The organism is Microbacterium sp. ARD31, from assembly GCF_031844425.1.
The window spans coordinates 55,684-112,568 of record NZ_JAUZVE010000004.1; the positions used below are offsets into that span (position 1 = coordinate 55,684).

The 56,885-nt window shown below is 70.5% G+C and carries 50 protein-coding genes, 1 tRNA gene and 1 pseudogene (2 of these 52 only partly in view); 8 read left to right on the forward strand and 44 right to left on the reverse strand.

What is annotated here, in order from left to right; genetic code table 11:
- Positions 1–37, forward strand: the 3' portion of a protein-coding gene (locus Q9S36_RS13850) for a DEAD/DEAH box helicase (protein WP_311285620.1). The gene continues 2,459 nt to the left of window position 1, outside the view; 37 of the gene's 2,496 nt are visible here — the last part of the coding sequence; its start codon lies off the left edge, out of view; the stop codon is at positions 35–37.
- Between the two features lie 42 nt (positions 38–79).
- A complete protein-coding gene (lnt, locus tag Q9S36_RS13855) occupies positions 80–1,666 on the forward strand; it encodes an apolipoprotein N-acyltransferase (protein WP_396653779.1) in 1,587 nt (528 codons plus the stop codon).
- 3 nt (positions 1,667–1,669) lie between these two features.
- On the opposite strand, the gene Q9S36_RS13860 is transcribed toward lnt, so the two are convergent.
- The 4 genes from Q9S36_RS13860 to Q9S36_RS13875 all read right to left on the reverse strand — a co-directional run bounded on the left by Q9S36_RS13860 (position 1,670) and on the right by Q9S36_RS13875 (position 4,571).
- Positions 1,670–2,047, reverse strand: a complete 378-nt coding sequence (locus Q9S36_RS13860; RefSeq protein WP_251449605.1) for an RNA polymerase-binding protein RbpA — start codon at positions 2,045–2,047, stop codon at positions 1,670–1,672.
- A 145-nt stretch (positions 2,048–2,192) separates the two neighbouring features.
- Complete coding sequence (locus Q9S36_RS13865) at positions 2,193–3,002, reverse strand: glycerophosphodiester phosphodiesterase family protein (protein ID WP_311285622.1); 810 nt, start codon at positions 3,000–3,002, stop codon at positions 2,193–2,195.
- On the reverse strand, positions 2,989–4,056 hold the full coding sequence (locus Q9S36_RS13870) for an SPFH domain-containing protein (RefSeq protein ID WP_311285623.1): 1,068 nt from the start codon (positions 4,054–4,056) through the stop codon (positions 2,989–2,991). Before Q9S36_RS13870 ends, Q9S36_RS13865 begins: the two co-directional genes overlap by 14 nt.
- Before the next feature lie 29 nt (positions 4,057–4,085).
- On the reverse strand, positions 4,086–4,571 hold the full coding sequence (locus Q9S36_RS13875; protein WP_311285624.1) for an NfeD family protein: 486 nt from the start codon (positions 4,569–4,571) through the stop codon (positions 4,086–4,088).
- A 125-nt stretch (positions 4,572–4,696) separates the two neighbouring features.
- Between Q9S36_RS13875 and Q9S36_RS13880 the strand changes: the two genes are divergently transcribed.
- Entirely contained in the window at positions 4,697–5,461 is a 765-nt protein-coding gene (locus Q9S36_RS13880) for an SDR family oxidoreductase (RefSeq protein WP_311285625.1), read from the forward strand.
- Between the two features lie 4 nt (positions 5,462–5,465).
- Entirely contained in the window at positions 5,466–7,463 is a 1,998-nt protein-coding gene (locus Q9S36_RS13885; protein ID WP_311285626.1) for a S9 family peptidase, read from the forward strand.
- Positions 7,464–7,534: 71 nt separating this feature from the next.
- Here Q9S36_RS13885 and Q9S36_RS13890 read toward each other — a convergent pair whose 3' ends face one another.
- The 5 genes from Q9S36_RS13890 to Q9S36_RS13910 form a co-directional block, all read right to left on the reverse strand.
- On the reverse strand, positions 7,535–7,816 hold the full coding sequence (locus Q9S36_RS13890) for a DUF308 domain-containing protein (protein WP_311285627.1): 282 nt from the start codon (positions 7,814–7,816) through the stop codon (positions 7,535–7,537).
- A 102-nt stretch (positions 7,817–7,918) separates the two neighbouring features.
- Positions 7,919–8,839: an AEC family transporter gene (locus Q9S36_RS13895; RefSeq protein ID WP_311285628.1), complete on the reverse strand. Its 921-nt coding sequence runs from the start codon at positions 8,837–8,839 to the stop codon at positions 7,919–7,921.
- Positions 8,840–8,912: 73 nt separating this feature from the next.
- Positions 8,913–9,641, reverse strand: coding sequence for a formylglycine-generating enzyme family protein (locus Q9S36_RS13900; RefSeq protein ID WP_396653780.1), 729 nt, complete (start codon positions 9,639–9,641; stop codon positions 8,913–8,915).
- Positions 9,642–9,643: 2 nt separating this feature from the next.
- Positions 9,644–10,657, reverse strand: coding sequence for an NAD(P)-dependent oxidoreductase (locus Q9S36_RS13905; protein ID WP_311285630.1), 1,014 nt, complete (start codon positions 10,655–10,657; stop codon positions 9,644–9,646).
- Positions 10,658–10,739: 82 nt separating this feature from the next.
- Positions 10,740–11,003 (reverse strand): DUF6458 family protein, encoded by a 264-nt coding sequence (locus Q9S36_RS13910; RefSeq protein WP_251449615.1) that lies wholly within the window; start codon positions 11,001–11,003, stop codon positions 10,740–10,742.
- 158 nt (positions 11,004–11,161) lie between these two features.
- Here Q9S36_RS13910 and Q9S36_RS13915 point away from each other — a divergent pair, with 158 nt between their 5' ends.
- On the forward strand, positions 11,162–11,746 hold the full coding sequence (locus tag Q9S36_RS13915) for a dihydrofolate reductase family protein (protein WP_311285631.1): 585 nt from the start codon (positions 11,162–11,164) through the stop codon (positions 11,744–11,746).
- Here the strand turns inward: Q9S36_RS13915 and Q9S36_RS13920 are convergent.
- From Q9S36_RS13920 to Q9S36_RS13930, 3 genes are read right to left on the reverse strand one after another with little or no spacing between them, the layout of a single operon-like run.
- Positions 11,716–12,483, reverse strand: coding sequence for an SGNH/GDSL hydrolase family protein (locus Q9S36_RS13920; RefSeq protein ID WP_311285632.1), 768 nt, complete (start codon positions 12,481–12,483; stop codon positions 11,716–11,718). The two genes, Q9S36_RS13915 and Q9S36_RS13920, sit on opposite strands and share 31 nt — an antisense overlap.
- A gap of 34 nt (positions 12,484–12,517) precedes the next feature.
- A complete protein-coding gene (locus Q9S36_RS13925; RefSeq protein WP_311285885.1) occupies positions 12,518–13,873 on the reverse strand; it encodes an MFS transporter in 1,356 nt (451 codons plus the stop codon).
- A 37-nt stretch (positions 13,874–13,910) separates the two neighbouring features.
- The gene (locus Q9S36_RS13930; RefSeq protein ID WP_311285633.1) at positions 13,911–14,972 is read right to left on the reverse strand and encodes an LLM class flavin-dependent oxidoreductase; all 1,062 of its coding nucleotides are present in this window, start codon (positions 14,970–14,972) and stop codon (positions 13,911–13,913) included.
- Positions 14,973–15,069: 97 nt separating this feature from the next.
- Between Q9S36_RS13930 and Q9S36_RS13935 the strand changes: the two genes are divergently transcribed.
- Positions 15,070–15,705, forward strand: coding sequence for a phosphoribosyltransferase family protein (locus Q9S36_RS13935; protein WP_311285634.1), 636 nt, complete (start codon positions 15,070–15,072; stop codon positions 15,703–15,705).
- Positions 15,706–15,719: 14 nt separating this feature from the next.
- Here Q9S36_RS13935 and Q9S36_RS13940 read toward each other — a convergent pair whose 3' ends face one another.
- Both Q9S36_RS13940 and polA read right to left on the reverse strand, forming a co-directional pair.
- Complete coding sequence (locus Q9S36_RS13940; RefSeq protein WP_311285635.1) at positions 15,720–17,393, reverse strand: DUF885 domain-containing protein; 1,674 nt, start codon at positions 17,391–17,393, stop codon at positions 15,720–15,722.
- Between the two features lie 55 nt (positions 17,394–17,448).
- On the reverse strand, positions 17,449–20,088 hold the full coding sequence (gene polA, locus Q9S36_RS13945) for a DNA polymerase I (protein WP_311285636.1): 2,640 nt from the start codon (positions 20,086–20,088) through the stop codon (positions 17,449–17,451).
- Positions 20,089–20,147: 59 nt separating this feature from the next.
- Here polA and Q9S36_RS13950 point away from each other — a divergent pair, with 59 nt between their 5' ends.
- The gene (locus tag Q9S36_RS13950; RefSeq protein ID WP_311285637.1) at positions 20,148–20,579 is read left to right on the forward strand and encodes a hotdog fold thioesterase; all 432 of its coding nucleotides are present in this window, start codon (positions 20,148–20,150) and stop codon (positions 20,577–20,579) included.
- A 51-nt stretch (positions 20,580–20,630) separates the two neighbouring features.
- On the opposite strand, the gene Q9S36_RS13955 is transcribed toward Q9S36_RS13950, so the two are convergent.
- Positions 20,631–21,254, reverse strand: coding sequence for an ANTAR domain-containing response regulator (locus tag Q9S36_RS13955; RefSeq protein WP_251449622.1), 624 nt, complete (start codon positions 21,252–21,254; stop codon positions 20,631–20,633).
- Positions 21,255–21,290: 36 nt separating this feature from the next.
- Here Q9S36_RS13955 and Q9S36_RS13960 point away from each other — a divergent pair.
- Positions 21,291–21,373 (forward strand) — tRNA-Leu (locus tag Q9S36_RS13960).
- Positions 21,374–21,376: 3 nt separating this feature from the next.
- On the opposite strand, the pseudogene pyk reads toward Q9S36_RS13960, so the two are convergent.
- From pyk to Q9S36_RS14105, 29 genes and pseudogenes are all read right to left on the reverse strand, one after another.
- Positions 21,377–22,810 (reverse strand): annotated as a pseudogene (pyk, locus tag Q9S36_RS13965) (pyruvate kinase); the annotation flags it as partial.
- 50 nt (positions 22,811–22,860) lie between these two features.
- Positions 22,861–24,327, reverse strand: a complete 1,467-nt coding sequence (locus Q9S36_RS13970) for a glutamate synthase subunit beta (protein WP_311285638.1) — start codon at positions 24,325–24,327, stop codon at positions 22,861–22,863.
- On the reverse strand, positions 24,320–28,840 hold the full coding sequence (gene gltB / locus Q9S36_RS13975; RefSeq protein WP_311285886.1) for a glutamate synthase large subunit: 4,521 nt from the start codon (positions 28,838–28,840) through the stop codon (positions 24,320–24,322). Before gltB ends, Q9S36_RS13970 begins: the two co-directional genes overlap by 8 nt.
- Positions 28,841–28,996: 156 nt before the next feature.
- A complete protein-coding gene (gene lgt / locus Q9S36_RS13980) occupies positions 28,997–29,980 on the reverse strand; it encodes a prolipoprotein diacylglyceryl transferase (RefSeq protein ID WP_311285639.1) in 984 nt (327 codons plus the stop codon).
- A 53-nt stretch (positions 29,981–30,033) separates the two neighbouring features.
- A complete protein-coding gene (gene trpA, locus Q9S36_RS13985; protein WP_251449626.1) occupies positions 30,034–30,828 on the reverse strand; it encodes a tryptophan synthase subunit alpha in 795 nt (264 codons plus the stop codon).
- Positions 30,825–32,087, reverse strand: coding sequence for a tryptophan synthase subunit beta (trpB, locus tag Q9S36_RS13990; protein ID WP_311285640.1), 1,263 nt, complete (start codon positions 32,085–32,087; stop codon positions 30,825–30,827). The genes trpA and trpB overlap by 4 nt, the downstream gene beginning before the upstream one ends.
- Positions 32,084–32,890, reverse strand: coding sequence for an indole-3-glycerol phosphate synthase TrpC (gene trpC / locus Q9S36_RS13995; RefSeq protein WP_311285641.1), 807 nt, complete (start codon positions 32,888–32,890; stop codon positions 32,084–32,086). The genes trpB and trpC overlap by 4 nt, the downstream gene beginning before the upstream one ends.
- Positions 32,890–33,120: a DUF6704 family protein gene (locus Q9S36_RS14000; RefSeq protein WP_251449629.1), complete on the reverse strand. Its 231-nt coding sequence runs from the start codon at positions 33,118–33,120 to the stop codon at positions 32,890–32,892. The genes trpC and Q9S36_RS14000 overlap by 1 nt, the downstream gene beginning before the upstream one ends.
- A gap of 34 nt (positions 33,121–33,154) precedes the next feature.
- Positions 33,155–33,760 carry a Trp biosynthesis-associated membrane protein gene (locus Q9S36_RS14005; protein WP_311285642.1) on the reverse strand — a complete coding sequence of 202 codons (606 nt, stop codon included), beginning with the start codon at positions 33,758–33,760 and terminating at the stop codon, positions 33,155–33,157.
- A complete protein-coding gene (hisI, locus tag Q9S36_RS14010; RefSeq protein ID WP_311285643.1) occupies positions 33,757–34,110 on the reverse strand; it encodes a phosphoribosyl-AMP cyclohydrolase in 354 nt (117 codons plus the stop codon). Before hisI ends, Q9S36_RS14005 begins: the two co-directional genes overlap by 4 nt.
- Entirely contained in the window at positions 34,107–34,883 is a 777-nt protein-coding gene (hisF, locus tag Q9S36_RS14015) for an imidazole glycerol phosphate synthase subunit HisF (RefSeq protein ID WP_311285644.1), read from the reverse strand. Before hisF ends, hisI begins: the two co-directional genes overlap by 4 nt.
- Positions 34,883–35,725 carry an ATP phosphoribosyltransferase gene (gene hisG / locus Q9S36_RS14020; RefSeq protein ID WP_251449633.1) on the reverse strand — a complete coding sequence of 281 codons (843 nt, stop codon included), beginning with the start codon at positions 35,723–35,725 and terminating at the stop codon, positions 34,883–34,885. Before hisG ends, hisF begins: the two co-directional genes overlap by 1 nt.
- A 37-nt stretch (positions 35,726–35,762) precedes the next feature.
- Positions 35,763–36,026 carry a phosphoribosyl-ATP diphosphatase gene (locus tag Q9S36_RS14025; protein WP_251449634.1) on the reverse strand — a complete coding sequence of 88 codons (264 nt, stop codon included), beginning with the start codon at positions 36,024–36,026 and terminating at the stop codon, positions 35,763–35,765.
- Positions 36,027–36,075: 49 nt separating this feature from the next.
- Positions 36,076–36,768 (reverse strand): ribulose-phosphate 3-epimerase, encoded by a 693-nt coding sequence (rpe, locus tag Q9S36_RS14030; RefSeq protein WP_311285645.1) that lies wholly within the window; start codon positions 36,766–36,768, stop codon positions 36,076–36,078.
- A gap of 48 nt (positions 36,769–36,816) precedes the next feature.
- Positions 36,817–38,178 carry a transcription antitermination factor NusB gene (locus tag Q9S36_RS14035; RefSeq protein WP_311285646.1) on the reverse strand — a complete coding sequence of 454 codons (1,362 nt, stop codon included), beginning with the start codon at positions 38,176–38,178 and terminating at the stop codon, positions 36,817–36,819.
- 5 nt (positions 38,179–38,183) lie between these two features.
- Positions 38,184–39,107 (reverse strand): methionyl-tRNA formyltransferase, encoded by a 924-nt coding sequence (gene fmt / locus Q9S36_RS14040; RefSeq protein WP_251449636.1) that lies wholly within the window; start codon positions 39,105–39,107, stop codon positions 38,184–38,186.
- Positions 39,108–39,115: 8 nt separating this feature from the next.
- Positions 39,116–41,089: a primosomal protein N' gene (locus Q9S36_RS14045; protein WP_311285647.1), complete on the reverse strand. Its 1,974-nt coding sequence runs from the start codon at positions 41,087–41,089 to the stop codon at positions 39,116–39,118.
- 1 nt (position 41,090) lies between these two features.
- Positions 41,091–42,284, reverse strand: coding sequence for a methionine adenosyltransferase (gene metK / locus Q9S36_RS14050; protein ID WP_251449638.1), 1,194 nt, complete (start codon positions 42,282–42,284; stop codon positions 41,091–41,093).
- Positions 42,285–42,397: 113 nt separating this feature from the next.
- On the reverse strand, positions 42,398–42,652 hold the full coding sequence (gene rpoZ / locus Q9S36_RS14055) for a DNA-directed RNA polymerase subunit omega (RefSeq protein ID WP_276179910.1): 255 nt from the start codon (positions 42,650–42,652) through the stop codon (positions 42,398–42,400).
- A 64-nt stretch (positions 42,653–42,716) separates the two neighbouring features.
- A complete protein-coding gene (gmk, locus tag Q9S36_RS14060; RefSeq protein WP_311285648.1) occupies positions 42,717–43,640 on the reverse strand; it encodes a guanylate kinase in 924 nt (307 codons plus the stop codon).
- Positions 43,633–44,493, reverse strand: a complete 861-nt coding sequence (pyrF, locus tag Q9S36_RS14065; protein WP_311285649.1) for an orotidine-5'-phosphate decarboxylase — start codon at positions 44,491–44,493, stop codon at positions 43,633–43,635. The genes gmk and pyrF overlap by 8 nt, the downstream gene beginning before the upstream one ends.
- Complete coding sequence (gene carB / locus Q9S36_RS14070) at positions 44,490–47,777, reverse strand: carbamoyl-phosphate synthase large subunit (RefSeq protein ID WP_311285650.1); 3,288 nt, start codon at positions 47,775–47,777, stop codon at positions 44,490–44,492. Before carB ends, pyrF begins: the two co-directional genes overlap by 4 nt.
- Positions 47,777–48,940 (reverse strand): glutamine-hydrolyzing carbamoyl-phosphate synthase small subunit, encoded by a 1,164-nt coding sequence (gene carA / locus Q9S36_RS14075; protein ID WP_311285651.1) that lies wholly within the window; start codon positions 48,938–48,940, stop codon positions 47,777–47,779. Before carA ends, carB begins: the two co-directional genes overlap by 1 nt.
- The gene (locus Q9S36_RS14080) at positions 48,937–49,443 is read right to left on the reverse strand and encodes a hypothetical protein (RefSeq protein ID WP_311285652.1); all 507 of its coding nucleotides are present in this window, start codon (positions 49,441–49,443) and stop codon (positions 48,937–48,939) included. The genes carA and Q9S36_RS14080 overlap by 4 nt, the downstream gene beginning before the upstream one ends.
- Positions 49,440–50,750, reverse strand: coding sequence for a dihydroorotase (locus tag Q9S36_RS14085; RefSeq protein ID WP_311285653.1), 1,311 nt, complete (start codon positions 50,748–50,750; stop codon positions 49,440–49,442). The genes Q9S36_RS14080 and Q9S36_RS14085 overlap by 4 nt, the downstream gene beginning before the upstream one ends.
- A complete protein-coding gene (locus Q9S36_RS14090; RefSeq protein ID WP_311285654.1) occupies positions 50,747–51,715 on the reverse strand; it encodes an aspartate carbamoyltransferase catalytic subunit in 969 nt (322 codons plus the stop codon). The genes Q9S36_RS14085 and Q9S36_RS14090 overlap by 4 nt, the downstream gene beginning before the upstream one ends.
- Positions 51,712–52,242: a bifunctional pyr operon transcriptional regulator/uracil phosphoribosyltransferase PyrR gene (pyrR, locus tag Q9S36_RS14095; protein WP_311285655.1), complete on the reverse strand. Its 531-nt coding sequence runs from the start codon at positions 52,240–52,242 to the stop codon at positions 51,712–51,714. Before pyrR ends, Q9S36_RS14090 begins: the two co-directional genes overlap by 4 nt.
- Before the next feature lie 82 nt (positions 52,243–52,324).
- Positions 52,325–53,899 (reverse strand): Rieske 2Fe-2S domain-containing protein, encoded by a 1,575-nt coding sequence (locus tag Q9S36_RS14100; RefSeq protein ID WP_311285656.1) that lies wholly within the window; start codon positions 53,897–53,899, stop codon positions 52,325–52,327.
- Positions 53,900–53,979: 80 nt separating this feature from the next.
- Positions 53,980–56,885, reverse strand: the 3' portion of a protein-coding gene (locus Q9S36_RS14105) for a DEAD/DEAH box helicase (RefSeq protein WP_311285657.1). 55 nt of this gene lie beyond the right edge of the window; the window shows 2,906 of its 2,961 coding nt (coding positions 56–2,961); its start codon lies beyond the right edge, outside the window — the gene reads right to left on this strand; its stop codon occupies positions 53,980–53,982.

The following is a 56,885-nucleotide window of genomic DNA, read 5'->3' on the forward strand; positions in this document are numbered from 1 at the left end:
GGTCCGGCGCGGCATCGTCGCCTACAGCTCCGTGTGAGCCCCGGTGACTTCTGCGGTGACCTCTAGGCTCGACGACGTGATCCCCGTCGGCGCACCCCGCCCCCTGCTTCCGCTGTGGTTCGCGGTGCTCGTCTCGGTGGTGGGCGGCGTCACACTCGACCTCGCGTTCCCGGACGTCGGCTGGTGGCCCCTTGCGCCGGTCGCCGTGGCCTGCGCCCTGGTCGCGCTGATCGGGCGGAGCGCAGGCGGCGCCCTCCTCGTGGGGCTGGCCTTCGGGGCGACGTTCTATCTCATCCACATCGTCTGGATCACGCGCTACCTCGGCGTCATCCCGTGGTTCGCCCTCGCCGGCATCGAGACGGTGTTCATGGCGGTCGGCTCGATCCCGATCGCCCTGGCCTACCGGTGGATGCCGCGGCTGGGGCGGACTGCTGCGGTGAGGCTGGTCGCGCTTCCGGCGCTCGTGGCGGGGCTGTGGACGGCGCGCGAGCTGTTCATGGGCTCGTGGCCCTACACCGGCTTCCCCTGGGGCCGGATCGGCATGAGCCAGTCCGAGAGTCCGCTGGCGCATGTGGCGTCGTGGACGGGCGTCGCGGGACTCACGTTCCTGATGGTCTTCCTCGCGGCCGCCGTCATCGAATGGCTGCGGCTCGGGCGGCTGCGCGATGTGCGGACGGCGCTGCCGGCCGCCGCCATCGCGACGGTCCTCCTGGTGACGCCGCAGTTCCCCACGTCAGCGGCCGGGGAGCTGAGGGTGGGTGCGGTGCAGGGCAACGGCCCGTCGGGATACTTCGACGAGCGCACCCGCAACGCGGTGCTGCGTGCCCAGCTGGACGCGTCGGGACCGCTCCTCGGCGAGGATCTGGACGTCGTGCTGTGGCCCGAGGGGGGAATCGACTCGGACCCCCTCGCGAACGCCGGCACGGCGGCCGTGCTGGACGCCCTCGCCGAGCGCGCCGACGCCCCGCTCATCGTCAACGCCGCGACGACGCGGGGCGACGACACCTTCAACACGTCGATGCTGTGGCAGGCGGGTGAGGGAGCGGTCGCTCTGCACGACAAAGCCAACCCCGTTCCGATGGGGGAGTACGTCCCCGATCGGTGGTTCTTCGAGATGCTCGTCCCCGACCTCGTGGGGCTCATCCAGCGCGAGTACACCCCCGGCACCAACCCGCCGTTCTTCGACGTGAACGGCGTCGGTGTGGGACTCGCGATCTGCTTCGACGTCATCTACGACCAGGTCATCTGGGACGGCGCGGCCGCGGGTGCCGAAGTCTTCATGTTCCAGACCAACAACGCCGACTTCCGCGACACCGACGAGAACCTGCAGCAGCTCGCCTTCGCGCGTATGCGCGCGATCGAGACCGGGCGCGCGGTGGTGAACATCTCGACGGTGGGCACGAGCCAGGTCATCGCCCCCGACGGCACCACGGTGGCCGGGCTTCCCGCCGGCGAGTCGGGCCACATCATCGCCGACGTGCCGCTTCGCACGGGTCTGACGCCCGCAGTGGTCGTCGGCGGTGCCGTTCAGGGCGTCATCGGGTGGGGGAGCGCACTGTTCCTCCTCGGGCTGGGCGGCGCGCTGGCTCTTTCCCGTCGCCGGATGCTGCGCAACACGAAAGCGACGCCGGCCCCCGAGGGGTCCGGCGTCGCTGAGACGGAGTGATCGTCAGGCGCTGATCTTGTCGGCCGCTGATCCGGCGCCGCGCCGTTCGCGCAGAAGCGCCAGGCGCTCTTCGAGGAGCTCCTCGAGCTCGGGGACCGTGCGCCGCTCGAGCAGCATGTCCCAGTGGCTGCGGGGCGCCTTGTCGCCGGAGTGGTCGACCGTGGCGGTGCCCTCTCCGATGCGAAGCAGCGCCTCGGCGCCGCACGTGCGGCACTCCCACGCCTCGGGCACTTCGGCGTCCGCTGCGAAAGTCAGTGTGGTGTCTCGTCCGCAGGACGAGCATGTGTACATGTGCTGTGCGCGTTCATGGAACACGACGCCCTCTTCGCTCTGTAGGCTCTGGGCGCCGAGTCGGATGCCGCGCAGACTGCGGTCTGCCATTTTGTGGTCCTCTCGTCGCTGTTCAGGTATAACGAACCCACCTGTGCGGATCATCCGAACGGACCGGCGCCGTGGGCCTTTCACAGCCGATGCTCAGCCCGCGCGGGCCGCCGTTCGCACGGCGTGAATCCGGTGCGGGAGCGGCCTATCTGCGCCGCTCCGCCACCTTCAGCGCCACGTGCGCCTGATCGGTGACGATCCCGTCCACACCGAGGTCCAGAAGCCGCTCCATGTCGGTCACCTCGTTCACCGTCCAGACGTGCACCTCCACGTCGAAGCGGTGGGCGGTCTCGACGAGGCGGGGGGTCAGGATGCGAACGCGGCCACGGCGCTCCGGCACCTGCAGGGCGTCCACTCCCGCCAGCAGGCGTCCCGCGAGACGGGAGGAGCGGACCGCAAGTGCACCGAGCAGCCGGGCGACCGTCGCCGACCCCGCGGAGGTGGCCGGCGGCATCTCGGCCCCCGCCGCCTCCGCGGCGCGCAGCGCCTCGCGGCGGCGGGCGTCCGAGAAGCTGGTGAGCAGGACGCGCTCCGCGTAGGGGGCGATCGTGGCCCCGACCTGAGCGGCGGCATCCGCAGCCTTCACGTCGAGATTGAACCGCAGGTCGGGGAACGAGTCCAAGGCCTGGGCGAGGGTGATCAGTCCGCCGCGGTCGGCCATGATTCCGTCGAGCTCGCGCAGGGTGACCGCCGCGACCGCTCTGGGATCGCCGGTGACCCGAGCCAGATCCTCGTCGTGGAAGAGCACCGGCACCCCGTCACGGGTGAGGTGGCAGTCGGACTCGACGTAGTCGACCCCCAGCGCGTGGGCTCCCGCCACCGCGAGGAAGGAGTTCTCGACGATGCCGTGGCCGGCGTCGTCGGCGGAGACGAAACCCCGGTGCGCGAGGACGCGGGGGTGCTCGCCGGCGAACCAGGGGTGGCGGGTGCGGCGGGTCGGGTCAGATCCCGTCATCGCGTCGTCCGTCGACGCCGGGTGCGGACGCACGTGCTTCGGAGGCGATGTCGTCGGCGGCGGTGGCCGCTTCGCGTGCGGCGGCGACGGCCGCGTCGGCGGCGCGGGAGGACGCCTCGTCGACCGGCCTGCGGGCGGCCGGGCGCGGGCCCCCCGCGGCGCGTCCACCGAACGCATCGCCGATCCCCTTGAGGGCCTCGGTGAACTCGCTGGGGATGATCCACATCTTGCTCGAGGAGCTGTCGGCGATCTTCGGCAACGTCTGCAGGTACTGGTACGCGAGGAGCTTGTCGTCGGGATCGCCGACATGGATCGCGTTGAACACCATCTCGATCGCCTCGGACTCGCCCTGCGCCCGCAGCACCGCCGCCTGCTTGTCGCCTTCGGCACGCAGGATCTCCGCCTGGCGGCGACCCTCCGCCTCGAGGATCTGGGACTGCTTCGAGCCCTCGGCGGTGAGGATGGCCGCACGGCGGTCGCGTTCGGCCCGCATCTGCTTCTCCATCGAATCCTGGATGGACGCGGGCGGGTCGATCGCCTTCAGCTCGACGCGCGAGACGCGGATGCCCCACTTGCCGGTCGCCTCGTCGAGCACGACGCGCAGCTTGCTGTTGATCTCGTCGCGGCTGGTCAGCGCCTCCTCGAGGTTGAGCCCGCCCACCACGTTTCGCAGGGTCGTGGTGGTCAGCTGCTCCACTGCGCCGAGGTAGTTGGCGATCTCGTAGGTCGCGGCGCGCGCGTCGGTCACCTGGAAGTACACGACCGTGTCGATGGAGACGACGAGGTTGTCCTCGGTGATGACCGGCTGGGGCGGGAAGGACACCACCTGCTCGCGCATGTCGATCAGCGGGCGCAGACGGTCGATGAACGGCACCAGCAGGTTCAGACCCGGTGACAGCGTCCGCTGGTACCGCCCGAGCCGCTCCACGACACCGGCATTGGCCTGCGGGATGATCCGGATCGCGCGGAAGAGCACCACCACGACGAAGATCGCGATGACGATCAGCAGGATGACGATGAAGATCTGTCCGACGAACTGTCCGATGTCGACCATGGCGGGTCCTCTCTTGGATGCGGGTGAGGTCAGGTCTTCTCGGACCCCGGCGGCACTGCCGGGGCGACTTCGACCGTGGCGCCCCTCACCGCGGCGACGGTGACGCGGTCCCCGACGCCGAGCGCGGCATCCGCGATGCCCTCGCTCAGGCGCGCGGTCCACGTCTCGCCGTTGTCGAGCTTGACCGACCCCGCGCCGTCGACGAACGGTGCGACGACGCGGGCGCTCATGCCGGTCAGGGCGTCGACGTTCATGAGCACGGGGGCGGAGCTGCGGTGCAACGCCCGCAGCAGCAGTGGTCGGATCGTGAACAGCAGCAGCGCCGCGAGCGCGGCCGCCGCACCGATCTGCAGCCACCACGGTCCGCCGAGGAGGTTGACGCCCAGACCGCCGACGAGGGTGCCCGCCGCGAGCATGAGGAAGGTGAACTCGAGCGTGAGGAGCTCGATGATCACGAAGAGGAACGCCAGCGCGAGCCACAGGATCCACAGGTACTGCGTCAGATCCGGCAGCATCAGCGATCCCTTCGCCTGGTCGTGGCTCCACCGTACCAACCGTGGACGGCGGGGCGGGCGTTGATAGGGTCGACACGGCCCGCCGGACGCGTGCGGGCGCACGCACGAAGCCGATGGAGCACGCCATGACACAGCCTCTCGCCCCGGGATCCCTCGCCGGTCGCACCGCCCTCGTGACGGGCTCGTCCCGCGGCATCGGCGCCGATACCGCCCGCTACCTCGCCGAGGCCGGCGCGAACGTCGTCATCAACTACCGCAACAAGGCGCCCCGCGCCGAGAAGCTCGCCACCGAGCTGCGCGGACTGGGCGTCGAGGTGCTGGTCGTCGGCGCCGATCTGACGGACGCCGATTCGGTGCAGGCCATGTTCGATGCGGTCCGCGACGCCTTCGGCTCTCTCGATGTGCTCGTCCTCAACGCCTCCGGCGGCATGGAGGCGGGCATGGGCGAGGACTATGCACTGCAGCTCAACCGCGACGCGCAGGTCCGCGTCCTCGAGACCGCGCTGCCCCTGCTGTCCGAGGGCGCCCGCGTCGTGTTCGTCACGAGCCACCAGGCGCACTTCATCCGCACGACGCCCACCATGCCCGAGTACGAGCCGGTGGCGCTGTCAAAGCGGGCCGGCGAGGATGCCCTGCGCGAGCGCATCCCCGCCCTCGCCGAGCGCGGCATCGAGTTCGTCGTGGTGTCGGGCGACATGATCGAGGGCACGATCACGGCGACCCTGCTCGAGCGCGCCAACCCCGGCGCCATCGCCTCCCGCCGCGAGTCGGCGGGCAAGCTCTACAACGTCCAGGAGTTCGCCGCCGAGGTGGCCCGCGCCGCGCTCGAGCCCGTGCCCGACGACAACACGCGCCTGGTCGGGGACACCGGCTCGTTCGCGGGGGAGTGAGCGGGTGCGAGCACGCGACATCGAGACCCTCGTCGGCGTCGGGCGACCGGCGCTCGCCCCGGACGGCTCCTTCGCCGTGTTCGCGACCTCGCGTCCGGACATCGCCGCGAACCGTGCTGTCGGTCAGTTGTGGCGGGTCGACCTGCCGGCGGGGGAGGCGCGCCGGCTGACCCGCGGCGTGGCCGACTCCTCGCCCCGGCTGTCGCCCGACGGCTCGCGCGTGGCCTTCCTGCGCGGCGACCCGAAGAACCGCGCGCAGCTCCACGTGGTCGACGCGCGCGGCGGCGAGCCCGTGCAGGTGACGGATGCCGCACTCGGCGTCTCGGACATCGCATGGGCCCCCGATGGTCGCACCCTCGCGTTCACCGCGCGGGTCGCCGAGCACGGCCGCTACGGAACGGTCGAAGGGCTCGAGCCCGACGCCGAGTCGCCGCGCCGCATCCGCGGCGTGCGCTGGCACGCGAACGGGCTCGGGTACACCGTCGATCGCCCCTCTCACGTCTTCGCCGTCGACGCGCCCGACCCCGGTGCCGAGCCGCTCTACGATCCCGCTCCGGCGGTCACCGCCGATGGCGCGCCGAGCCCGGAGCGGACGCGAGTGCCCGCGGAGGCGAGGCAGCTGACCGAGGGCGAGCTGTCGCACAGCGGGTGCGTCTTCACCGCCGACGGCGCCGAGGTGCTCACCGTCGTGGAGGACCCGCAGCTGGAGGGCGCAGATCTCCGGGGTGAGCTGCGCGCGATCCGGCTGGACGGCAGGGGCGCACGCGTCGTGGTCGAGCGGGAGACGGGCCTGGGCATCCAGGACGTCGCGGTGGCGCCGGACGGGACCGTGGCCCTGCTCGCTCACCCCCTGGGCGACAGCGGTGTGGACTTCGTCGCCCCCGCCACCGGCCTGTGGCTGCTCGAGGCCGGCGGAGTGCGTCGCCTGACCGACAGCGAGAGCGTGGACCTGGGCGAGGTGGGCAGTCACATCTCGGTCGCCGGCGACGCGTTCCTCGTGCAGGACCGCACGCGCGGCCGCGTGCGGCTGCTGCGAGTGGAACGCTCCGGCGGCGTCCAGGAGCTCCTCGGCGGAGATGTGGAGGTGAACGGCCACGCGGCCGCCGAGGACGTGGTGGTCGCCGCGGTCGCCACCCCCGTCTCCCACGGCGAGCTCGTCCGCGTCACGGATCGCGGCGGGGTCCCTCTCACCGAGTTCGGCGCACCCGCCGCGCGCGCCGGGATCGCTGTTCCGCGTGAGCTGACCGTCGAGGGACGGGACGGCTATCCGGTGCACGGGTGGGTGGCGACACCCGAGGGCGACGGGCCGTTCCCCACGATCCTGCAGATCCACGGCGGTCCGTATGCCTCTTACGGCATACACCTGTTCGACGAGACGCAGGTCCTCGTCGACGCGGGATACGCCGTCGTGTATTGCAATCCGCGAGGCTCCGCCGGATACGGCCGGGCGCACGGGCGCAGCATCCGCACCCGCATGGGGACCCTGGACTTCGCCGACGTCATGGACTTCCTCGACGGCGCCGTCGAGGCGGATCCGCGCCTGGACGGCGCCCGCGTCGGCATCATGGGCGGTTCGTACGGCGGCTATCTGACCGCCTGGGTGATCGCGCACGACCATCGCTTCGCCGGGGCCATCGTCGAGCGCGGGTTTCTCGACCCGGTGAGCTTCCAGGGCACCAGCGACATCGGGTCGTTCTTCGGCGACGAATACGTCGGCGTGGAGCACGGTGACATCATGCGGCAGAGCCCGATGGCGGTCGTCGACGACGTCCGCACCCCGACCCTGGTGCTGCACTCGGAGCTGGACTTCCGCTGCCCCCTGGAGCAGGCCACGAGGTACTACAGCGCCCTCAAGCGCGGGGGAGTGGACGCGGAGCTGCTGGTCTTCCCGGGCGAGAATCACGAGCTGACCCGCTCAGGTCAGCCCCGCCATCGCGTGGAGCGGTTCGAGGCGGTGCTCGACTGGTGGGCGAGGCATCTGCCGGTGCGCGACGCGGTGTGAGGCGACGACACGAAGAGGGGAGGGGCCCGCGGCATGTCGCCGCAGCCCCCTCTTCGTCGTGGTGAGGAGCGTCAGACGCCCTTGCCGTACGTGAAGGCGCGGGTGATCTGGAGGATCCCGAGGACGATGAGCGAGATGCCGATCAGCCACCAGAGCACGACGGCTCCCCAGATGGGCGAGAACAGCAGCACGATGCCGGCGATGATGCTCAGGATCGCGAAGATCGTGGTCCAGACCTTCGACGGCGCGTCGCCGAGCGTCGACAGGGCCACCACGCCCTCGATGATCCACATGATGCCCACGAGGATGGCCACGAAGACCGCGAGGTAGGCGGTCGTCGCACCGAGGTTCATGTTTCCGTGGACATGACGTGCCTTTCTGTGAGTTCGCTGGGAACTTTCAGGCTGATGTTACCGCGGAAGGCGGGGGAGACCCGGGACCGAAGGTCCCGCGCGTCAGACGCCGAGCAGGAGGGTCGCTGCCAGGAGCACCGGCACGCAGCCGATCGTGGTGAGGAAGACCGTGTCGCGCGAGATGGTCTCGCCGATGCCGAACCGCTGCGAGTAGTTGAAGACGTTCTGCGCGGTCGGAAGCGCTGCCAGCACGACGACGATCAGGGTCTCCTGTGCGGAGAGCCCGAGGAGCATCGCGGCGCTCCAGGCGACGACGGGCATGACGAAGAGCTTCAAACCGGTGGCCAGCAGGATGTCGCGACGCCGTCCGCTCGGACCCAGGACGCGCTGGCCGTAGAGCGAGATCCCGTAGCTGATGAGCAGGACGGGGACGCATGCGTCGGCCACGAGTCGCGCGGGCTCCATGACGATGGCCGGCAGGTCGACCCCGGTCACCGAGACGAGCGTGCCGAGCGCCGAGCCGAGCACGATGGGATTCGCCACGGTTCGTCCGATCGTCTTCCACAGCGACGAGCGACCGGACGTGACGGCATCCAGGATCGCCATGGTGATCGGGGTGAACACGAGCAGCTGCAGCAGGATGACCGGAGCCGGGAAGGCGGCGCTGCCGAGCAGATACAGCGACAGCGGGATGCCGATGTTGTTGGAGTTCACCTGGCCGGCGCTGAGGGCCCCGATGACCACGTCGCCGGCTGGTCGGTGCCACACGAGCGTGGCCACGAGGACGTAGATCCCGAAGACGACGACGGCGGCGATGGCCGACACCGGCAGCAGTGCGGAGAAGAGCGTCCTGACGTCGGCTTCGGCCAGCACGACGAACAGCAGGAACGGCGAGAGCACGAAGAAGGTCAGCCGTGCGAGCACCGGGCGTGCGTGTTCGCCGAGCAGATCCTTCCGCCCGATGATGTAGCCCACGACGATCGCGACGCCCACCACGACGAAACCGGTGAGAGAGGCGAGCACCCTCCGAGCCTACGACCGCGCAGATCGCCTCTGAGACACGTTGCCGACACCATCGCCGATAATGCACATTATGTCATTTCATGGGAGTCCAGCCGCTGGGCACGGGTCCATCGACCTCTGCCCTCTCGCGGTCGGCCGCCGCCGACCACCCCTGCGCCTCGCCCACCGCGTCGAATCCTCCGCGGGCGACCCGGAACCCCACATCGTCCTGCGCCGTCCGCGGATCGCCGCCGCGTCTGGTCGACGCGCGCACGCTCCACGCATCGTCGGCGAAGCCGCCGCCGCGGAAGACGCGGTACTCGCCGTACCGCGCCGGGTCGAGCAGATCCCAGCACCACTCCCACACGTTGCCGAGGGTGTCGAAGAGGCCGAAGAGATTCGGATGCCGCCCGCCGACGTTCTGCGGCGAGGCCACCCCGTCGGCGCTCGTCCAGGCCACCTCGCCGAGCGGTCCGTACTGCGGGGTCGCCGACCCCGCACGACACGCGTGCTCCCATTCGGCTTCGGTCGGCAGGCGGTAGCCGTCGGCGTCGACGGACCACGTCACCTGCTCCCCCTCGAACGCGTAGGCATGGTCGAGACCTTCCCACTCCGACAGCGCGTTGCAGAAGCGGACCGCGCGCAGCCAGCTCACCTCGACGGCGGGGCGGTCGGGATGGGACGCGGTGATGCCGAGGATCTCGGCCAGCAGCTCTTCGGTGATCGGATACACCCCGATCTCGAACGGTTCGAGCGGCACCGCCCGCCGAAGACGCCGGCGGGCGTCGTGCAGCGTCACGGTGCCCCCGGGGATCCTCGCCATGGCTATGTCACGCACGGATGCACCCTACCCGCCGCTCCGCGCACGAGTGGGCGTGCGACCTCGAGCTCGCCGCTGGCGACGAGCCACTCGACGGCCTCGCGGATCGCGTGCTCCGGCTCGTAGCGGGGCGTGTAGCCGAGCCGCGTCCGAGCCTTGTCGATCGAGAACACGTGGCTGCGCGACAGATGACGCCAGCTGGTCTCCGCAGCCTCCGGCGTCGTCGCGGCGCGGAAGCCGTCCCAGTCCACACTCTCGATCCGGGCGTCGAGCCCGAACCACGCCGCGGCGTGGTGCAGGAAGCCGCGGACGCTGAGCGCCGAGGGGGCGACGATGCTGAAGTCCTCCCCTGCCGCTTCGTCGCGGCGCGCCACCGCCAGCTCGAAAGCCTGCGCGACGTCGTCGGCGTGCACGTGATGCAGCATCTCGGTGCCGATACCCGGAATCCTGATGGTCCGCCCCGCGGACAGGGCGTACCAGACGGCCGGGTCGCGATTGCCGAGCGGTCCGATCGGCTCCCATCCCGGGCCGACGATGTGACCGGGGTGCAGCGTCGTGGTCACCACTCCCCCGTCGGCGGTCTCCGCCTTCATGAGCGCGGCGATCCGACGCTTCTGGATGCCGTAGTCGTCGAGGGGCGCCTCGGCGGCGCCGGCATCATCCTCACGGATGGGGAGCTTGCGGCTCACGCCTTCCCGCCAGATCGAGCCGCAGTGGACGAGGTGACCGGTGTGCCCGCGCACACCGTCGAGCAGGGCCGATGCCGATTCCTCGGTGAAGCAGATGAGGTCGACCACCGCATCGGGACGCTGTGAGACGACCGTCCGGGCGAAGGTCCCGGCGCGATCCTCCTCGGCGCGATCGACGCGCATCTGGTGGACGTCCCGCCACTCCTCGTCGTCCCGGTATCCCGTCGCGCCCTGTCGGCTGATGTTGACGACGTCGTGGCCCGCGCGGATCAGGCGCGGGATCAGATAGGTGCCGATGTGTCCGCTGCCGCCGATGACGACGATTCTCATGACGCTCCGATCGCGGGTCGCGCGCGTGACGAGGGGGCGACGCCACGGTCGGCGTCGCCCCCTCGAGGCGTGGTCGGGAGGGTCAGAGACCCGTGGTGTCGTCGGTGGTGCTCGTGCGCTGTCGCGTCACGCGCTGGTTGGTGGCGGGGTCGATCTCCGTGCGGGACACGCTCTCGCTCTGACGACGACGCAGCATCAGGATGAGACCGATGAGGAAGACGACGACTCCGGCACCCATCAGGATGTAGCCGATCAGGTCGAGGTTCACCGCCTCGACCTCGACGTTCACAGCGAACGTGAGGATCGCTCCGATGACGAACAGGACGATTCCGGTTCCAATGCTCATGCGAGGTTCCTTTCCGGGGCGGCGGGTGTGCTCCCCTGGGCTCGAGACGCTCTCGCGCCTCATCGGCAGGATGACAGTACCGCGCGTCTCGCGCACGGGCTTGACAGCCACCGAGTCCGTGTGATCGGCGTGTCGGGGGTGCGGCGTACGATCGCGACATGGCTGCTGCTCCCCCGCGCGTCGTCTTCCAGACGGCGACGACACTCGACGGCTATCTCGCCGATGATCAGGATTCCCTCGAGTGGCTGTTCGCCGTTCCCGGCGCCGACCAGGCCGAGGCCGGCATCGACGACTTCCTCGCGCAGGTGAGTGTCATCGTCATGGGCTCGACCACGTTCGAGTGGGTCGTCGCCCACGAGAAGCTGCGCGAGCATCCGGAGCGGTGGACGGCGATGTACGGCGCGCGGCCGACCTTCGTCTTCTCGACGCGGCCGCAGCCGGAGCTCGGCGGATCCGACATCCGCGCGCGCTCCGGCGCCGTGCGAGACGTCTGGGCCGAGATCGAGGATGCCGCGCAGGGCGGCCTCGTGTGGCTGGTGGGCGGCGGCGATCTCGTCGGGCAGTTCGCCGACGTGGGCCGCCTGGACGAGGTGCGCGTGTCGATCGCGCCGGTGACGCTGGGCGGCGGCAGGCCGCTTCTCCCCCGTCGACTGGACTCCACCAGGCTGCGCCTCGAGTCCGTGGGGCGTACCGGGCAGTTCGCCGAGCTCGTCTATTCCGTCGCGCCGCTCGGCGGCACCTGAGCCCAGACCGGGTGCTTGGCCGCCCGACCGTCGCCGGAAGACGTGCCCGTCAGTCGGCGCCTCACCCAGGGGCCGACGTGCTCGCGGTAGTAGGCGCTTCCCTGCACGCCTGCCAGAGGGAGCTCCGGAAGCGACCACCACCCTGCCGGTGCAGGCATCCCCAGCGCTTCGAGCACGCGCGCGGCCACCCGATGGTGCCCTCGGCTGTTCATGTGCAGGCGGTCAGCCGACCAGTACGGCGGGCTCGAGAGCTCGCGATCCGGCCAGTTGAACGCGCGCACGACGTCGTCGCGGTCGGCGATCGCCGCTGTGACCGCGACCGAGAGCAGGTCCCCTCTGCGCTGGATCACCCGGCTGAGGGGAAGCTGTCCCGACGGATTCGCGCCCGACAGCAGGATGAGGGTGACGCCCTCCTCATCGCAGCGTCTCAGCACGTGGGTGAAAGCCGAGACCACGCGGGAGATGCTGGTGCGCGGGCGCAGCATGTCGTTGCCGCCCCCGTTGAACGACAGGTGCGTCGGTCGAAGTGCCAGCGCCGGCTCGAGCTGCTCTTCGACGATCGGCCAGACGAGCTTGCCGCGGATGGCCAGATTGGCGTACGAGACGGGGTGCTCCGCGGCATCCGCCCAACCCTGCGCCACGAGGTCGGCCCATCCCCGAACCCTGCCGTCAGGGAGCTCGTCGCCGACCCCTTCCGTGAAGGAGTCCCCTATCGCGACGTACCGGACCTCTTCCACTCGACCAGCGTAATCGCCGCCGATGGTGCGGCGGTCAGCGCTCGTCGAGGGCCAGGCCACGCCGGTCGACCAGACCCCATGCGGCGGCGGCGGCGATGGCGAAGAAGACGGCGAACACGATGAACAGCACCGGCGCGCCGCCGAGCATCAGCAGGGGCGGCACCGTCAGGGGCGCGACGATCGACGCGATGCGCCCGACGCCCGCCGCCCAACCCGATCCGGTCGCGCGCAGTGAGGTGGGGTACATCTCGGGCGTCACCGCGTACAGGGCTCCCCAGGCGCCCAGGTTGAAGAAGCTGAGCGCCATGCCCGCGCCGATCACCGCCGACTCGGTCGTCGCGGTCCCGAAGAACACCGCCGAGACTGCCGAGCCCACGAGGAACACCGACAGGGTGAGCCGCCTCCCCCATACTTCGATCAGCCACGCGGCCACGGCGTAGCCGGGAAGCTGTGCGAGGGTGATGACGAGCGTGAAGCCGAACGAGCGCACGAGGTCGTACCCCTGCGAGACGAGGATCGAGGGGATCCAGATGAAGGCCCCGTAATACGAGAAGTTGACGCAGAACCACACGAGCCACAGCGCCGCCGTCCGCAGCCGGAACTCCGGCGACCAGAGGGCGCCGAGCCGCTCGCGGGCCGTCGTCGCGGCCGGCTCCGCTGCGGCCGGCACGACCCGTCGCGACCGGGATGCCGTCAGCGACGCCGACTCCTCCAGTGAGCGGACGATGCGCTCGGCCTCCTCGTGGCGACCGCGGCGAGCCAGCCAGCGCGGCGACTCGGGCAGCCCCCAGCGCACGACGAGTGCGTACGCGGCGGGGATCGCTCCCAGCGCGAACGCCCACCGCCACCCGTCGTCGGATGCCGGGATCACGAGGAAGCCGATGAGCGCCGCCGCCGTCCATCCCACCGCCCAGAACGCCTCGAGGATGACGATCAGCCGGCCGCGCATCCGCGCGGGCGCGAACTCGCTCACGTATGTGGAGGCGACCGGAAGCTCGGCGCCGAGGCCGAGTCCGACGAAGAAGCGCAGCACGAGCAGCAGAGCCAGTCCGCCCACGAGCGCGCTGGCACCCGTGGCCAGGCCGTAGATGAGGAGTGTGAGGGCGAACACCTGCCGGCGGCCGATGCGGTCGGCGAGCAGCCCCCCGATCGTCGCCCCGATCGCCATCCCGACGAAGCCGATCGACGCGATCCACGAGGTCTCCGCGGGCGCGAGCTCCCACTGCACCGCGAGCGCGGCGATGATGAACGAGATCAGGCCGACGTCCATCGCATCCAGCGCCCACCCGACGCCCGACCCGGTCAGGACCTTCGCGTGGCGGCGGGTGAAGGGAAGGCGATCCAGGCGCTCTGAAAGCGTCGCTTCGCCGGTGGCGGCATCCGTCGTCATATCGGTCATGCTACGGAACCGCCGCCGCCGGCGTCGGTCACGAGAGCATGTCGCGCACCAGCGGCGCCACCTCGGTGCCGTAGAGCTCGATCGAGCGCATCATCTTGGCGTGCGACAGCGTGCCGGTCGAGAACTTCATGTCGAAGCGGTCGGCCCCCAGCGTCGTCACGGTGGCGGCGATCTTGCGGGCGACGGTCTGGGGCGAGCCGACGTACAGGGCGCCCTCGGGGCCGACGTCGTGCTGGAACCGCAGGCGATTGTAGGGAGGCCATCCGCGCTCGCGCCCGATCGTGTTGTTCATCGCCTCGAACCCGGCGTAGGCCTCCTCCCACGCCTGCTGGTCCGATTCGGCGATGTGGCCGGGCGAGTGGACGCCGACCGGCAGCGCGTCCCTGCCGAGACTGGCGAGCGACCGCCGGAACAGGTCGGCGAAGGGACGGAAGCGCTCGGCCGGTCCACCGATGATCGCGAGCATCAGCCCGTAGCCGTGTCGCGCCGCACGGACGACGGACTCCGGAGTGCCGCCGACTCCCACCCACGCCGGGAAGCCGGACGCGGTCTTCGGGTACACGTCGGCGCTCTCGAGCGGCGGGCGCACCGAGCCCTGCCATGTCACCGGCTTCTCGTCACGCAGCCGGGAGAAGAGTTCCAGCTTCTCGTCGAAGAGGGTCTCGTAGTCGCGGAGGTCGTAGCCGAACAGCGGGAACGACTCGATGAACGAACCGCGACCGAGGATGATCTCCGCGCGCCCGTTCGAGACGGCATCGAGGGTGGCGAACCGCTCGTAGACGCGCACCGGATCGTCGCTCGAGAGCACGGTCACCGCCGTGCCGAGACGGATGTTCCGGGTGCGCGATGCGGCCGCGGCCAGCACGATCTCGGGGCTCGACACCGCGAACTCGCGACGGTGGTGCTCCCCCACCCCGAAGAAGGCCAGACCCACCTCATCGGCGAGCACCGCCTCGTCGACGACGTGGCGGATCGTCTGCGCGTGCGAGACGAGCTGCCCCGCCTCGTCGAGGGTCACGTCGCCGAAGGTGTCGAGCCCCAGCTCGACAAGGGGCTGCGGGGCGGGTGTCGGAGCGGCTGAAGCGGTCATGCGGACTTCCCTATTCACGTGAATGGATTCGGTCACAGGCGTGAACCCCGACGCCGCACGTGGCATTCCCGCACCCCATCGGCGTACCGTTTCGCCCATGGCCATCTTCGTCGATCGGGCCGCGGCCGGGCGGGAGCTCGCAGCGGTGCTGGAGCCCTATCGCGGTGTCGCGGCCCGGGTGTTCGGCATACCCCGCGGCGGTGTGGTCGTCGCCGCGGAGGTGGCCCGTCACCTGGGGATGCCGCTGCGCGCGGTGGTGGTCCGAAAGTTGGGAGCGCCGGGCCACGAGGAGTTCGCCGTGGGAGCGATCGCCGAGGGCGTGCGCGTGATCAGCGACGAGGCGCTCCGCCGTGATCGCATTCCGCCGGATGAGCTGGCGGAGGTCGAGCAACGGGAACGACGGGAGCTGGCGAGGCGAGGTGGGCTCTTCGCGAGCCAGGTCGAGCCGCTCGACGGTCTCACCGCGATCGTCGTGGACGACGGCATCGCCACCGGTGCCACCGCCGAGGCGGCATGCCGGGCGCTGCGCGCGCGGGGCGCGGCGACGATCGTCTTGGCGGTCCCCATCGCCCCGGCCCGCTGGGAGCCCGCCCCCGATGTCGTCGACACGTACGTCTGCCCGCACCGGATGCCGGAGTTCTGGGCTGTCGGCGCCTTCTATGCCGACTTCACCCAGACCGAGGACGCCGAGGTCGCCGCCCTGCTGGACGGTGACCTCGGCGTCGATCGCTGACGGTTCCGACAGGCTCAGCGCACGAGCGCGGTGCGCAGCGTGTCCAGTCCCACACCGCCCACGTCGAGGGCGCGCTTGTGGAACTGCTTGATCGAGAACGACGCGCCCTCGCGCTCGGCGACCTCGTCGCGCAGCTGCTCCCAGATGCGCTGGCCGACCTTGTACGAGGGGGCCTGACCGGGCCAGCCCAGGTAGCGGTTGACCTCGAAGCGCACGAACTCCTCGGGCATGTTGACGTTCGCGAGCATGAACTGCAGCGCGTAATCGGCGTCCCAGACGCCGCTGCCGTCGGGACGCGGCTTCTCGAGGTGAACGCCGATGTCGAGGACGACGCGGGCGGCGCGCATCCGCTGGCCGTCCAGCATGCCCAGGCGGTCGGCGGGGTCGTCGAGGTAGCCGAGCTGCTGCATGAGACGCTCGGCGTACAGCGCCCAGCCCTCGGCGTGGCCACTCGTGCCGGCCAGCAGCCGACGCCACGAGTTGAGCTGCGCGCGGTTGTAGACGGCCTGCGCGATCTGGAGGTGATGACCCGGCACCCCCTCGTGGTAGACGGTCGTGAGCTCGCGCCAGGTGTCGAACTCGGTGACGCCCTCGGGCACCGACCACCACATCCGTCCGGGGCGCGAGAAATCGTCGGTCGGACCCGTGTAGTAGATGCCGCCCTCGTTGGTGGGCGCGATCATGCACTCCAGACGCCGGATCGGATCCGCGATGTCGAAGTGGGTGCGTCCCAGCTCGGCGACGGCGCGGTCGCTGGTCTCCTGCATCCACTTCTGCAGTGCCTCGGTGCCGTGGAGCTTGTGGGAGGGATCCTGCTCGAGGAAGGCCACCGCCTCTTCGACGGACGCGCCCGGCTTGATCTCATCGGCGATCGCCTCCTGCTCGGCGACCATTCGCGCGAGTTCTTCGATGCCCCATTCATAGGTTTCGTCGAGATCGATGGTGGCCCCGAGGAACCGACGCGAATGCAGTGCGTACAGCTCGCGACCGACGGCGTCCTTCTCTCCGGCGACCGGGGCGAGCTCACCGCGCAGCATGTCGGCGAGCTCGTCATAGGCCACGCGGGCGGCGTTGGCGTTGTCGGCCAGGTCGCGCGCGAGCGCCGCCGGCAGCTGACCCTCTGCGGGCGCGGCATCTCCGGCGAACTGCGCGAAGAAGCCCGCCTTCGCGGTGTACCGCGCGATCTGCGTGACGACCTCCTCCACCTGGCGGCGCGCGGGCACGATGCCTTCGCCCATGCCGGTGCGCAGGGTCTCGACATAGCCGTCGACGGCCGCCGGCAGCGCATGGAGGCGCTCCGAGATGACCGACCAGTCGTCGGTGGTCGCCGTCGGCATCAGATCGAAGACGGCGCGCAGGTCCTGCGCGGGACTGGCGATGACGTTGAGGTCGCGCAGGTGCCAGCGCGCCTCATGCAGCTCGAGGGCGAGATCCAGTTCGCGCGTCAGGTCGGCTTTGGTGACGACATCGATGTCGTCGGTCGTGGGCGCATCGCGCAGCGCGTCACGGGTGCGGCGCGCGGCCTCGGCGAGGTGTTCGTGGCCGGCGGGCGACGTGTCACCGAATCGGCCGTTGTGCTCGAAGCGGCCGATGTAGGTGGCGACCGTCGGCTCGAGTTCGGCAAGAGTGTCCACCCACGCGTCGGCGATCGTGTCGACCGGCGTGGGAATGCGGGAGGCATCAGTCATCCCTCGAGCCTAAACCGGCCCGGGCGCTCGAGCGAGGTGCGGGACCGGTCCGGAATCAGTGTCCTGCCTCGTTCCAGTCGCCACCGCGCCCGATCTGCACGTCGAGCGGAACCGACAGCGCCGCGGCATCTCCCATCCGATCCCGGACGACCTGCTCGGCGGCGTCCCACTCCCCCGGGGCGACCTCGACGACCAGTTCGTCGTGGATCTGCATGAGCACGCGGGACGCCAGGCCCTGGGCGGCGAAGTCGTCGTGGATGTGCACGAGCGCGATCTTCATGATGTCGGCGGCGCTGCCCTGGATGGGTGCGTTGAGCGCGGCGCGCTCTGCGTTCTCGCGCAGAACCCGGTTGGGGCTCGCGAGGTCCGGGAACGGCCGGCGGCGTCCGAAGATGGTCTCGGTGTACCCGTCGATGCGCGCCTGCTCGACCGAGGAGCGCAAGTAGTCCCTCACCGCGCCGAAGCGCGCGAAGTACTCCATCATGAGCTGCTTGGCCTCGGACTGATCGATGCGCAGCTGCTTGGACAGGCCGAACGCCGACAGACCGTAGACCAGCCCGTAAGACATCGCCTTGACCTTCGTGCGCATGGCGGCGGTGACGTCCTCGGGGGCGACGCCGAAGACACGTGCGCCGACGAACCGGTGCAGGTCCTCGCCGGAGTTGAAGGCCTCGATGAGTCCCGGATCCTCGGACAGGTGCGCCATGATGCGCATCTCGATCTGGGAGTAGTCGGCGGTCAGCAGCGTCTCGTAGCCCGCGCCGACTTCGAAGGCCGCGCGGATCCGACGGCTCTCCTCCGTCCGCACCGGGATGTTCTGCAGGTTGGGATCCGTGCTCGACAGACGTCCGGTCTGGCTTCCGGTCTGGACGTAGGTGGTGTGGATGCGGCCGTCGTCGCGGATCGATGTGTCGAGCGACTCGATGATCTGCCGGAGCTTGGTCGCCTCGCGATGCTGTAGCAGCAGATCGAGGAAGGGGTGGGGTGCGGTCTCCTGGAGGTCGGCGAGGACGGCGGCATCCGTGGAATACCCGGTCTTGGTCTTGCGCGTCTTCGGCAGCTGCAGCTCTCCGAACAGCACCTCCTGGAGCTGCTTCGGGGAGCCGAGGTTCACTTCGCGGCCGATGGCCGCGAAGGCGCGCTGCGCGATCCCGTCGGCGCGCTCCGCGAGATCGGCCGAGAACGCCGAGAGCTTCCCGTGCGAGACGGCGACTCCCGCCAGCTCCATGTCGGCCAGCGCCATGAGGGTCGGCAGCTCGATCTCGCGCAGGACGACGGCGACCGCGTCGGGGAGTTCTGCGCGCAGCGCCTCGGTCACGCGGAGTGCGAACCAGGCGAGCTGTCCCGGTGTCGCGCCCTCGGTCTCGGGCACGAGCTGCGTCGGATCCGCCTCGGGGAGCTTCTCGTCGAGATACCGATCCACGAGATCGGCCAGCGTTCTGTCGGGGAAGCTCGGCCGCAGCAGCCACCCCGCCAGGATGGGGTCGAACGCGAGCCCTCCGATCGGAAGGCCCACTCGGCGAAGCGCCTTCACCTGGTTCTTGGCATCGCTGAGGATCTTCGGGGCCGGACCCGCCAGCCAGGATCCGAGCGCCGCGGACACCTCGTCGCTCCAGTCCGCCTCGGCCGCGGCATCCAGAGTGGCGACGCCGATGCGCCGGGGAGCGCCGCCCTCGACGACGAGGCTGATCGCGACCTCGCCGTCGGCGGACTCCACCCAGGTCGCGAGCTCCGCGGGAGTCACCTGGGCCGGCGCCGGCATCGGCTTCGCCGGACCCGCGGTGGAGGGCGCCATCGCCTCGTCGACCCCGGCGGCCTCGAACACGCGCGGCAGCAGCGTGCGGAACTCCAGCCGGGCGAAGATCTCGCGCACGGCCTGCGCGTCGATCGGGCGCACCAGCAGGTCGGCCGGTCCGACGGGCAGCTCCACGTCGGTCAGCAAGCGGTTGAGCGCTCGGTTGCGGCGGACATCGTCGAGGTGTTCGCGGAGGTTTCCCCCGACGACGCCCTTGATCTCGTCGGAGCGCGACAGCAGCTCGTCGAGGGACCCGAACTGCGTCAGCCACTTCACCGCCGTCTTCTCGCCCACCTTGGGCACGCCGGGCAGGTTGTCGCTGGTCTCGCCCACGAGAGCGGCGATGTCGGGGTACTGCGCGGGCGGCAGACCGTACTTCTCGAGGACCGCCGCGGGGTCGTACCGCTTGAGCTGCGACACACCCTGCACGTTCGGGTAGAGCAGCGTGACGTCGTCGGTGACGAGCTGGATGGTGTCGCGGTCGCCCGAGCAGACGAGGACCCGGAACCCCTGCTCGGCAGCCTGGGTGGCGAGGGTGGCGAGGATGTCGTCGGCCTCGATGTCCTCCTTCTGCAGCACGGGGATGCTCATGGCGGCCAGACAGTCCTGCAGCAGCGGGATCTGCCCCTTGAACTCCGACGGCGTCTCGGAGCGGTTGGCCTTGTACTCGCTGTACTCGCGGGTGCGGAAAGACTGCCGCGACGTGTCGAACGCGACCGCCATGTGGGTCGGCTTCTCGGCCTTGATGAGGTTGACGAGCATGGCCAGGAACCCGTAGATGCCGTTGGTGTGCTGGCCGTCCTTCGTCGAGAAGTTGTCGACGGGGAGAGCGTAGAAAGCCCGGTACGCGAGCGAGTGGCCGTCGACGACGAGGAGGGTAGGCTTTGCGGAGTCCGTCACCCCGACAGCCTAGTCGGGGCCTTCGACAGCCCTGTCCCGGTCGATCCCGAAGGTGCGCCATGCCCGAGAACCCACCCGCCGACGCCGACGGTCTGGAGTGGGCATCGCGCCGCGGCATGGGTGCGCTTGCCGAGCGGATGGGGATGGCGTTCACCGAGTTCTCGGTGGAGCGGTGCGTCGCGACCATGCCGGTCGAGGGGAACACCCAGCCGGTCGGCCTCATGCACGGTGGTGCGTACGTCGTCCTCGGCGAGTCCCTCGGCTCGATGGCGGCGAACCTGCACGCGGGTCCCGGGCGACTCGCGGTCGGAGTCGACATCAACGCGACGCACACGCGCTCGGCGACGTCGGGTGTGGTGACCGGGGTGTGCACGCCGGTGCACCTCGGCCGCACCATCACCGTGCACGAGATCGTCGTGACCGACGATCAGGGCAGGCGCTGCTCGACCATCCGCATCACCAACCACATTCGCGTCATGCCCCGGGAATGACAGAGCGGATGCCGGAGGTTCCGGCATCCGCTCATCGTCGACGCTCGGGTGTCAGCCCTTCTTGGGCGCGAGCTGTTCGATGATGGCCTTGGCGACGTCCTGCATGGTGAGACGGCGATCCATCGACGCCTTCTGGATCCAGCGGAAGGCCTCGGGCTCGCTCAAGCCCATCTTCTCGTTGAGGAGGCCCTTGGCACGGTCCACGAGCTTGCGGGTCTCGAACCGCTCGACCATGTCGGCGACCTCGGCCTCGAGGGTGATGATCTGCTCGTAGCGGGCCAGGGCGATCTCGATCGCCGGCAGCAGGTCGTTGGGGGTGAAGGGCTTGACCACGTAGGCCAGGGCCCCTGCCTCGCTCGCCCGCTCGACGAGCTCCTTCTGGCTGAAGGCGGTGAGCAGCACGACCGGTGCGACGTGGTTCTTGCTGAGCTTCTCGGCCGCCGAGATGCCGTCGAGCTGGGGCATCTTGACGTCCATGATGACGAGGTCCGGACGCAGCTCGGTGGCCAGCTGGACCGCGGTCTCGCCGTCGCCGGCTTCTCCGACGACGTCGAAGCCGTTGTCGCGGAGGATCTCGACGATGTCGAGGCGGATCAGCGACTCGTCCTCTGCAACGACGACGCGACGAGGTGTCGAAGGGGCTGCGGGGACGTTCTGCTCTTGCTCGGTCACCATTGAATCCTACGGTATGGTCAATCGCGGACGTGCCCGGCCGGTGTGGCGGAATGGCAGACGCGACCGACTCAAACTCGGTTGCCCGAAAGGGCGTGTGGGTTCGACTCCCACCACCGGTACGACCAGAGCGGCGCCTTGCCGTGTACCGCGTCTCCGACCTTGTGGATGCGGATGTCGTTAGTCGAGCCGATGATTCCTGGAGGGGAACCCGAGATCACGACGACCTTGTCGCCCACCTTGGCCAGGTCGTTCGACAGCAGGTAGTCGTCCACCTGGATGAACATCAGATCGGTGTGCGCGACGTGCTCGACGAGCGTCGACTGCACGCCCCAGGTCACCGCCATGCGGCGACGGATAGCGGGCTCCGGTGCGAAGCCGATCATCGGGATGTGCGGACGCAGCCGCGACATCCGGCGGGCGGTGTCGCCGGACTCGGTGAAGATGCAGAGGTACTTGGCCTCGACGAACTCCGCCACCTCCATCGCGGCGAGGGTGATCGCGCCACCCTGCGTGCGCGGCTTGGTGGTGAGCGGGGCGATGCGCTCGAGACCGTGCTCTTCGGTGGACTCGATGATGCGCGCCATGGTCTCGACGACGATGACGGGGTACTCCCCCACGCTCGTCTCGCCGGACAGCATGACCGCGTCGGCGCCGTCGAGGACGGCGTTGGCGACGTCGCTGGTCTCGGCGCGGGTGGGCACCGGACTGTTGATCATCGACTCGAGCATCTGCGTCGCGACGATGACGGGCTTGGCCATGCGCCGGCAGAGCTCCACCGCGCGCTTCTGCACGATCGGCACCGCTTCGAGGGGCAGCTCGACGCCGAGGTCGCCGCGGGCGACCATGATGCCGTCGAACGCGTCGATGATCTCTTCGAGGTTGTCGACCGCCTGCGGCTTCTCGATCTTGGCGATCACCGGGACGTGACGTCCCTCCTCGGCCATGATGACGTGCACCCGCTGCACGTCCTTCGCGCTCCGGACGAACGAGAGCGCGATGAGGTCCGCACCCGCCTGGAGGCCCCAGCGCAGATCCGCTTCGTCCTTCTCCGACAGAGCGGGGACGTTCACGGCGACGCCGGGAAGGTTGATCCCCTTGTTGTTGGAGACCGGACCGCCGACGATGACCTTCGTGGTCACGACCGTTCCGTCGGATTCCACGACCTCGACACGGACCTTGCCGTCGTCGATCAGGAGGGTGTCGCCGGGCTTGACGTCCTGCGGCAGTCCCTTGAACGTGGTCGAGCAGATCTCCTTGGTGCCGGGGATGTCCTCGACGGTGATCTTGAAGATGTCGCCCTCGGCGAGCTCGTGGGGTCCGTCGGCGAAGCGGCCGAGGCGGATCTTCGGACCCTGCAGGTCCACGAGCACCGCCACGGCGCGTCCGGCGTCATCTGCCGCCTTGCGGACGTTGGCGAAGTTGTTCTCGTGGACCGAGTAGTCCCCGTGGCTGAGGTTGAAGCGGGCGACATCCACTCCGGCGTCGATGATGGCTCGCACCATCTCATACGTCGAAGTCGCGGGGCCCAGGGTGGCGACGATCTTGGCGCGTCTCATTCCGTGCTTTCTCCGGTGGGGTATTCGGATGGCCGAAGGCCGTGGACAGCCTACGCGTGCTGCAGACCGATGGCGACATCGGTCGGGCGGACCGGGGCGGGCAGTTCCGTCTCGCCCATGAGGAACTCGTCGACGCGCGCTGCGGCGGCACGTCCCTCGGCGATGGCCCACACGATGAGCGACTGACCGCGCCCCGCGTCGCCGGCCACGAACACACCCGAAGCGGTCGCCTGATACTCGTCGTCGCGGCGCAGGATGCCCCGGTCGGTGAACTGGGCGCCCAGCTGCTCCTCGAGTCCGGCGCGCTCGGGCCCGGTGAAGCCCATCGCGATGAGCACCAGGTCGGCGGGGATGTCGCGCTCCGTGCCGCTCTTGGGCACACGACGGCCGTCGACGAACTCGGTCTCGGCCACGCGCAGCGCGCGCACCTCGCCGGCGTCGTTGCTCAGGAACTCCACGGTCGAGGCGAGGTAGCTGCGCTCCCCGCCTTCCTCGTGGGCCGACGAGACCTCGAACACGGTCGGGGCCATCGGCCACGGCTGGTGGTCGGGGCGCTCGGACGGCGGCTGCTTGCCGATCGCGAGGTTGGTGACGCTCAGGGCGCCGTGGCGGTGCGCCGTCCCGATGCAGTCCGCGCCGGTGTCGCCGCCGCCGATGACCACGACGTGCTTGCCCTCGGCGCTGATCTGGTTCGGCACGCTGTCTCCTGCGACCGCACGGTTGGACTCGACGAGGTACTCCATGGCGAAGTGCACGCCGGCGAGGTCGCGTCCCGGGATGGGGAGGTCTCGGGGGATCGTCGCGCCGGTCGCGATGACCACGGCGTCATAGCGGGCCCGCAGGTCCGCCCACGAGATGTCCTTGCCGATCTCGACGCCCGCTCGGAAGCGCGTGCCCTCGTCCTGCATCTGCCGCAGGCGCGATTCGAGGTGGCGCTTCTCCATCTTGAAATCGGGGATGCCGTAGCGCAGGAGTCCGCCGATCCGGTCGTCGCGCTCGAAGACCGCGACGGTGTGACCCGCGCGGGTCAGCTGCTGGGCTGCGGCCAGACCCGCCGGTCCGGAACCGACGACGGCGACCGTCTTGCCGGTGAGGCGGCCCGGAGGCTCCGCTTCCACCCACCCGTTCGCGAAGGCCTCGTCGATCGTCGAGACCTCGATCTGCTTGATCGTCACGGCGGGCTGGTTGATGCCCAGCACGCACGCGCTCTCGCAGGGGGCCGGGCACAGGCGGCCCGTGAACTCGGGGAAGTTGTTGGTGGCGTGCAGGCGCTCGATGGCCGAGCGCCCCTCGCCGCGCCACGTGAGGTCGTTCCACTCCGGGATCAGATTGCCCAGGGGGCAGCCCTGATGACAGAACGGGATGCCGCAGTCCATGCACCGCCCCGCCTGTCGGCGGATGACGGCGGAATCGGCGTTCTCGTACACTTCCTTCCAGTCCATGATGCGGACCGGAACGGGCCGGCGGGGCGGGAGCTCCCGCTCGGTGACTTTCAGAAAGCCCTTCGGGTCAGCCACCCGTCACCTCCAGAATGCGTCCCCAGACGACGTCGCCGTCGGGGTCGAGCCCCTCGGCAACCGCCGCCTGGCGGGTCTGCAGCACGGCCGCGTAATCGCGCGGGAGCACCCGCACGAACCGGCCGAGCTCGTTGTCGAAGTCGTCGAGCATCGCCTGCGCGAGCGTCGACCCGGTCTCGGCGACGTGCTGCACCAACAGGTCGCGCAGGATCTCGGCATCGCCGGACCCCAGTTCCCCGAGCTCCAGTTCGCCCGCCGCGAGCGCCTCGCGGTTGACCAGTTCGCGCTGGAGGCCGTAGACGTAGGCGGTTCCGCCCGACATGCCGGCCCCGAGGTTGCGGCCGGTGTCGCCGAGGATGACGGCGAGGCCGCCCGTCATGTACTCGAGCGCGTGGTCGCCGACGCCTTCGACGACGGCGGTCGCTCCGGAGTTGCGGACGAAGAACCGTTCGCCCACCACGCCGCGCAGGAACATCGTGCCCTGCGTCGCGCCGTAGCCGATGACGTTGCCCGCGATGACGTTCTGCGACGCATCGAAGGTGGCCCCGCGCGGCGGACGCACGACGATCTGGCCGCCGGACAGGCCCTTGCCCACGTAGTCGTTGGAGTCGCCCTCGAGTCGCAGGGTGATGCCGGCTGGGAGGAACGCCCCGAACGACTGCCCCGCAGATCCGGTGAGGTCGATCTCGATCGATCCGGTCGGCAGGCCGTTGGCGCCGTGAGCGCGCGTGACGTGGTGACCGAGCATGGTCCCGACCGCGCGGGCGGTGTTGCGGATCGGCAGGCCGATGCGGACGTGGCCACCGTGGGCGATGACATCCTGGGCCCGCTCGATCAGCGCGACGTCGAAATGCTCGTCGAGCTCGTGGTCCTGCGGGCGGAAGTTCCTTCGCGGCTCGTCTTCGGCGAACACGGGCCCGCCGATGACGGGGGCCAGGTCCAGCCCGCTCGCCTTCCAGTGGTGGATGGCACCGTCGACATCGAGCAGCTCGGTGTGGCCGATCGCCTCATCGAGCGTGCGGAAGCCGAGCTCCGCGAGATACTCGCGCACCTCTTCGGCGATGAACTCCATGAAGTTCACGACGAACTCGGGTTTGCCCGTGAACCGGGCGCGCAGCGCGGGGTTCTGCGTGGCGACGCCCACCGGGCAGGTGTCGAGGTGGCACACGCGCATCATGATGCAGCCCGAGACCACGAGCGGCGCCGTGGCGAAGCCGAACTCCTCGGCACCCAGCAGTGCGCCGACGATCACGTCGCGCCCGGTCTTGAGCTGACCGTCGACCTGCACCACGACGCGGTCCCGCATGCCGTTGAGCATGAGGGTCTGCTGCGTCTCGGCGAGTCCCAGCTCCCACGGGGTGCCGGCGTGCTTGAGGGAATTCAGAGGGCTCGCGCCCGTGCCGCCGTCCTGCCCCGAGACGAGGATGACATCGGCCAGCGCCTTGGCGGTGCCTGCCGCGACGGCGCCGATCCCCGACTGGCTCACGAGCTTGACGTGCACGCGTGCGCCCGGGTTGGCGCGCTTGAGATCGAAGATGAGCTGCTTGAGGTCTTCGATCGAGTAGATGTCGTGATGCGGGGGCGGGGAGATGAGACCCACGCCGGCCGTCGCATGACGCGTGCGGGCGACCCACGGGTACACCTTCGTCGGCGGCAGCTGTCCGCCCTCGCCGGGCTTGGCGCCCTGGGCGAGTTTGATCTGGATGTCGTCGGACTCCGTCAGGTAGAGGCTCGTGACGCCGAACCGGCCGGAGGCCACCTGCTTGATGGCGCTGCGGCGCTCCGGGTCGAGGAGTCGGTCGACGTCCTCGCCGCCCTCGCCGGTGTTGGACTTGCCGCCGATGCGGTTCATCGCCACCGCGAGCGTCTCGTGCGCCTCCTGCGAGATGGAGCCGTAGCTCATCGCGCCGGTGGAGAAGCGCTTGACGATCGCCGAGACCGGCTCCACCTCATCGAGGGGAACGGGCGTGCGCTGTTCGGTCTTCAGCCGGAACAGTCCGCGCAGCGTCTTCAGCTCATGCGCCTGGTCGTCGACGAGCTTGGTGTACTCGCGGAAGATGTCGTAGCGACGTGTCCGCGTGGAGTGCTGCAGACGGAACACGGTCTCGGGGTTGAACAGGTGAGGCGATCCGTCGCGTCGCCACTGGTACTCGCCGCCGGTCCACAACCGCTCGTGGGCCCGTACGGCGGCGTCTTCGGGGTATGCGTACGCGTGGCGAGCGGCGTTCTCGGCGGCGATGACGTCGAGCCCCACTCCCCCGAGCTTCGTCTCGGTCCCCGTGAAGAAGGCGTCGACGAACTCGTGCGAGAGGCCGATCGCCTCGAACACCTGAGCACCCGCGTACGACGACACCGTCGAGATGCCCATCTTCGACATGATCTTCAGCACACCCTTGCCGAGGGCGTAGATCAGGTTCTTGACGGCCTTCTCGGGGGTGACGCCGTTGATGTACCCGGCGCGGACGAGGTATTCCACCGTCTCCATGGCCAGGTAGGGGTTGACCGCTGACGCACCGTAGCCGATCAGCGTCGCGACGTGGTGGACCTCCCGCACGTCTCCCGCTTCGACGACGAGCCCGACCTTCATCCGGGTCTGCTTGCGGATGAGGTGGTGGTGCACGGCCGCGAGCATGAGCAGCGACGGGATCGGTGCCAGGTCCTTGTTCGAGTCGCGGTCGCTCAGGACGATGAACTCCGCGCCGTCCTCGATCGCGTGATCGACCTCCACGCACATCTGCTCGAGCCGCTTGCGCATGCCCTTGTGTCCGGCTTCGACGCGGTACAGCCCGCGGATCGTGACCGAACTCCGCCCGGGCAGGGCCGTGTCGATGTGCTGGATCTTGGCAAGCTCGTCGTTGTCGATGACGGGGAAGTCGAGGGTGACCGTCCTGGCGTGGTCGGGTCCCCACGTCAGCAGGTTCCGCTCGGGGCCGAGACCCAGCGAGAGCGAGGTGACGACCTCTTCGCGGATGGAGTCCAGCGGCGGGTTGGTGACCTGTGCGAACTGCTGGGTGAAGTAGTCGAAGAGCAGCCGTGGACGATCGCTGAGGACGGCGACCGGCGTGTCGCTGCCCATCGCCCCGAGCGGCTCGGCACCGTTCTGGCCCATGGGGGTCAGGAGGATCCTGACTTCCTCCTCGGTGTACCCGAAGGTGCGCTGACGGCGCGTGATCGAGGCGATCGGGTGGACGATGTGCTCGCGCTCGGGAAGGTCGGCGAGCTTGACGCGACCGGCATCCAGCCACTCCTGCCAGGGCTCGAGGGTGGCCAGCTCGCGCTTGATCTCCTCGTCCTCGACGATGCGGCGCTGTGCGGTGTCGACGAGGAACATCCGGCCCGGGCGCAGCCGGCCACGACGCTTGATCCGGGCGGGCTCGAAGTCGAGAACGCCGGTCTCGCTGCCGATCACGATGAGACCGTCGGTGGTCTCGGTCCAGCGGCCAGGACGCAGTCCGTTGCGGTCGAGGGTCGCACCGACGAGGGTGCCGTCGGTGAAGATCAGGGCGGCCGGCCCGTCCCACGGCTCCATCTGTCCCGAGTGGTACTCGTAGAACGCGCGCAGGTCGGGATCCATGTCGGCCTGCTTCTCGTAGGCCTCGGGAACCATCATCATGATCGCGTGCGGAAGGCTCCTGCCGGTGAGGGTGAGCAGTTCCAGCACCTCGTCGAACGACGCCGAGTCACTCGCCCCCGGTGTGCAGATGGGCAGGAGCGGCTCGATCTCGCCGAGCAGCTCGGACTCGAGCTGCGACTGCCGCGCCCGCATCCAGTTGCGGTTGCCGTTGACGGTGTTGATCTCGCCGTTGTGGGCGAGCATCCGCAAGGGCTGCGCGAGCGGCCACGACGGGAAGGTGTTGGTGGAGTAGCGCGAGTGGACGACCGCGAGCTCCGAGGCGAACCGCTCGTCCTGAAGATCGGGGTAGAACGGCTCCAGCTGGAGCGTGGTGACCATGCCCTTGTAGCCCAGGGTGCGCGAGGACAGCGACACGAAGTACGCGTTGAGCTCGGTGCGCGCACGCTTGCGCAGCCGGAACGTGCGGCGATCGAGGGCGAGCCCCGACAGGGCGGGGGCGTCCCCCACCGCCGGCCGAGAGACGAACAGCTGCTCGAACGCCGGTCGAGCGTCGAACGCGAGCCGGCCGAGATTCTCGTCGGACGTCGGCACTTCGCGCCAGCCGAGCACCTCGAGGTTCTCGCTCGCGGCGAGGCGCTCGATGCCGGCCTTCTGTGCAGCGCGCTCCTCTTCGCCGCGGGGCAGGAAGATCATGCCGGCGGCGTACTCCCCCATCGGGGGCAGGTCGAAGTCGACGACGGATCGCAGGAACTCGTCGGGCATCTGCGTGAGGATGCCTGCGCCGTCGCCGGTTCCGGCATCCGACCCGATGGCTCCGCGGTGCTCGAGGTTGCGCAGCGCGGTCAGGGCCAGGTCGATGATGTCGTGACCGGCGTGACCGCGCAGGGTCGCCACCATGGCCAGACCGCAGGCGTCCTTCTCGAAGTCGGGGTTGTACATCCCCTGCTTGGGGGGGAACGCGTCCAGTCGGTGCGCGCTTGCCGCCTCGGACGAGGCGCCGTGACGGGGGCTCGAAGAAGCCATACCTACCGTCCTCACGTTGATGCTCAAGATGGGACGACGTCGGCCCGGGGTGCTCCGCCATGGGAGCATGCGTTATTTCGTGGCGACAGAGCTTGTGGCTGTGCTCGCGGGGACGTCGTCGGTCTGCGGTTCGCTGACGTCGACGAAGTCATCGGTGTTCTGCGATTGTACAGAACCTTCGGGCGCCCACTCGCGGCCCGGCACGTACGGGGACGGCTCGAAGCCCGGGTGGCGGCGCTTCTGGATGACGATGATGGCCAGGCCGATGACGACGCCGAGGATGGCCGCCCACACGTTGGTGCGCAGCCCGAGGATGATCTCGCTCGGATCGATGCGGATGGACTCCCACACGATGCGGCCCGCGCTGTACCACGCCAGGTAGGCGCCGAACAGGCGCCCCCACTGCATGCGCGTGCCGCGTCCCAGCCACAGCAGGACCGCGACGCCGAGGACGTTCCAGACGACCTCGTACAGGAACGTGGGGTGGAAGAGGGTCCCCGCTTCAAGGCCGGGCGGGAAGGCGGCGTTGTCGCTGTCGATCTCGAGACCCCAGGGCAGGTCGGTGGGAAGCCCGAACAGCTCCTGGTTGAACCAGTTGCCGAACCTGCCGATGGCCTGGGCGAGCAGGATGCCGGGAGCCAGGGCGTCCGCGAAGGTCCAGAAGCGGATCCCGGTCCAGCGGCAGCCGAGCCAGGCTCCGACGGCCCCGCCGATCAGGGCGCCGTAGATCGCGATGCCGCCCTCCCAGATGTACAGGGCGGTCAGCGGATCCGCGCCGGGTCCGAAGTAGAAGTCCCAGTGGGTGAGCACGTGGTAGATCCGAGCCGCCACGATCGCCAGGGGGACCGCGACGAGGGCGATGTCGATGACGACCCACGGCTCCGCACCGCGTCTGGTGAGGCGGTGATTGGTCAGCAGGACGGCGGCGATGATGCCGGCGATGATGCACAGCGCGTAGAAGTGGATGCGCAGGGGGCCGAGGTCGATGAAGCTCACCGAGGGGCTCGGGATGCTGGAGACGACGCTGAGAGCGAAGCTGTTCGCGGCGTGGATCATGGCAGTCGAGGTCCTTGGAGTCGGGATCGCCGGCGTCGGCCGACGTGAGAAGTCTAGAGCGCGTGAGTCGCCGTGCCCGCGGCGAGCTCGCGCGCGGTCGCCGACAGACCCGGCACACCGCCGTCGCGGAGAGCCCGGACGAGGGCGGTTCCGACGATCGCACCGTCGGCGTACTCGAGTACGCCCGACACCTGGCCCGGGGTCGAGATGCCGATGCCGACGCACGCGTGCTGGGCGCCGTGCGCGCGAAGCCGCTCGACCAGCGTGCGCGCGGCAGCATCCAGCTCGGCCCGCTCACCGGTGATGCCCATGGTCGAGACGGTGTAGACGAAGCCGGTGGAGCGGGAGACGATGAGCTCGAGCCGCTCGTCCGTCGAGGTGGGAGCGGCAAGGAACACCCGGTCCAGCCCCGTGCGCTCGCTCGCGGCGATCCACTCCTCCGCGGCATCCGGGGTGATGTCCGGAGTGATCAGACCCGCGCCGCCGGCGGCCAGGAGCTCGTCGGCATAGCGGTCGACGCCGAACTGCATGACGGGGTTCCAGTACGTCATGACGAGCACCGGGACGTCCACGCGCCGCGTGATCTCGCGGACCGCGGTGAAGGTGTCACGGAGCTTGAATCCCGCTGCGAGCGCCGTCTGCGTCGCCTCCTGGATGACCGTGCCGTCCATGACCGGATCGGAATACGGCGGCCCGAGCTCGAGCACGTCCGCTCCGGCTTCGGCAAGGGCGACGGCGGCGTCGATGCTCGTCTGCAGGTCGGGGAACCCGAGCGGCAGGTACCCGACGAAGGCGCCGCGACCGGCGTCGTGCGCGGCTTGGATGGCGGCGGCGACGCGAGAGGTCACAGCTTCGTCCCCTCGCCCTTGGCTTCGTCCGCGGGCGCCACCGGCGAGCCGTCGTGGAGCGCCTCGGCGTCGTAGAGCTCGAACCAGCGCGCCGCGGTGTCCATGTCCTTGTCGCCGCGGCCCGAGAGGTTGATCGCGAGGATCGCGTCGGGGCCGAGCTCGCGTCCGATCCGCAGTGCCCCCGCCAGCGCGTGGGCGGACTCGATCGCGGGGATGATCCCCTCGGTGCGCGAGAGCAGCCGCAGCGCCTCCATGGCTTCGGTGTCGGTGGCCGGGATGTACTGCGCCCGACCGATCGCGGCGAGCCACGCGTGCTCCGGGCCGACGCCGGGGTAGTCCAGACCCGCCGAGATGGAGTGGGACTCCACGGTCTGGCCGTCCTCGTCCTGCAACACGAAGGTCCGTGCTCCGTGGAGCACGCCGGCGCGTCCTCGCCCGATCGAGGCGGCGTGGCGTGGGGTGTCGACGCCGTCGCCGGCGGCTTCCACTCCGTAGAGCTTCACGTCGGCGTCGTCGAGGAAGGCGTCGAACATGCCGATGGCGTTGGATCCTCCGCCCACGCAGGCGAAGACGGCATCCGGCAGCCGGCCGACCTCGTCGAGCAGCTGAGCGCGGGCCTCCTCGCCGATGACCTTCTGGAAGTCCCGCACCATGGCGGGGAAGGGATGCGGACCGGCTGCGGTCCCGAAGATGTAGTTGGTGGTCTCGACGCTGGCGACCCAGTCGCGGTAGGCGTCGTTGATGGCGTCCTTCAGCGTGCGGGATCCGGTCGTGACGGGGACGACCTCCGCGCCGAGCAGGCGCATCCGGGCCACGTTGAGCGCCTGACGCTCGGTGTCGACCTCGCCCATGTAGATCGTGCAGTCGAGACCGAACAGTGCGGCTGCGGTCGCGGTGGCCACGCCGTGCTGGCCGGCGCCGGTCTCGGCGATCACGCGCGTCTTGCCCAGGCGCTTGGTGAGCAGCGCCTGGCCGAGCACGTTGTTGATCTTGTGCGAGCCGGTGTGGTTGAGGTCCTCGCGCTTGAGGAAGACGCGGCCGCCTCCGGCGTGGGCGGCGAAGCGGGGCACCTCGGTGATGATCGAGGGGCGACCCGCGTAGGTGCGCAGCAGATGCGTGAACTCGGCCTGGAAGGCGGGGTCCGCCTTGGCCGCCTCGTACTCGACGGTGAGTTCGTCGATCGCGGCGATGAGGGACTCGGGCATGTACCGCCCGCCGAAGTCTCCGAAGAACGGTCCGGGTGCTTCTCGCAGGCTCACAGCGTCTCCTCACGTGCGCCGCGCGTGTCGCCCGCCTCGAGGAACGCGGCCATGGTGGTGACGGGGTCGCCCGTCACCAGGGCTTCGCCGATCAGCACGACGTCGGCGCCCGCTCGGCGGTAGTGGGTGACGTCGGCGGGGGTGAGAACCGCGGACTCCGCGATCTTCACCGCATCGGCGGGGATCCGCTCGACGAGCCGGCCGAACAGGTCGCGGTCCAGCTCGAAGGTCGAGAGGTCGCGGGCGTTGACACCGATGAGGCGGGCGCCGACGTCGGCGGCCCGGTCGACTTCGTCGGCCGAGTGCGTCTCGACCAGGGGGGTCATTCCCAGCTCGAGGGTGAGGGCGTGCAGTCGGGTCAGCACGGAATCGTCGAGGGCCGCCACGATCAGCAGCACGAGATCGGCGCCCGCCGCGCGGGCCTCGAGCACCTGGTACTCGGTGGCGATGAAGTCCTTGCGCAGGACGGGGACGCTGACGGCGGCGCGTACGGCTTCGAGATCGGCGAGGCTGCCCTTGAACCGGCGGCCCTCGGTGAGGACCGAGATCGCGGACGCACCCCCCTGCTGGTACAGCAGGGCCTGGAGGGCGGGATCGGGGATCGCGGCGAGGTCGCCGCGGGACGGGCTCGCGCGCTTGACCTCGGCGATGATGCGCACACGCTCCGCGGGAGCGAGGGAGGAGAGGGCGTCACGCGCGGGAGCCTGTGCGGCGGCGGCACGCTCGACCTCAGCCAGAGGCCTCGAGGATGCGCGCGTCTCGGCGTCCTGTACCGCGCCGGCCGTGAGGTCGGCGAGAACCATCAGTGCTCTTTCGTCAGGTACTTCGAACCGCCGACGCCGTACCCGGCCTTGGCCATCGCCCAGCCGACGATCAGTCCGACGAGGACGAGGGCGGCGGACGCCCACACGAGCCAGGCCACAGAGAAGAAGAACGCGACCGTGCCGATCGTGATCGCGACGAGCATGATCACGACAGCGGTCCAGGCGGCGGGCGAGTGTCCGTGGCCGGGATCGCCGATGGGGTTGCTCATGGATGTCCTCCGGAAGTGCGCGGGCCCCGCAAGTCTAGCGGGTCGATGAGGTGGGATCCTCGCCCCGGGACAGGTCGTCCCACGAGTCGATGGCGTCGTGCGGGCGCGACGACGCGGCGTTCGCGTCGCGCGGCGCAGGGCCGGTCCGGTACCGCCGATCGCTCGCGGCCCAGTGATGCGCGGTGGCGAGCACGAAGGCGCCGGCCGCCAGGAGCAGCATCCCGCAGACCAGTGAGATCGCGGGCCACGGCGTGGCGGCGATGTCGGAGACGAGGTCCGAGACGGCGCCGATGCCGGTGATGCCGGTCGCCTCCGTCACGGCGGCGGCGACCGACTGCACGGGCGGGTCGACGACGACGGGCCAGACGAGGGCGAGCAGCGCGCCGCCGATGAGCGCGCAGAGGACGCCGAACGCGTAGCGGAGGATCGGCCCCGCGATGGACAGCGCCGCTCCCAGTGCCAGAGCCGCGAGGTTCAGCGGCGTGAGCAGGGCCACGGCGTCGGCGCCGGCGACCTGCAGCGGCTCGGAGGCGCCGTCGCGCAGTGTGGCGGAGAGCCACACCTGTGTGGACGAGATGACGCCGAGGGCTGCCGCGGCCAGGATGACCAGGACGGCGATCAGGCGCGCGCGCCGCCTCACGGTGCGGTGACGGGGTCGAGGTCGTCGGCGTCGAAGCACGTGCGCGTGCCGGTGTGGCAGGCGACCCCGACCTGGTCGACGGTGATCAGCACGGCATCTCCGTCGCAGTCGAGCCGCGCTCCGCGCACCAGCTGGATGTGGCCGGAGGTGTCGCCCTTGCGCCAGTACTCGCGCCGGGATCGCGACCAGAACGTCACGCGTCCCTCGGTGAGGGTGCGCCGCAGGGCCTCGGCGTCCATCCAACCCAGCATGAGCACCTCGCCGCTGTCCCACTGCTGGATGATGGCGGCGACCAGTCCGTCGGCGTTGAACGCGACGCGCTCGATGCGCTCCTGCACGGTGCCGCTCACGCCGCCACCACCTCGCGCACGTCGATGCCGTCGGCGCGCATCGCGGCCTTGACGTCGCCGACGGTGAGCTGTCCGGAGTGGAAGACGGATGCGGCCAGGACCGCGTCCGCCCCCGCCGAGATCGCCGGACCGAAATGCTCCGCGCTGCCGGCTCCTCCCGAGGCGATCACGGGGACGCTGGAGACCTCGCGCATGAGGGAGACGAGCTCCAGGTCGAAACCCTGCTTCGTCCCGTCGGCGTCGATCGAGTTCACCAGCAGTTCCCCTGCTCCCCGCTCGATGGCTTCGCGCGCCCAGGCCAGCGCATCCAGGGCCGTCTCGGTGCGACCGCCGTGTGTGGTCACGACGAACCCCGAGTCCGTCGCGGGCGATCGCTTGACGTCCAGCGACAGCACGAGCACCTGCGCGCCGAAGCGGTCCGCGATCTCGTCGAGGAGGGCGGGGCGCGCGATGGCGGCCGAGTTCACCCCGATCTTGTCCGCACCCATGCCCAGGAGACGCGCGACGTCCTCGGTGGTGCGCACCCCTCCCCCGACGGTGAGCGGGATGAAGACCTCTTCCGCCGTGCGGCGGACGACGTCGTAGGTGGTCGCCCGCTCGTCGACGGTCGCGGTCACGTCGAGGAACGTGAGCTCGTCGGCACCCTGACGGAAGTACTCGCGAGCCAGTTCGACCGGGTCGCCCATATCGCGGAGGTTCTCGAAATTGACGCCCTTCACCACGCGACCGGCGGCCACGTCGAGGCACGGGATGACCCGGCAGACGAGGCTCATCAGAGTCTCGCGTTGTGGATCGCGGTCACCAGGATCGCCCGGGCGCCGATGGCGTAGAGGTCGTCCATCACCTTGTTGACGCTCTTGCGGGCGACCATGACGCGCACCGCGACCCACTCGGGGTCGCGCAGCGGCGAGATGGTCGGGGACTCGATGCCCCCCGCGATCGCGACCGCTTCGTCGACCAGGGATGCCGGCAGGTCGTAGTCGACCATGACGTAGCGCCGGGCGACCATCACACCGCGGAGCCTGCGCAGCAGCGTCTCGGTGCCGTCGGCGTCGGTCGGGCCGGCGATGAGCACGGCCTCGGACTTCAGGATCTCGGGCCCGAAGACCTCGAGCCCGGCCTGACGGAGGGTGGTGCCGGTCTCGACCACGTCGGCGATCGCGTCGGCCACGCCGAGGCGGACCGCGGATTCCACCGCGCCGTCGAGGGGGACGAGGTCCACGGCCACGCCGTGGGAGTCCAGGAAGGAGTCCACCAGCCCGGGGTAGGACGTGGCGATGCGGACGCCGTCGAGGTCGGTCAGTTCGCGGAAGCGGCCGGGCGGGGCGGCGAAGCGGAAGGTCGACCCGGCGAAGCCCAAGGCCTCGATCTCGCGGGCACCGGGCATGCGGGCGTCGCGGAGCAGATCCCGTCCCGTGATGCCGACGTCGAGGGCGCCGGAGCCGACGTAGGTGGCGATGTCCTTCGGGCGCAGATAGAAGAACTCGACCTCGTTGACCGGGTCGATGATGTGCAGGTCCTTGGGGTCCCGGCGTCCGGTGTAACCGGCCTCGGAGAGCATGTCGGAGGCGGTTTCGGCGAGTGATCCCTTGTTGGGCACGGCGATGCGCAGCATGGTTCGGCTTTCTCGTTCGTGGCGGGCGGGAGGCGGCTCAGAGATGTCGGTAGACATCCTCGAGGCTCAGGCCCTTGGCCAGCATGAGCACCTGCAGGTGGTAGAGCAGCTGCGAGATCTCCTCGGCGGCGGCATCCGAGGATTCGTACTCGGCGGCCATCCACACCTCGGCGGCCTCTTCGACGATCTTCTTGCCGATGGCGTGGACGCCGGCGTCGAGCTGCGCGACGGTTCCCGATCCCTCGGGCCGCTCGGCCGCTTTGGCGGAGAGCTCCGCGAACAGTGCGTCGAACGTCTTCACCCTGCAAGGGTAGCGAACGGCGCGCCGCGCCCGCGCCGCGTGACGCCCGTCAGTGCCGGTGGTGGCGTGCGGCGGCGGCGCGCAGTCCCGAGATCGCCGACTCGGGATCGTCGGCGCCGAAGACGGCGGAGCCGGCCACGAAGGTGTCGGCGCCCGCCTCGGCCGCCTGCGCGATCGTCGATTCTCCTATGCCCCCGTCCACCTGCAGCCACACCGACGAGCCGCGGGTACGCGCTTCGTCGGCCAGGAGGCGCAGCTTCGGCATCGTCTCGGGCATGAAGGACTGCCCCCCGAATCCGGGTTCGACCGTCATGACCAGGATCTGATCGAACTCGTTGAGCACGTCGAAGAGTCCTTCGACGGGCGTCCCGGGCTTCACGGCGACGCCGGCGCGCGCTCCCCGCGCGCGAAGGGCACGGGCGAGGGCGACGGGCTCGGCCGCAGCCTCGAGGTGGAACGTGACCGACGCGGCGCCGAGCTCGGCGTACTCCGGGGCCCACCGGTCCGGGGAGTCGATCATCAGGTGGACGTCCAGCGGAACGGGGCTGGTCTGCTGTATCCGCTCGACCATCTGGGGTCCGAATGTCAGGTTCGGCACGAAGTGGTTGTCCATCACATCGACATGGACGAAGTCCGCTGCGGCGATGCGGGCGAGTTCCGCCTGCATGTTCACGAAGTCGGCGGCGAGGATGCTGGGGTTGATGCGGATGCCGTCGTCCCGGGTCTCTTCGCGATGTTGCACGCGTCCATTATGGCCGAGCCCGGCATCCGTCCCGGGCCGGTAGGCACCTCACACGCGCTGGAGCAGCGAGATCGACATGGCGTCGGTGCCGTGGCGGTGCGGCCACAGCTGCGCGCGTCCGGATCCGTCCTTCTGCGCCGGGAGGTCGAGCTCGCCGACGCTCGCGGTGGCGACGGCGTCGCGCGCCGACAGCTCGGTCACGGCTGCGCCCCACTCCCGCCTGACCTCCGCGACGACCGCCGCGGTCTCTGCCAGGTGCGGCGAACAGGTCACGTAGGCGACGACGCCACCCGGCGCGAGCGCCCCGAGAGCGGCGCTGAGGAGCCCCGTCTGCAGGCTCGACAGCTCCGGGACGTCGGCGGGCGACTTGCGCCACCGCGCTTCCGGACGTCGCCGGAGGGCGCCCAGGCCCGTGCAGGGCGCGTCCACGAGGATGCGGTCGTAGGTGCCCGGGGCTGCTTCCGCCCGCACCCGACCGTCCTGCTCCGACACCGGGATGTCGGAGGGGATGCCGGCGACCGCCTGCCGGACCAGGCCCGCGCGGGCGGGTGAGATCTCGTTCGCCTCGAGGCGGGCGCCGTGCGCGAGAGCCTCGGCGGCGAGCACCGCCGTCTTGCCGCCGGGGCCGGCGCACAGATCGAGCCACCGCTCGCCGCTGCGCACCGGGGCGAAGCGGGTGAGGGCGAGCGCGGCCAGCTGCGATCCTTCGTCCTGAACGCGCACGCGACCCTCGGACGCGGTCACCGTCGCCTCGGGGTCGCCGCCGCCGAGTCGGAAGCCCAGCGGCGAGTAGGCCGTGCGGCGGACGTCCGCCGGGACCTCGGCCAGGCCGGGAAGGGCTGCCATCGTCACGCGCGGCGAGATGTTGTCGGCGCTCAGGAGCGCTTCGAGCTCGTCTGCCCGCCCCTCGGCGGCCAGTGCGCGACGGAAGGCGCGCACCACCCAGACGGGATGCGAGTAGACCAGGCCGAGGCGCTCGTCGTCCGAGCGGGCGGTCTCGGCGACGCGGGTCATCCACTCCCCCGGCGTGTCGCGGGCGATCCGCCGCAGGACGGCGTTGGCGAAGCCGGCGGGTCCGCGGCCGAGCACGGTGCGCGCCAGCTCGACGGACTCGTTGACGGCCGCGTGGCTGGCCACACGCGTGGCCAGCAGCTGGTGGACTCCCAGGCGCAGGGCGTCCAGCACCTCCGGGTCGATCTCGAGGACGCTGCGCTCGGCGGCGATCCCGATGATCGCGTCGTACGTGCCCTGCCGTCGGAGCGTGCCGTAGGTGAGCTCGGTCGCGAGTCCTGCGTCGGCGGTCGACAGACCCGCCCGCTCGATGGCCTTCGGCAGCAGCAGGTTCGCGTAGGCGTCCGACTCGTGCACGGCGCGGAGGGTGTCGAAGGCGACGCGGCGCGCCTGGCTCACCCGACTCACGATCCGGCCACCGGGTCGGGCGTGCGCAGGCCCCGCCACCAGTCGGCGGCGTTCATCATGCCCTTGCCCGCGGGCTGGACGGCGCGCAGCACGACCGGGTCGGTGCCTGTTCCCACGAGGACCTCACGGCCGTGCAGGGCCATCGAGCCGGGCGCGAGGGTCGGGCTGTCGGCGGGCGCGGACGTCGCCGCGCCGATCTTGAGCCGGACGCCGTCGATGGTGGTGTGGGCGCCGGGCTCGGGGGTCACGCCGCGCACGCGGGCGAGCACGGCATGGCTCGTGTCGTGCCAGCGGATGCGGGCATCCTCGAGTGTGAGCTTGGGCGCGAGGGTCGGCGCGCCCGTCTGGGGCGTGGCCACGGCGGTGCCGGCCGCGATGCCGTCGACGACGTCGGCGAGGACGTCCGCTCCGAGGACGGCCAGATCGGCCAAGAGGTCGGATGCCGTCGCGTCGGAGGGGATGGGAACGCGGCTCTCGGCGAAGACGTCACCGGCGTCGAGTTCGGGCACGAGCTGGAAGACACTGGCGCCGGTCTCGGTGTCTCCGGCGATCAGGGCGTGCTGCACCGGGGCGGCGCCGCGCCAGCGCGGCAGGAGGGAGAAGTGGAGGTTGATCCAGCCGTATGCGGGCGCGGACAGCAGGGGCTCGCGCACGAGACCGCCGTAGGCCACGATAACCCCCAGATCCGGGGTGGTGGCGGCGATGCGCGCAGCGGCGTCGGCGTCGAGCCTGTCGGTCTTGATGACCGGGATCCCGAGTTCGGCGGCGGTGGTGGCGACGGGCGACGGGGTCAGCACCCGTCTGCGTCCGAGCGGTGCGTCCCGGCGACTGACCACGGCGACCACCTCGTGCGGCGAGGCCGCCAGGCGGCGGAGGGAGGGGACGGCCGCTTGGGGCGTCCCGGCGAACACGAGGCGCATGTGGCTCCTCACACGTCGAGATCGGGCACGTCGACCCGCACTCTGAGTGTATTGCGGGGGCCGGGCGGGCGACCCTTCGCCCGCCGTGCGGCCAGGGCGTCCGAGACGACCGCGGCGCGCAGGCTCTGGGTCACGCGTGCTCCCACAGCGTAGTCGAATCGCAGGACGGCCCGGATCCCGGTGTCGGTGGCCACCGGCCCCAGCACATCGCCGTCCGAGAGTTCGGGGACATCGTGGCGAAGGGCCCCAACGGCGGTGTCCACCGCCGCTCGGGCGCCCTCGACGACGGCGACCCGCACGGTCGGCGGCATCCTCAGCTCCGCGCGATCGGCCAGCTCCGCGCGCGCGTAGGCGGCGTGCGTCCAGGTGGCCAGCGCGCGGGCGACGGGGCCGGCCACCCCCACCAGGTGCACGGGAGCCCCCCGGGCGGCCAGGGCGGCGGCTGCCGACCACCATCGCAGGCACGACTCTCCGATCCGGAGGTCCTCGGCCATCAGCATCCGTTCGCCGTCCAGCAGGATGACCGCGCGATACCCGCCTGCCGCCAGGGGCTCGGCGCCGCGGGTGGCGATGACCAGCGCCGGCCGCTCGTCGACGTGCGAGACCGGATGATCGCCGTCGGCGACGATCACCCGGATGCCGGGGAATGCGCGGCCGAGCTCGTCCGCGGTCCGCTCGCTGCCGGCGGAGGCCATGCGCACGCGCGTGGATCGGCAGTGGGGGCACGCCCACCCGGTCGCGGTTCGGCCGCACCACGAGCACTCCGGGGCCGCGCCCGGCCGGGCCGCGCGCAGCTGGCCGGCGCAGTGCGCGCAGCGTGACGGGCGGCGGCACTCCGCGCACACCAGGACCGGCGCGTATCCCGGCCGCGCGACCTGGAACAGCACCGGTCCGGTCGCGAGGGCCTCCCGGGCCGCGGCGTAGGCGCTCGAGGGCACACGCTGGCCCCGCGTCTCGCCCTCGCGCGTGGCGCTCAGCACGACCCGCGGCGTCACGCGGCGCGCCGCGGGGATGTCCTCCACCCACCCGAGGAGGACCAGCCGTTCGACATCGGTGGTGCGGGAGTGTCCCGCCAGCAGCAGGGCACTCCCCTCCATCCCCTGCCGCACCAGCGCCGCATCCCTGGCGTGGACGCCGGGGCTGAGCGGCTCGTCGAGAAGCGGGTCGCCGTCGTCCCAGACGACCACCAGCCCGCAGTCGTGAGCGGGCGCGTAGACCGCCGAGCGGTTGCCGAGCACGATGCAGGGGGCCGCGGCCAGCGTGCGCAGATACGCCGCGTAGCGGGCCGGGGACGGCTGGCCGGCATCGTCGCGCACGAGCGCGTCGGCGGGCACCTGCGGGGCGAGAGCGGCCTCCACCTGGAGGAGATCGCGGTGGTCGGGCACGGCGATGATCGCGCTCCGTCCTCGCGCGAGGGTGTCGACGGCGGCCGCTGCGACCAGCAGCGCCCACGCGCCCACGTCCGCTCCCCCGGGGGCCTTCGCCGGGACGGGTGGAGCGTCGACGGCGATGCGACGGCCGGACGCGAGCGCGTCGGCGAGCCCGGGGAAGGCCGACAGCTCGCCGCCCGCCCAGGCGCGGGCCTCGGGCCCCACCTCGGGCAGGTCGGGCGCCGGGGCGGCGAGGAAGGCCTTCTCGGCTCGCACCATGCGCTTGGGGATGGCCAGCCGCAGGATGTCGCTGGCCGAGCCGGCTGCCCGGTCGGCGACCCGGCGGGCGAGCTCGTAGAGGCTCGGGGGCAGGACGACGACGTCGGACACCACAGCATCGAGATCCGACAGCGGCCGATCCCCCGGGTCGTCGTCGACGAGGTCGACGATCCAGCCTTCGACGACCCGCCCGGCCGTGCGCAGCGGCACCTTGACCCTGACCCCCGCACGTGCCGCGTCGGTGAGTTCGGCCGGCACCGCGTAATCGAAGAGACGGTCGAGCTGCGGCAGTGGGGAGTCGATCAGGACGCGCGCGACGCGTCGTGCCGACACGTCAGAGCCCGGCGGCCGCGCGGAGGTCGTCGACGCGGTCGGTGCGCTCCCAGGTGAAGTCGGCCAGGTCGCGGCCGAAGTGGCCGTAGGCGGCGGTCTGCGCGTAGATCGGGCGCAGCAGGTCGAGGTCGTCGATGATCGCCCGCGGACGCAGATCGAACACGTCGAGGATCGCGCGGGTGATCTTCTCGTCCGGCACCCTGCCGGTGCCGAAGGTCTCGACGTACAGTCCGACCGGACGGGCGCGCCCGATCGCATACGCCACCTGCACCTCGAGTCGGTCGGCGAGACCGGCGGCGACGGCGTTCTTGGCGACCCAGCGCATCGCATAGGCGGCTGACCGGTCGACCTTCGAGGGATCCTTGCCGCTGAAGGCGCCTCCCCCGTGACGGGCGGCTCCCCCGTACGTGTCGATGATGATCTTCCGGCCGGTCAGCCCGGCGTCGCCCTTGGGCCCGCCGATCACGAAGGGACCGGCGGGATTGATGATGGGGTCGACGTGGCCGACGTCCAGTCCGGTCTCGGCCAGCACCGGGTCGATCACCTCTGCCTGGACCGCCGCTCGGAGCGCCGCGATGGAGATGTCGGGATGATGCTGGGTGGACAGCACGACGGTCTCGACCGTGCGCGGCACGACGCCGTCGTAGCCGACGGTGACCTGCGTCTTGCCGTCGGGGCGGAGGAACGGCAGCGCGCCGGACCGGCGCGCGCCGGCCAGGCGCTCGGCGATGCGATGAGCGGTCCAGATCGCGACGGGCATCAGCTGGGGGGTCTCGTTCGTGGCGTAGCCGAACATGATCCCCTGGTCGCCGGCACCCAGGGCGTCGAGTGGATCCGCGGACCCCTGCTCCCGGTGCTCGATGGCGGTGTCCACGCCGGTGGCGATGTCGCTGGACTGCTCGCCGATCGACACGCTCACGCCGCACGAGTCGCCGTCGAAGCCGGTCTCGCTGGAGGTGTAGCCGATGCGGTTGACGACATCCCGGACGATGCCCGCGATGTCGACGTAGCCGTCGGTGCGCACTTCGCCGGCCACGTGCACGAGTCCCGTCGTCACCAGCGTCTCGACGGCGACGCGGCTGTCACGGTCGACGTGCAGCAGTGCGTCGAGGATGCTGTCGGAGATCTGGTCGCAGATCTTGTCGGGGTGTCCTTCGGTGACGGACTCGGACGTGAAGAGGCGAAGTGCGGACATCGAGGCTCCCGGGTCGTGGCGGGGGTTGGAGATCGGTACGAGTATGCCGCGAACGTGCGACACCGCCGGACCCGGCGCCCTGCGGCGTCACGGCTCCGACGGTGTCGGCGGGATCACTCGGCGCTGCGCAGGCGCAGCTTGTCCTCGTGGATCTCGTGCATGGCGATCGTGAGGGGCTTGTCCTCGACGGTGGAGTCCACGAGCGGACCCACGTTATCGAAGAGGTTTCCCTCGTGGAGGTCGGAGTAGTAGTCGTTGATCTGACGGGCGCGCTTGGCGGCGTAGATCACCAGCTGGTACTTCGAGTCGACCTTCTCGAGAAGGCTGTCGATGGGGGGCTCGATGATGCCCTGGTTCGTTCCGGCCATGGCGAAACCTCCTGGTTCGGGCTCCGTGGACGAGGTCCGGGAGCCGGTGGAAATCGGCGGCGTGTCAGGCGCGCGACAGGGGACGCGCGGGCGCCTGGGCCAATTCTACGACCTCTCGGGCCGCGTCGGCGACGTCGGCGTTGACCACGCGGTAGTCGAACTCGCTCTGGGCGGCCAGTTCCCCCTTGGCGGTGCGGAGTCTGCGGGCCCGTTCCTCGGGCCCCTCGGTGCCGCGACCGACCAGACGATGGACCAGCTCGTCCCAGCTCGGCGGCAGGAGGAACACCAGCGTCGCGGACGGCTCGGCCTCGCGGACCTGACGCGCCCCCTGCAGGTCGATCTCGAGCAGCGCGGTGCGGCCGTCCGCCAGCGCGCGCTCGATGGGCCCGCGCGGCGTGCCGTAGCGGTGCGCGTTGTGCACGGTCGCCCACTCGAGCAGCTCACCCTCCGCGATGAGACGGTCGAACTCGGCGTCGTCGACGAAGTAGTAGTGCTCCCCATCGACTTCACCGGGGCGCGGCGCGCGGGTCGTCGCCGACACCGACAGATGGATGTCGGGGTGGTGCGCTTTGATGTGCGCCGCGACGGTGCCCTTTCCGACGGCCGTGGGGCCCGCCAGCACGACCAGGCGACTGCGGCTGCCGCGGGGCTGGAGCTCGGGCCACCGTTCGTCGAGGAAACGCTGCAGGTCGGCGCGCTGACGTGAGCCGAGCCCGCCGAGCCGCTTGACGGGCGAGATCTGCAGCTCCTGCAGGATGCGGTCGCGCTTGCCCTCGCCGATCGCCGGGATGCTGGTGAGGAACTCCGTCACGCGCATCGCCCCCGCGGGGGCGTCGGGCTCGGCGAGAGCACGGCGCAGCAGTTCCTGCGGGGTGATCACCCGCATGGAGACGTCCTTCTTCAACGACGCCCGTGCGCGTCGCGCGGCTACCGCGCGACGCGACGCGGCGGCACGGTCGACATCGGGCGGGGTGCGGGCGTCAGCCATCGTGATGCTCCCGGTAGAGGGCGGCGCGCTCGTCGATGCGAGCGGTGAGGGCGGTCGGGCCGGCCGAGAGGATGCTGCGGCTCTCGGACGCGACGACATTGCCGGCCAGGGCGCCGAACAGCGAGTGCAGCTCGTGGGGCTCCGCACCCTGAGCGCCGAATCCCGGGGCCAGCAGCGGCGTCGCGCGCAGCACCTCGTCGGTGAGTCCGAACTCTTCGCGGTCGACGGTGGCGCCGACGACGAGCCCGACGGGGCCCAGTCCTCCGTCGAAGGCGGCCGAGCCGTTGACCCACGACACGTCGCGCGCCACCCGCTGGGCGACGGTCTGCCCCTCGGTGGAGGCCACGTCGATCGGGTGGGCGCTCTGCAGGGCGGCGGCTTCGGGGTTGCTCGTCGCGGCGAGGACGAAGACGCCTTTGCCGTGTCGGACCGCGAAGGTGAGGGTCTCCCGCAGGGAGTCCGCACCGAGGTAGGGGCTCACGGTGAGCGCGTCCGACTCGAGGGGCGACCCCGGCTCCAGCCATGCGGCGGCGTAGGCGGCCATCGTGCTGCCGATGTCACCGCGCTTGGCGTCCGAGATCGTCAGGAGCCCGGCGTCGCGTGCGGCGGCGAGCGTGGCCTCGAGGGCGGCGTAGCCTTCGGATCCGAATCGTTCGAAGAACGCCACCTGGGGCTTCACGACGCCGACCCGCCCCGCCGCGGCGTCGACGGTCCGCAGTGCGAACTCCCGCACACCGTCCGCCGACACCGCCAGCCCCCACTGCTCCAGCAGGTGCGGGTGCGGGTCGATGCCGACGCAGAGCGGGCCGTGCCGGTCGAGCGCGCTGCGCAGCCGCGCGGCGAATCCCGTCACAGCCGGCCTGCTCGCTCGACGGCGTACTCCTGCAGGCTCTTGACGTCGAAGCCCTCGCGCAGCACGGGAAGAGCGCTCACCGCGGCGCCGAGCACGGCCATGGTCGTGAACAGCGCCTTGTCGCCCGCTACCGCCGCCGCGCGGATCTCGTAGCCGTCCGCACGCGCGAGCCCGCCGCTCGGGGTGTTCACGACGATGTCGATCTCGCCGGCGTTGATGAGGTCGACGATGTTCTGCTCCCCCGTCTGCTGCGTCTCGGAGTACTTGCCCACCACACGCACACGGATGCCGTTTCGGGCCAGGATCTCGGCGGTGCCCTCGGTGGCCACGAGGTCGTAGCCCAGCTCCTGCAGCCGGTGCGCCGGAAGGATGACAGCCCGCTTGTCGCTGTCGGCCACCGAGATGAAGACGGTGCCCTCCAGCGGCATCCCGCCGTAAGCCGCCTCCTGCGACTTCGCGAACGCCGTCGGGAAGTCGCGGTCGATGCCCATGACCTCGCCGGTCGAGCGCATCTCCGGCCCGAGGACCGAGTCGACCGTCTGACCGTCGGCGGTGCGGAACCGCTTGAACGGCAGCACCGCCTCCTTGACGGCGACGGGCGCGTCCAGCGGCACGCGCGAGCCGTCCTGCAGCGGCAGCATCCCCTCGTCCTTCAGCTCGGCGATGGTGGACCCCGCCATGATGCGGCTGGCGGCCTTGGCGAGCGGAATGCCGAGCGCCTTCGAGACGAAGGGCACGGTGCGGCTGGCACGAGGGTTGGCCTCGATGACGTAGAGCACGCCGGCGCTGATGGCGAACTGCACGTTGAGCAGCCCCCTGACCCCCACCCCGCGCGCGATGGCGAGGGTCGCGTCGCGGACGCGGTCGATGTCGGTGCGCCCGAGACTCACCGGCGGCAGCGTGCAGCTGGAGTCGCCGGAGTGGATGCCGGCCTCCTCGAGGTGCTCCATGACACCGCCGATGTACAGGTCGTCGCCGTCGAACAGCGCGTCCACGTCGATCTCGATGGCGTCGTCGAGGAAGCGGTCGACCAGCAGCGGCAGCCCAGGGCCGATGATGGCCTGATCGGCGATGCGCACGAAGTAGTCCCGCAGGCTCGCGGTGTCGTAGACGATCTCCATGCCGCGGCCGCCGAGCACGAAGCTCGGGCGGACGAGCACCGGGTAGCCGATGTCCTCGGCCACCGCGACCGCGCCGTCGACGTCGATCGCCGTGCCGTGGCGCGGGGCGACGAGACCGGCGGCGTCGAGGATGCCGCTGAACAGGCCCCGCTCCTCGGCGAGGTCGATCGCGGCCGGGCTCGTGCCCAGGATCCGGTAGCCGGCCTCTTCGATGCCCTTGGCCAGGCCCAGCGGCGTCTGGCCGCCCAGCTGGCAGATGACGCCGAGGATGCGGCCGGAGCGGGACTCCGCGTGGAGGACCTCCAGCACGTCCTCGAGGGTCAGCGGCTCGAAGTACAGCCGGTCCGAGGTGTCGTAGTCGGTCGACACGGTCTCGGGGTTGCAGTTGACCATGACGGTCTCGAATCCCGCGTCCGCGAGGGCGAACGAGGCGTGCACGCACGAGTAGTCGAACTCCACGCCCTGCCCGATGCGGTTCGGGCCCGAGCCGATGATGACGATCTTGGTGCGCTCGGACGGCGTGACCTCGGTCTCGGCGTCGTAGCTGGAGTAGTGGTACGGCGTGAGTGCCGGGAACTCGCCCGCGCAGGTGTCCACGGTCTTGTAGACCGGCCGCAGCCCCAGACCGTGGCGGATGCCGCGCACCTCCGCTTCGGCGAGACCGCGCAGCTGCGCGATCTGAACATCGCTGAACCCGTGATCCTTGGCGACCCGCAGCGTGTCGGCATCGAGGTCGTCGGCGTCGCGGATGTAGGCCGCGACCTCGTTGATGAGGACGATCTGGTCGAGGAACCACGGGTCGATCGCGGTGGCGTCGAAGAGCTGCTCCGCCGTGGCACCGAGGCGCAGCGCCTGCTGCACCGCGATGATGCGCCCGTCGGTCGGCGTCTCGGCGATCTCGAGCAGCTCCTCCATCGTCAGCGACTGGTCGCCCCAGTGGAAGCTGGAGCCGCGCTTCTCGAGGGACCGCAGCGCCTTCTGCAGCGCCGTGGCGAAGTTGCGGCCGATGGCCATGGCCTCGCCGACGGACTTCATGGTGGTCGTCAGCGTCGTGTCCGCGGCGGGGAACTTCTCGAAGTTGAAGCGCGGGACCTTCACCACGACGTAGTCGAGGGTGGGCTCGAAGCTCGCGGGGGTGACCTTGGTGATGTCGTTGGGGATCTCGTCGAGACGGTAGCCGATGGCGAGCTTGGCGGCGATCTTGGCGATCGGGAATCCGGTCGCCTTGGAGGCCAGCGCCGACGAGCGCGAGACGCGGGGGTTCATCTCGATGACGATGACGCGTCCGGTCGCGGGGTCGACCGCGAACTGGATGTTGCAGCCGCCGGTGTCGACGCCGACGGCGCGGATGATGTCGATGCCGATGTCGCGGAGCTTCTGGTACTCGCGGTCGGTGAGGGTGAGCGCAGGGGCGACCGTGATCGAGTCGCCCGTGTGGACGCCGACGGGATCGACGTTCTCGATCGAGCAGACCACGACGGTGTTGTCGGCGGTGTCGCGCATGAGCTCGAGCTCGTACTCCTTCCATCCGAGGATGGACTCCTCGAGGAGCACCTCGGTGGTGGGCGAGTCGCGGAGTCCTGCTCCCGCGATGCGGCGGAGGTCGCGCTCGTCGTACGCGAATCCCGAGCCGAGCCCGCCCATGGTGAAGGACGGGCGCACCACGAGCGGGTATCCCAGCTCGTCGGCGGCGGCGAGGACCTCGTCCATGGTGTGGGCGATGCGGCTGGCCGCCACGTCGGCTCCGGCATCCAGCACGAGCTGCTTGAAGATCTGGCGGTCCTCGCCCTTGTTGATCGCCTCGAAGCTCGCGCCGATCAGCTCGACGTCGTACTTCTCGAGGATGCCGTGGTTGTGCAGGTCGATCGCGGCGTTCAGCGCCGTCTGTCCGCCGAGGGTGGGAAGGATCGCGTCGGGCTTCTCCTTGGCGATGATCGTCTCGATCACCTGCCAGGTGATCGGCTCGATGTAGGTCGCGTCGGCGAAGTCGGGGTCGGTCATGATCGTCGCCGGGTTGGAGTTGACCAGGATGACGCGCACGCCCTCTTCGCGCAGCACGCGGCAGGCCTGCGTGCCCGAGTAGTCGAACTCGCACGCCTGGCCGATCACGATCGGGCCGGAACCGATGACCAGGACACTGGTGATGTCGTCGCGCTTGGGCATCAGTTCTCGTCCTCCTGGACGTCGGCGACCGTGCCGCGGACGAGGTCAGCGAACCGGTCGAAGAGGTAGTTGGCATCGTGCGGTCCCGCCGCGGCCTCGGGGTGGTACTGCACCGAGAAGGCGGGGATGTCGAGGGCGCGCAGGCCCTCGACGACGTTGTCGTTGAGTCCGACGTGGCTCACCTCGACGCGGCCGTAGCCGTGCGGGCTGTCGAACGAGCCCTCGAGCGGTGCGTCGACGGCGAAGCCGTGGTTGTGCGCGGTGATCTCCACGCGGCCCGTGGAACGGTCGAGCACCGGCTGGTTGATGCCGCGGTGGCCGAAGGGCAGCTTGTAGGTTCCCAGCCCGAGCGCCCGGCCCAGGAGCTGGTTGCCGAAGCAGATGCCGAAGAAGGGCAGGCGCTGATCGAGCACCGCGCGCAGCACCTCGACGTGGGCGTCCGAGGCCGCGGGGTCGCCCGGGCCGTTGGAGTAGAACACGGCGACCGGGTCGATCGCGAGGATGTCTTCGATCGTGGACGTCTGGGGCAGCACGTGCACGTCGAACCCGCGCGCGGCGAGGTTGTCGACGGTGGCCTGCTTCACGCCGAGGTCGAGCACGGCGAGGTTGCCGATCCGCTCCCCCGTCGCCGGGGTGACCTCTGCGGCGGTCACCGAGACCTGGCCCGAGAGGTTTTGGCCCGCCATGGCCGGGGCCTCGCGGACCAGTCGCAGCTGCTCGTCGGCGTCGATCCCCGCTGCCGCACCGGAGAAGATGCCGCCGCGCATGCTGCCCGCCGCGCGGATGTGACGTGTGACGGCCCGCGTGTCGATGCCGGAGATCCCGACGATCCCGTCCGTGTCGAGGGCCTCGTCGAGGGAGTTCTCCGAGCGCCAGTTCGACACCACGCGGGAGGGGTCCCGGACGATGTAGCCGGCCACCCAGATGCGCCGGGATTCGACGTCTTCGGAGTTCATCCCGGTGTTGCCGATGTGCGGTGCCGTCTGCAGCACGATCTGGCCGGCGTAGGAGGGATCCGTGAGGGTCTCCTGGTAGCCGGTCATGCCGGTGGCGAACACCACCTCGCCGAGGGTCGTCCCGACCGCACCGTAGGCGCGGCCGCGGTGGCGGGTTCCGTCCTCCAGAACGAGGACGGCGGGGTCGGACTGGAACAGTGAGGTCATGATTCGGTTCCCGTCGGGGTGGGGAGGATGCCGCGAACGGCGTCCGCGAGAGCGCGGGCCGAGGCATCCTGCGGTCGGAGGTACGAGTCGACGACGGTGTCGTCGTCGATGCGCCACGAAAGTCGCACGAGGCCGTCGCGCTCGACGACACGGTCGATGGCGACGGTGGCCTGAGCGACGTCGGTGATCATCGGCGTGGCCAGGAGCACGCGGGGCTGGCCGGTGAGGTCGAGCGCCACGCCGGCCGACGCGATCGTCACGTCGGCCCGCGACCGGAAGCCGAGGCCTCGGATCGCCAGCCGCTCCAGGGGCTGGCCATGGCGCGTCGTGGCGACGTAGAGGGCGCGGAAGACCGTCGTGGGGCCGCCGTCCGCGGGCAGGTCGCCGTGCGGGGCGCTCAGCCCCGCGTCGCGCCGGGTGCGCCGCCGCCAGGCCCATGCGAGCCCGGCCAGTGCGACGAGCGTGACCGCGACGATGACCAGCAGCGCTCCCTCACGGGTCATGTCCGCACCCCCGGCAGATCGAGCACACGGCCGTCCGCCACCGTCGGGGTGCCGCGGTGAAGCGTCCAGCGCACGTCGCCGGGGAGCTCGCGCCCGAGATACGGGGAGTTGCGGCTGCGTCCGTGCAGGTCGTCCACCGAGAACGCGCGGACCGGTGCGGGATCGTAGAAGGTCAGCGACGCGGGCTGTCCCGAGGTCAGCGGCGTACCGTGACCCGACAGCCTCCCGATCCGGGCGGGCTCGCGAGACATCACGCGGGCGATGTCCCCCCACGTCATCAGGCCGGTGTCGACCATCGTGGCGTGGACCACCCGCAGTGCGCTCTCGAGACCTACCATGCCGTTGGCGGCCGCCTGCCACTCGCAGGCCTTCGCCTCGGCGGGGTGCGGGGCGTGATCGGTCGCGACGATGTCGATCGTCCCGTCCGCAAGGCCCTCGCGCACCGCCAGGACGTCCTCGTGGCGCCGCAGCGGCGGATTGACCTTGAAGCGCGCGTCGTAGCCGCGGGCCGACTCGTCGGTGAGCAGCAGGTGATGGGGTGTCACCTCGGCCGTCACGTCGATGCCCCGCTTCTTGGCCCATCGGATGATGTCCACCGATCCGGCGGTGGAGAGGTGGCAGACGTGAAGTCGGGAGCCGACGTGCTCCGCGAGCAGCACATCGCGGGCGATGATGGACTCCTCGGCGACGGCCGGCCATCCGGCCAGTCCGAGCTCGGCCGAGACGGAGCCTTCGTTGAGCTGCGCTCCTTCGGTCAGGCGGGGATCCTGCGCGTGCTGGGCGATGACACCGTCGAAGGCCTTCACGTACTCCAGGGCGCGGCGCATGATCAGCGGGTCCCACACGCAGAAGCCGTCGTCGCTGAACACGCGCACCCGCGCCCGGGAGTCGGCCATCGCGCCGAGCTCCGCCAGGCGTTCGCCCTTCTGCCCGACGGTGACGGCGCCGATCGGCTGAACGGTGACGAATCCTGCGGCCTCGCCGAGGGCGAGCTCCTGCTCGACGACGCCGGCGGTGTCGGCGACCGGCGAGGTGTTGGGCATGGCGAACACGGCGGTGTACCCGCCGGCGGCTGCGGCACGGGAGCCGGTGAGCACCGTCTCGGATGCCTCGTACCCGGGCTCGCGCAGGTGGGTGTGCAGGTCGACCAGGCCCGGGAGTGCGATCAGACCGTGCGCGTCCACGACGGTGGCGCCCGCACGCTGGAGGCCGCTGCCGACACCGGCGATGCGGCCGTCTTCGACGAGGATGTCGGCGGCGCCGGATCCCTCCAGCATCGCTCCTCGGAACAGAAGGACCTCGGTCATCGTGCGTCCTCCTTCTCGTCGCGCGCGTCGTTTCCCGCCAGCAGCAGATAGAGCACCGCCATCCGCACCGAGACGCCGTTCGTCACCTGATCGAGCACGGTCGAGCGGGGAGAATCGGCGGCGTCGGCGGAGATCTCCAGGCCGCGGTTCATCGGCCCGGGGTGCATCACAATGCTACCCGGGCCGAGCGCGGCCAACCGACCGGAATCCAGACCCCAGCGGCGCGAATACTCCCGTTCAGTGGGGAAATATGCGGCGTTCATGCGTTCGGCCTGGATGCGCAGCATCATGAGCACGTCGAGACCGCCGGCGATGGCCTCGTCGAGGTCGTACCGGACCCGGACCGGCCAGGCGGAGACGTCCTGCGGGACGAGGGTGGGCGGGGCCACGAGCGTGACGTCCGCGCCGAGGGCGTCGAGCAGCCACACGTTCGAGCGCGCCACCCGGGAGTGCAGCACGTCTCCCACGATCGTGACCCGGACCCCGGCGAGGTCGCGTCCGCGACTGTCCTCGCCGTGCCGGCGCTTGCGCATGGTGAAGGCGTCCAGCAGCGCCTGCGTCGGATGCTCGTGCGTGCCGTCGCCCGCGTTGACGACTCCGGCGCTGATCCAGCCGCTCGTGGCGAGGGTGCGAGGCGCGCCCGAAGCCCCGTGCCGGATGACGACCGCATCGGCACCGAGTGCCTGCAGGGTCTGAGCGGTGTCCTGCAGCGACTCCCCCTTCGACACGCTCGAGCCTTTGGCCGAGAAGTTGATGACGTCCGCCGACAGTCGCTTGGCCGCCGCCTCGAACGAGATGCGGGTGCGGGTGGAGTCCTCGAAGAACAGGTTGACGACGGTCTTCCCTCGGAGCGTCGGCAGCTTCTTGACCTCGCGCTGCTGCGTGTCGGCCATGTCTTCGGCGACGTCGAGGATGCGGAGCGCTTCGTCGCGGGAAAGGGTGCGGGTGTCGAGCAGATGCCTCATGAGCCGATCGTCACCTCCTCGATGCCGTCCACGTCGCTCAGGCGGACGTTGACGCGTTCGTCACGCGCGCTCGGCAGGTTCTTGCCCACGAAGTCGGGGCGGATGGGGAGCTCGCGGTGTCCGCGGTCGACGAGGATGCCCAGCCGCACCGCCGCCGGGCGCCCGATGTCCTGCAGCGCGTCCAGAGCGGCGCGGATGCTCCGGCCCGAGAACAGCACGTCGTCGACGAGGACGACCGTCCGGCCGTCGATGCCGCCGGCAGGGATCTGCGTGGGCTGAGGCGCGCGCGTCGGATGCCGGTGGAGATCATCGCGGTACATCGTGACGTCGAGCGCGCCGACCGGCGGACGCGTGCCGCTGAACTGCCCGATGAGGTCGGCGATGCGCTCGGCGAGAGTGACACCGCGCGTGGGGATGCCGAGGAGGACGAGGCCGTCGGGACCTTTGTTGGACTCGAGGATCTCGTGCGAGATCCGAGTGAGGGCCCGGGTGATGTCGGCCTGGTGCAGCACGGTGCGCGTGCTCATCCGCCGCTCCCTTCTCCGCCTCACGGGACGGGGTTAAAGGTTGCTGTGGTGCGGGTACAGGATACCCGATGCGCCGGTGGTCTCAGGCGGCGGTGGAGTCCGCCTCCTCCCGCTCGGCGTCGTCCGCAGGGTGGGAGCGGATCGGGTGGCCCTGCGTGGTGAGGCACCGGCCGCTGGCGAGGTCCCACTTCCAGTCGTGCAGACTGCAGGTGAGCACGCCGTCCTCGATCTTCGCCGTCTTCGTCAGGTCGGCTCGCAGGTGCGGACACCGGCGCTGCACGATCCAGTCGCCCAGCTGCGCGTCCTCGGTCTGGTCCGACTGCTCGGCGTACCAGTTCTCGACGTACTCGATGCGGTCGCGCGAGAGGCACTTGAGGAAGGTGGTCAGGAACTCGTTGAACTTGCCGCTGCGGCCGACCTCGAACTGCATCGACAGGAAGATCGAGTTGGACCAGTCGATCTCGCGGTCGGCGATGTTCGTCGAGACCAGGTCTGCGGGGATGGTGTACCAGTAGATGCAGTCGTCTCCTGCGTACTCGCGCACCTTCGCCTTGGGGAAGTCCACGACCATGTCCAGTTCGCCGATGCGGAAGCGGACGATGCCGCCGACGCCGTTGCGGATCGTGCGCGCGCGCCGCAGGAGCGGTTCCCACCATTCCTTGATGGCCGCGAGCATCTCCTCCGGGGGGAGCACGGGGGCGCGGGAGGCCTCTTCGGCGCGGATCTCGGCCTGACGCGAGTCGCGCTGCTCGGCGAGGTAGGCCCACTTGTCGTCGAAGATCCGGTCGATCTCCGCCTGCGAGTAGAGCGTCTGCGTGACCGTGAGCCGACCGCCGTCGAGTTCGACGACGGTGCCGGGCACGAACTCGTAGCCCTTCTGCTGGGGCCGCACCTCGGCCATGTGGGCCAGGAACTGACGCTGATCGGTGAAGATCGAGTCGTCCTCCAGTCCGTAGCCGTTGTAGCGGAAGAGCTCCTCGCGCAGGAACATCGGCGGCCCGGCCATCGGGAAGACGTGCTCGGCGTCGACCTTCTCGATGTAGTACAGGGCGCGCTTGTTCTGGGCGTCGCGCTTGAGCTTGGCGAAGTTCCGCTTCGCGTCGGCGGGCAGGTCGTAGACCATCGGCCACCAGATCGCACCGGACACCTGCGTGAAGTACGCCTCGGGCTTCGAGAAGGCGAGGAGCTTGTCGAGGTCCAGCGGGTGCGAGTCGTTCTGATTGAGGATGCTGGCCGTGCCGTCGTCCACGCTCAGGGACGAGTCGCCGATGGGACCGTCGCTCGGCGCGCGCAGCGGCGTGACCATGACCTTCAGCGGTCCGAACTCCAGCGGCACCCCCGCCTGGGTGTACACGATGTTGTCGTAGCCGAGCTCGCGGAGATCGCGCTCGAGGTCGTCCGTCGGGTAGTCCGGGAGGAGCACGGTGATGTCCTTCGGCACGTGACGCCGCATGAGCGCCGGGTCGAAGTGATCGCGATGCCGGTGCGAGATGTACAGGAAGTCGGCCTTGCCGAAGCGCTCCCAGTCCAGACCCCGGTTGTCGGGGAACGGGAACCACGAGCCGAAGAAGGTGGGTCCGATGACGGGGTCGCACAGGATGCTGCCGCCGGCCGTCTCGATGAACATCCCGGCGTGGCCGAGGCCCGTGATCCGCATGATCCTCCTCCAGAGTGTGAACCGCCCACGAGTCTACGGGTCGGTCGAGCCGCTCCCCCGATCCGCGCCGTCCACGGCGCTCAGGCGTCGAAGAGTCCGCGGATGTCGTCCGCGGTGAGGGCGCGTGCGAACGGCTCGCCGGCATCCATCACCGCATGGAAGAGCCGCGCCTTCCGCTCCTGGAGCGCGACGACCTTCTCTTCGATGGTGCCCGTCGCGATCAGCCGGTACACGAAGACCGGCCGGGTCTGCCCGATGCGGTGCGTGCGGTCGACCGCCTGCGACTCGGCGGCCGGGTTCCACCACGGGTCCAGCAGGAAGACGTAGTCCGCTTCGGTCAGGGTGAGCCCGAAGCCGCCCGCCTTCAAGCTCACCAGGAACACCGGCTCGTCTCCGTCGCGGAACCGGGCGACGACCTCCTCGCGCCGGCGGGTGCCGCCGTCCAGGCGCACGTGCGCGATGCCCTCCGCGTCCAGGCGCTCCTCGACCAGGTCCAGGAAGGAGGTGAACTGGCTGAAGACGAGCGCCCGATGCCCCTCGGCCGCGACGTCGGACAGCTGATCGACCAGCGCGTCGAGCTTCGCCGACCGGATCCCCGCGCGCTCGGGATCCACGAGACCCGGTGCGAGGCTCAGGAGCCGCAGGAGCGTGATGGAGCGGAACACGATGAACCGATTCCGATCGAGATCGGCCAGCAGCCCGAGGATCTTCTGCCGTTCGCGTTGTAGCACGGTGTCGTACAGCGCGCGATGCGCGGCCCCGAGTTCGACGTGCAGCAGCTGCTCCTGCTTGGCGGGCAGCTCCACGGCGACGTCTTCCTTCCTGCGACGGAGCACGAAGGGCCGGATGCGGCGGCGCAGCCGTGAAAGGCGGGCCGTTCGGAACGCGCCCCCCTCCTGGTTCTCGGGCACCTTCCCCTTCTCGATGGGCCCGATGTAGTCGCGCCGGAACCTCGCCGCCGACGGGAAGAGCCCCGGAGCGGTGAGCGCGAGGATCGCCCACAGCTCCGACAGGGTGTTCTCGAGCGGCGTGCCGGTGAGCGCGTACACCGCGTCCGCGCGCAGTCCCGCGGCAGCGCGGTGCGCCCGCGTGGCGGGGTTCTTCACGAACTGGGCCTCGTCGAGGATCAGCATCGCCCAGTCGACGTCCTGGAAGGCGCGCTCGTCCAGCCTGAGCACGGCGTAGGAGGTGACCACCACGTCGGACCGGTCGGCGCCGACGTCCTCGAGCGCCCCCGTGGTGTCCGCCACGGTCACCCGCAGACCAGGGGCGAATCGCGCCGCTTCTTCGCGCCAGACGCCGAGGACGCTCGTGGGAGCGACGACGAGGAACGGGCGCGCTTCGCCCGCCGCCCGCGCGTGCAGGAACAGCGTGAGGACCTGGAGGGTCTTCCCCAGCCCCATGTCGTCGGCGAGGATGCCGCCGAGTCGGTTCGCCCACAGGAAGGCCAGCCACGAGAACCCGTCCCGCTGATACGGGCGCAGGCTGGCGGCGAGACCGACCGGCACGGGCGCGTCGGGAACGGTCCGCACGCCGCGAAGGGCCTCGGCCGCGGCGCGCCACGACACCGCCGGCTCGGACTGGTCGGCGAGGTCTTCGAAATCCGCCCACAGCGACTGCTGGTACCGGCTGATGCGCGGGCCTGTCTCCCACTCGGCGAGTTCGGCGGCCTCGTCGATGAGCTCTCGCAGCCGGTCGAGGGCGGGGTGCCGCAGCGAGAAGTGCGCGCCGTCGGCGAGCATCATGCGACTGCGGCGGAGCGTCAACGCGGAGAACAGCGGGGTGAAGGGGATGCGCCGACCGTCGATGGTGACGATGATGCCGAGGTCGAACCAGTCCGGGTCGGTCGTCTCGACGGTCGATACGACGATCTCCGGACGTCCGGTGAGCTCGCGGAAGCGGCCGGGCGTGCCGTGGACATCGACACGGACGCCCTCGAGCGCCTCCAGGGCGGGCAGGACGTGCGCGACCAGATCGGCCGCGTCGAGCCCCTGCGCGGTGTGGGAACCGGCGAAGTCGTCGTCTCCGGCGCGCGGCCAGACGGCGGCGACGGCGGCGAGGACCGCCTCTTCCGCCTCGGGGTCCCGGTGACTCGCTCCGTCGGCCCCGAACGGCGCGTCGGGCGTTCCCGGGTACGCCCACGTCGACCACAGGTCCACCCGGTTGTCCTCACCCGTGGTGGCGCGGACGCGGAGCACCGGCCGCGGCGGCGCGGGGATCCGCACCCGCGGGTCGGCATGGACGCGCTCGCGACGGGCGAGAGCGTGGAAGTGCTGCTCGAGGAACTCCCCGCGTTCGGATGCCGGAACCGCCGCCACGGGCGTCGCAGCGGCGAGGAGATCCCGTGCCGCGCGTCCGATGGTCGCCGGGGCCAGCCCGATCGTCAGGCCCCCGCGGGCGAACTGGTACGCATACAGCCCGGTGGCGCCGATGGGACGCGGGGTGCCGCGCTCGACGCGCTCGCCCCCGACGCTCACGCGCGGTGACAGTTCTAGACCGCCGTCATCCGCCGGAAGGACGGCGAGCTCGACGGCGGCCTCGGCATGCAGCTCCACCGTGCTCCCCGGCCGGACGCCCACGAGCGGGATGCCGAGGCGGTCCGCCTCGGCCAGGTGCGGCCACAGGAGCCGCGACTCCACCGTGTCGAGCACCAGCCAGTCGGCGAGATCGGAGTACGTCGTGAGGGTGCGCACCTCGCGGGCGATCCCGTGGAGTTCAGCGAACCAGCGCGCCTGTGCGGCGGCGAAGCGGTCGCCGGGGCGGCGCAGCACATCCCACGTCACCTCGCCCTTCACCCACGCCCCGGTGCTCGGGCTGGGCATGAGCGGACGGACGGCGAGGACCACGTCCTCGGGTCGCGCGGCGGCCGCGCGGGGGGTCGCCGCCGTCAGCGTCTTCGGCGCCCAGGGCGAGCGTCCGCGTGCGGACCGCTGCTGGAGGTCGAGCCCGAGGGCGAGGGGAATCCCGCGCGGCGGATCCGATGCCG

What these genes read in the sequence shown, in the direction of transcription:
- Q9S36_RS13860 (WP_251449605.1), bottom strand. Translation starts at nt 2,047, where the DNA reads ATGGCAGACCGCAGTCTGCGCGGCATCCGACTCGGCGCCCAGAGCCTA.
- Q9S36_RS13865 (WP_311285622.1), bottom strand. Translation starts at nt 3,002, where the DNA reads ATGACGGGATCTGACCCGACCCGCCGCACCCGCCACCCCTGGTTCGCC.
- Q9S36_RS13870 (WP_311285623.1), bottom strand. Translation starts at nt 4,056, where the DNA reads ATGGTCGACATCGGACAGTTCGTCGGACAGATCTTCATCGTCATCCTG.
- Q9S36_RS13875 (WP_311285624.1), bottom strand. Translation starts at nt 4,571, where the DNA reads ATGCTGCCGGATCTGACGCAGTACCTGTGGATCCTGTGGCTCGCGCTG.
- Q9S36_RS13880 (WP_311285625.1), top strand. Translation starts at nt 4,697, where the DNA reads ATGACACAGCCTCTCGCCCCGGGATCCCTCGCCGGTCGCACCGCCCTC.
- Q9S36_RS13890 (WP_311285627.1), bottom strand. Translation starts at nt 7,816, where the DNA reads ATGAACCTCGGTGCGACGACCGCCTACCTCGCGGTCTTCGTGGCCATC.
- Q9S36_RS13900 (WP_396653780.1), bottom strand. Translation starts at nt 9,641, where the DNA reads ATGGCGAGGATCCCCGGGGGCACCGTGACGCTGCACGACGCCCGCCGG.
- Q9S36_RS13905 (WP_311285630.1), bottom strand. Translation starts at nt 10,657, where the DNA reads ATGAGAATCGTCGTCATCGGCGGCAGCGGACACATCGGCACCTATCTG.
- Q9S36_RS13910 (WP_251449615.1), bottom strand. Translation starts at nt 11,003, where the DNA reads ATGAGCATTGGAACCGGAATCGTCCTGTTCGTCATCGGAGCGATCCTC.
- Q9S36_RS13915 (WP_311285631.1), top strand. Translation starts at nt 11,162, where the DNA reads ATGGCTGCTGCTCCCCCGCGCGTCGTCTTCCAGACGGCGACGACACTC.
- Q9S36_RS13925 (WP_311285885.1), bottom strand. Translation starts at nt 13,873, where the DNA reads ATGACGACGGATGCCGCCACCGGCGAAGCGACGCTTTCAGAGCGCCTG.
- Q9S36_RS13930 (WP_311285633.1), bottom strand. Translation starts at nt 14,972, where the DNA reads ATGACCGCTTCAGCCGCTCCGACACCCGCCCCGCAGCCCCTTGTCGAG.
- Q9S36_RS13935 (WP_311285634.1), top strand. Translation starts at nt 15,070, where the DNA reads ATGGCCATCTTCGTCGATCGGGCCGCGGCCGGGCGGGAGCTCGCAGCG.
- Q9S36_RS13940 (WP_311285635.1), bottom strand. Translation starts at nt 17,393, where the DNA reads ATGACTGATGCCTCCCGCATTCCCACGCCGGTCGACACGATCGCCGAC.
- Q9S36_RS13950 (WP_311285637.1), top strand. Translation starts at nt 20,148, where the DNA reads ATGCCCGAGAACCCACCCGCCGACGCCGACGGTCTGGAGTGGGCATCG.
- Q9S36_RS13955 (WP_251449622.1), bottom strand. Translation starts at nt 21,254, where the DNA reads ATGGTGACCGAGCAAGAGCAGAACGTCCCCGCAGCCCCTTCGACACCT.
- gltB (WP_311285886.1), bottom strand. Translation starts at nt 28,840, where the DNA reads ATGTACAACCCCGACTTCGAGAAGGACGCCTGCGGTCTGGCCATGGTG.
- lgt (WP_311285639.1), bottom strand. Translation starts at nt 29,980, where the DNA reads ATGATCCACGCCGCGAACAGCTTCGCTCTCAGCGTCGTCTCCAGCATC.
- trpC (WP_311285641.1), bottom strand. Translation starts at nt 32,890, where the DNA reads ATGGTTCTCGCCGACCTCACGGCCGGCGCGGTACAGGACGCCGAGACG.
- Q9S36_RS14000 (WP_251449629.1), bottom strand. Translation starts at nt 33,120, where the DNA reads ATGAGCAACCCCATCGGCGATCCCGGCCACGGACACTCGCCCGCCGCC.
- hisF (WP_311285644.1), bottom strand. Translation starts at nt 34,883, where the DNA reads ATGAGCCTCGTCTGCCGGGTCATCCCGTGCCTCGACGTGGCCGCCGGT.
- hisG (WP_251449633.1), bottom strand. Translation starts at nt 35,725, where the DNA reads ATGCTGCGCATCGCCGTGCCCAACAAGGGATCACTCGCCGAAACCGCC.
- fmt (WP_251449636.1), bottom strand. Translation starts at nt 39,107, where the DNA reads ATGCGCCTCGTGTTCGCCGGGACGCCCCAAGCGGCCGTCCCCTCCCTC.
- metK (WP_251449638.1), bottom strand. Translation starts at nt 42,284, where the DNA reads ATGTCCGCACTTCGCCTCTTCACGTCCGAGTCCGTCACCGAAGGACAC.
- rpoZ (WP_276179910.1), bottom strand. Translation starts at nt 42,652, where the DNA reads ATGGCCGGAACGAACCAGGGCATCATCGAGCCCCCCATCGACAGCCTT.
- gmk (WP_311285648.1), bottom strand. Translation starts at nt 43,640, where the DNA reads ATGGCTGACGCCCGCACCCCGCCCGATGTCGACCGTGCCGCCGCGTCG.
- carB (WP_311285650.1), bottom strand. Translation starts at nt 47,777, where the DNA reads ATGCCCAAGCGCGACGACATCACCAGTGTCCTGGTCATCGGTTCCGGC.
- carA (WP_311285651.1), bottom strand. Translation starts at nt 48,940, where the DNA reads ATGACCTCACTGTTCCAGTCCGACCCCGCCGTCCTCGTTCTGGAGGAC.
- Q9S36_RS14080 (WP_311285652.1), bottom strand. Translation starts at nt 49,443, where the DNA reads ATGACCCGTGAGGGAGCGCTGCTGGTCATCGTCGCGGTCACGCTCGTC.
- Q9S36_RS14085 (WP_311285653.1), bottom strand. Translation starts at nt 50,750, where the DNA reads ATGACCGAGGTCCTTCTGTTCCGAGGAGCGATGCTGGAGGGATCCGGC.
- Q9S36_RS14090 (WP_311285654.1), bottom strand. Translation starts at nt 51,715, where the DNA reads ATGAGGCATCTGCTCGACACCCGCACCCTTTCCCGCGACGAAGCGCTC.
- pyrR (WP_311285655.1), bottom strand. Translation starts at nt 52,242, where the DNA reads ATGAGCACGCGCACCGTGCTGCACCAGGCCGACATCACCCGGGCCCTC.
- Q9S36_RS14100 (WP_311285656.1), bottom strand. Translation starts at nt 53,899, where the DNA reads ATGCGGATCACGGGCCTCGGCCACGCCGGGATGTTCATCGAGACGGCC.